This window comes from Desulfobacterales bacterium (assembly GCA_034003325.1).
In the GTDB taxonomy this organism is placed as follows: domain Bacteria; phylum Desulfobacterota; class Desulfobacteria; order Desulfobacterales; family JAFDDL01; genus JAVEYW01.
In genome coordinates, this window is record JAVEYW010000020.1 from 1 (window position 1) to 57,671 (window position 57,671).

General features: G+C 50.8%; 51 protein-coding genes (1 of these 51 running past the window's edge). 21 read left to right on the forward strand and 30 right to left on the reverse strand.

Annotation, left to right across the window (positions count from 1 at the left end; all coding sequences use genetic code 11):
• Positions 1 to 194: 194 nt before the first annotated feature.
• The 5 genes from RBT11_17590 to RBT11_17610 all read right to left on the reverse strand — a co-directional run bounded on the left by RBT11_17590 (position 195) and on the right by RBT11_17610 (position 9,111).
• Complete coding sequence (locus RBT11_17590) at positions 195 to 1,643, reverse strand: TrkH family potassium uptake protein (GenBank protein MDX9788595.1); 1,449 nt, start codon at positions 1,641 to 1,643, stop codon at positions 195 to 197.
• Entirely contained in the window at positions 1,643 to 3,007 is a 1,365-nt protein-coding gene (gene trkA, locus RBT11_17595) for a Trk system potassium transporter TrkA (protein ID MDX9788596.1), read from the reverse strand. The genes RBT11_17590 and trkA overlap by 1 nt, the downstream gene beginning before the upstream one ends.
• 169 nt (positions 3,008 to 3,176) lie before the next feature.
• A complete protein-coding gene (locus RBT11_17600) occupies positions 3,177 to 4,529 on the reverse strand; it encodes a sigma 54-interacting transcriptional regulator (protein MDX9788597.1) in 1,353 nt (450 codons plus the stop codon).
• A 261-nt stretch (positions 4,530 to 4,790) separates the two neighbouring features.
• Complete coding sequence (locus tag RBT11_17605) at positions 4,791 to 7,562, reverse strand: UPF0182 family protein (protein ID MDX9788598.1); 2,772 nt, start codon at positions 7,560 to 7,562, stop codon at positions 4,791 to 4,793.
• 307 nt (positions 7,563 to 7,869) lie between these two features.
• Entirely contained in the window at positions 7,870 to 9,111 is a 1,242-nt protein-coding gene (locus tag RBT11_17610; GenBank protein ID MDX9788599.1) for an RNA methyltransferase, read from the reverse strand.
• A gap of 98 nt (positions 9,112 to 9,209) precedes the next feature.
• On the opposite strand from RBT11_17610, the gene RBT11_17615 reads away from it, so the two are divergent.
• The 3 genes from RBT11_17615 to RBT11_17625 all read left to right on the forward strand — a co-directional run bounded on the left by RBT11_17615 (position 9,210) and on the right by RBT11_17625 (position 12,963).
• Positions 9,210 to 10,406 (forward strand): DUF362 domain-containing protein, encoded by a 1,197-nt coding sequence (locus RBT11_17615; protein MDX9788600.1) that lies wholly within the window; start codon positions 9,210 to 9,212, stop codon positions 10,404 to 10,406.
• A 71-nt stretch (positions 10,407 to 10,477) separates the two neighbouring features.
• On the forward strand, positions 10,478 to 10,909 hold the full coding sequence (locus tag RBT11_17620) for a single-stranded DNA-binding protein (protein ID MDX9788601.1): 432 nt from the start codon (positions 10,478 to 10,480) through the stop codon (positions 10,907 to 10,909).
• 119 nt (positions 10,910 to 11,028) lie between these two features.
• On the forward strand, positions 11,029 to 12,963 hold the full coding sequence (locus RBT11_17625; protein MDX9788602.1) for a PAS domain S-box protein: 1,935 nt from the start codon (positions 11,029 to 11,031) through the stop codon (positions 12,961 to 12,963).
• 54 nt (positions 12,964 to 13,017) lie between these two features.
• Here the strand turns inward: RBT11_17625 and RBT11_17630 are convergent, their stop codons facing one another.
• The gene (locus RBT11_17630; GenBank protein MDX9788603.1) at positions 13,018 to 13,212 is read right to left on the reverse strand and encodes a twin-arginine translocase TatA/TatE family subunit; all 195 of its coding nucleotides are present in this window, start codon (positions 13,210 to 13,212) and stop codon (positions 13,018 to 13,020) included.
• 15 nt (positions 13,213 to 13,227) lie between these two features.
• Positions 13,228 to 13,635: a hypothetical protein gene (locus RBT11_17635; protein ID MDX9788604.1), complete on the reverse strand. Its 408-nt coding sequence runs from the start codon at positions 13,633 to 13,635 to the stop codon at positions 13,228 to 13,230.
• A 195-nt stretch (positions 13,636 to 13,830) separates the two neighbouring features.
• On the opposite strand from RBT11_17635, the gene RBT11_17640 reads away from it, so the two are divergent.
• Both RBT11_17640 and RBT11_17645 read left to right on the forward strand, forming a co-directional pair.
• A complete protein-coding gene (locus RBT11_17640; GenBank protein MDX9788605.1) occupies positions 13,831 to 14,916 on the forward strand; it encodes a hypothetical protein in 1,086 nt (361 codons plus the stop codon).
• A gap of 44 nt (positions 14,917 to 14,960) precedes the next feature.
• Complete coding sequence (locus tag RBT11_17645) at positions 14,961 to 15,488, forward strand: cob(I)yrinic acid a,c-diamide adenosyltransferase (GenBank protein MDX9788606.1); 528 nt, start codon at positions 14,961 to 14,963, stop codon at positions 15,486 to 15,488.
• Here the strand turns inward: RBT11_17645 and RBT11_17650 are convergent.
• From RBT11_17650 to lepA, 3 genes are read right to left on the reverse strand one after another with little or no spacing between them, the layout of a single operon-like run.
• Entirely contained in the window at positions 15,485 to 16,009 is a 525-nt protein-coding gene (locus tag RBT11_17650; protein MDX9788607.1) for a 3-isopropylmalate dehydratase small subunit, read from the reverse strand. The genes RBT11_17645 and RBT11_17650 overlap by 4 nt on opposite strands.
• A gap of 3 nt (positions 16,010 to 16,012) precedes the next feature.
• Positions 16,013 to 17,299: a 3-isopropylmalate dehydratase large subunit gene (locus RBT11_17655; protein MDX9788608.1), complete on the reverse strand. Its 1,287-nt coding sequence runs from the start codon at positions 17,297 to 17,299 to the stop codon at positions 16,013 to 16,015.
• A 23-nt stretch (positions 17,300 to 17,322) separates the two neighbouring features.
• Entirely contained in the window at positions 17,323 to 19,119 is a 1,797-nt protein-coding gene (gene lepA, locus RBT11_17660; protein ID MDX9788609.1) for a translation elongation factor 4, read from the reverse strand.
• Positions 19,120 to 19,357: 238 nt separating this feature from the next.
• On the opposite strand from lepA, the gene RBT11_17665 reads away from it, so the two are divergent.
• The 6 genes from RBT11_17665 to RBT11_17690 all read left to right on the forward strand — a co-directional run bounded on the left by RBT11_17665 (position 19,358) and on the right by RBT11_17690 (position 25,246).
• Complete coding sequence (locus tag RBT11_17665; protein ID MDX9788610.1) at positions 19,358 to 20,275, forward strand: diguanylate cyclase; 918 nt, start codon at positions 19,358 to 19,360, stop codon at positions 20,273 to 20,275.
• A 6-nt stretch (positions 20,276 to 20,281) separates the two neighbouring features.
• A complete protein-coding gene (locus RBT11_17670) occupies positions 20,282 to 20,695 on the forward strand; it encodes a GNAT family N-acetyltransferase (protein ID MDX9788611.1) in 414 nt (137 codons plus the stop codon).
• Positions 20,695 to 21,606, forward strand: a complete 912-nt coding sequence (locus tag RBT11_17675; GenBank protein MDX9788612.1) for a phosphatidylglycerol lysyltransferase domain-containing protein — start codon at positions 20,695 to 20,697, stop codon at positions 21,604 to 21,606. The genes RBT11_17670 and RBT11_17675 overlap by 1 nt, the downstream gene beginning before the upstream one ends.
• Before the next feature lie 111 nt (positions 21,607 to 21,717).
• A complete protein-coding gene (locus RBT11_17680) occupies positions 21,718 to 22,959 on the forward strand; it encodes a paraquat-inducible protein A (GenBank protein ID MDX9788613.1) in 1,242 nt (413 codons plus the stop codon).
• On the forward strand, positions 22,956 to 24,620 hold the full coding sequence (locus RBT11_17685) for an MlaD family protein (protein ID MDX9788614.1): 1,665 nt from the start codon (positions 22,956 to 22,958) through the stop codon (positions 24,618 to 24,620). Before RBT11_17680 ends, RBT11_17685 begins: the two co-directional genes overlap by 4 nt.
• The gene (locus RBT11_17690; GenBank protein ID MDX9788615.1) at positions 24,617 to 25,246 is read left to right on the forward strand and encodes a PqiC family protein; all 630 of its coding nucleotides are present in this window, start codon (positions 24,617 to 24,619) and stop codon (positions 25,244 to 25,246) included. The genes RBT11_17685 and RBT11_17690 overlap by 4 nt, the downstream gene beginning before the upstream one ends.
• A 52-nt stretch (positions 25,247 to 25,298) precedes the next feature.
• Here the strand turns inward: RBT11_17690 and RBT11_17695 are convergent, their stop codons facing one another.
• From RBT11_17695 to RBT11_17720, 6 genes are all read right to left on the reverse strand, one after another.
• The gene (locus RBT11_17695) at positions 25,299 to 27,044 is read right to left on the reverse strand and encodes a sigma 54-interacting transcriptional regulator (protein ID MDX9788616.1); all 1,746 of its coding nucleotides are present in this window, start codon (positions 27,042 to 27,044) and stop codon (positions 25,299 to 25,301) included.
• Positions 27,045 to 27,062: 18 nt separating this feature from the next.
• Positions 27,063 to 28,643, reverse strand: a complete 1,581-nt coding sequence (locus RBT11_17700) for a response regulator (protein MDX9788617.1) — start codon at positions 28,641 to 28,643, stop codon at positions 27,063 to 27,065.
• Positions 28,644 to 28,921: 278 nt separating this feature from the next.
• Positions 28,922 to 30,637, reverse strand: coding sequence for a glutamine--tRNA ligase/YqeY domain fusion protein (locus RBT11_17705; protein ID MDX9788618.1), 1,716 nt, complete (start codon positions 30,635 to 30,637; stop codon positions 28,922 to 28,924).
• 269 nt (positions 30,638 to 30,906) lie between these two features.
• The gene (gene amrB, locus RBT11_17710) at positions 30,907 to 31,758 is read right to left on the reverse strand and encodes an AmmeMemoRadiSam system protein B (protein ID MDX9788619.1); all 852 of its coding nucleotides are present in this window, start codon (positions 31,756 to 31,758) and stop codon (positions 30,907 to 30,909) included.
• A 51-nt stretch (positions 31,759 to 31,809) separates the two neighbouring features.
• Positions 31,810 to 32,748 (reverse strand): Hsp33 family molecular chaperone HslO, encoded by a 939-nt coding sequence (locus RBT11_17715; GenBank protein ID MDX9788620.1) that lies wholly within the window; start codon positions 32,746 to 32,748, stop codon positions 31,810 to 31,812.
• 17 nt (positions 32,749 to 32,765) lie between these two features.
• Positions 32,766 to 33,269 carry a MogA/MoaB family molybdenum cofactor biosynthesis protein gene (locus tag RBT11_17720; GenBank protein ID MDX9788621.1) on the reverse strand — a complete coding sequence of 168 codons (504 nt, stop codon included), beginning with the start codon at positions 33,267 to 33,269 and terminating at the stop codon, positions 32,766 to 32,768.
• A gap of 162 nt (positions 33,270 to 33,431) precedes the next feature.
• Here RBT11_17720 and RBT11_17725 point away from each other — a divergent pair, with 162 nt between their 5' ends.
• The 7 genes from RBT11_17725 (at position 33,432) to RBT11_17755 (ending at position 38,162) form a co-directional block, all read left to right on the forward strand.
• Positions 33,432 to 34,118, forward strand: coding sequence for a molybdenum cofactor guanylyltransferase (locus RBT11_17725; GenBank protein MDX9788622.1), 687 nt, complete (start codon positions 33,432 to 33,434; stop codon positions 34,116 to 34,118).
• On the forward strand, positions 34,115 to 34,474 hold the full coding sequence (locus RBT11_17730) for a molybdenum cofactor biosynthesis protein MoaE (protein ID MDX9788623.1): 360 nt from the start codon (positions 34,115 to 34,117) through the stop codon (positions 34,472 to 34,474). Before RBT11_17725 ends, RBT11_17730 begins: the two co-directional genes overlap by 4 nt.
• 49 nt (positions 34,475 to 34,523) lie before the next feature.
• Complete coding sequence (gene moaC / locus RBT11_17735; GenBank protein MDX9788624.1) at positions 34,524 to 35,003, forward strand: cyclic pyranopterin monophosphate synthase MoaC; 480 nt, start codon at positions 34,524 to 34,526, stop codon at positions 35,001 to 35,003.
• Entirely contained in the window at positions 35,000 to 36,226 is a 1,227-nt protein-coding gene (locus tag RBT11_17740) for an MltA domain-containing protein (protein ID MDX9788625.1), read from the forward strand. Before moaC ends, RBT11_17740 begins: the two co-directional genes overlap by 4 nt.
• 231 nt (positions 36,227 to 36,457) lie before the next feature.
• Positions 36,458 to 36,790: a twin-arginine translocase TatA/TatE family subunit gene (locus RBT11_17745; protein MDX9788626.1), complete on the forward strand. Its 333-nt coding sequence runs from the start codon at positions 36,458 to 36,460 to the stop codon at positions 36,788 to 36,790.
• Entirely contained in the window at positions 36,783 to 37,568 is a 786-nt protein-coding gene (gene tatC / locus RBT11_17750; protein MDX9788627.1) for a twin-arginine translocase subunit TatC, read from the forward strand. The genes RBT11_17745 and tatC overlap by 8 nt, the downstream gene beginning before the upstream one ends.
• A gap of 114 nt (positions 37,569 to 37,682) precedes the next feature.
• Positions 37,683 to 38,162: a cytochrome c3 family protein gene (locus RBT11_17755; GenBank protein ID MDX9788628.1), complete on the forward strand. Its 480-nt coding sequence runs from the start codon at positions 37,683 to 37,685 to the stop codon at positions 38,160 to 38,162.
• 106 nt (positions 38,163 to 38,268) lie between these two features.
• Here the strand turns inward: RBT11_17755 and RBT11_17760 are convergent, their stop codons facing one another.
• The 7 genes from RBT11_17760 to RBT11_17790 form a co-directional block, all read right to left on the reverse strand.
• Positions 38,269 to 39,687, reverse strand: a complete 1,419-nt coding sequence (locus RBT11_17760) for a cobyrinate a,c-diamide synthase (GenBank protein ID MDX9788629.1) — start codon at positions 39,685 to 39,687, stop codon at positions 38,269 to 38,271.
• Positions 39,688 to 39,749: 62 nt separating this feature from the next.
• Positions 39,750 to 39,986 (reverse strand): dissimilatory sulfite reductase D family protein, encoded by a 237-nt coding sequence (locus RBT11_17765; protein MDX9788630.1) that lies wholly within the window; start codon positions 39,984 to 39,986, stop codon positions 39,750 to 39,752.
• Between the two features lie 74 nt (positions 39,987 to 40,060).
• Positions 40,061 to 41,206, reverse strand: a complete 1,146-nt coding sequence (dsrB, locus tag RBT11_17770) for a dissimilatory-type sulfite reductase subunit beta (protein ID MDX9788631.1) — start codon at positions 41,204 to 41,206, stop codon at positions 40,061 to 40,063.
• Positions 41,207 to 41,219: 13 nt separating this feature from the next.
• On the reverse strand, positions 41,220 to 42,533 hold the full coding sequence (gene dsrA, locus RBT11_17775) for a dissimilatory-type sulfite reductase subunit alpha (GenBank protein MDX9788632.1): 1,314 nt from the start codon (positions 42,531 to 42,533) through the stop codon (positions 41,220 to 41,222).
• Positions 42,534 to 42,849: 316 nt separating this feature from the next.
• Complete coding sequence (locus RBT11_17780) at positions 42,850 to 44,043, reverse strand: hypothetical protein (GenBank protein ID MDX9788633.1); 1,194 nt, start codon at positions 44,041 to 44,043, stop codon at positions 42,850 to 42,852.
• Positions 44,044 to 44,087: 44 nt separating this feature from the next.
• Entirely contained in the window at positions 44,088 to 44,723 is a 636-nt protein-coding gene (locus RBT11_17785) for a tetratricopeptide repeat protein (protein MDX9788634.1), read from the reverse strand.
• Positions 44,724 to 44,868: 145 nt separating this feature from the next.
• Positions 44,869 to 45,774 (reverse strand): universal stress protein, encoded by a 906-nt coding sequence (locus RBT11_17790; GenBank protein MDX9788635.1) that lies wholly within the window; start codon positions 45,772 to 45,774, stop codon positions 44,869 to 44,871.
• Between the two features lie 537 nt (positions 45,775 to 46,311).
• Here RBT11_17790 and RBT11_17795 point away from each other — a divergent pair.
• Entirely contained in the window at positions 46,312 to 46,623 is a 312-nt protein-coding gene (locus tag RBT11_17795) for a YhbY family RNA-binding protein (protein ID MDX9788636.1), read from the forward strand.
• A 146-nt stretch (positions 46,624 to 46,769) separates the two neighbouring features.
• On the opposite strand, the gene RBT11_17800 is transcribed toward RBT11_17795, so the two are convergent.
• Both RBT11_17800 and RBT11_17805 read right to left on the reverse strand, forming a co-directional pair.
• Complete coding sequence (locus RBT11_17800; protein MDX9788637.1) at positions 46,770 to 47,636, reverse strand: lysophospholipid acyltransferase family protein; 867 nt, start codon at positions 47,634 to 47,636, stop codon at positions 46,770 to 46,772.
• The gene (locus RBT11_17805; protein MDX9788638.1) at positions 47,572 to 49,419 is read right to left on the reverse strand and encodes a hypothetical protein; all 1,848 of its coding nucleotides are present in this window, start codon (positions 49,417 to 49,419) and stop codon (positions 47,572 to 47,574) included. The genes RBT11_17800 and RBT11_17805 overlap by 65 nt, the downstream gene beginning before the upstream one ends.
• A 283-nt stretch (positions 49,420 to 49,702) precedes the next feature.
• Here RBT11_17805 and RBT11_17810 point away from each other — a divergent pair, with 283 nt between their 5' ends.
• A complete protein-coding gene (locus tag RBT11_17810) occupies positions 49,703 to 50,686 on the forward strand; it encodes a HAMP domain-containing sensor histidine kinase (GenBank protein ID MDX9788639.1) in 984 nt (327 codons plus the stop codon).
• On the forward strand, positions 50,683 to 51,459 hold the full coding sequence (locus tag RBT11_17815; protein MDX9788640.1) for a response regulator transcription factor: 777 nt from the start codon (positions 50,683 to 50,685) through the stop codon (positions 51,457 to 51,459). Before RBT11_17810 ends, RBT11_17815 begins: the two co-directional genes overlap by 4 nt.
• Before the next feature lie 44 nt (positions 51,460 to 51,503).
• Here RBT11_17815 and pabB read toward each other — a convergent pair whose 3' ends face one another.
• The 5 genes from pabB to RBT11_17840 all read right to left on the reverse strand — a co-directional run.
• Positions 51,504 to 53,753 (reverse strand): aminodeoxychorismate synthase component I, encoded by a 2,250-nt coding sequence (pabB, locus tag RBT11_17820; protein ID MDX9788641.1) that lies wholly within the window; start codon positions 53,751 to 53,753, stop codon positions 51,504 to 51,506.
• A complete protein-coding gene (locus RBT11_17825) occupies positions 53,740 to 54,432 on the reverse strand; it encodes an aminodeoxychorismate/anthranilate synthase component II (protein ID MDX9788642.1) in 693 nt (230 codons plus the stop codon). The genes pabB and RBT11_17825 overlap by 14 nt, the downstream gene beginning before the upstream one ends.
• A gap of 204 nt (positions 54,433 to 54,636) precedes the next feature.
• Positions 54,637 to 55,929 (reverse strand): ATP-binding protein, encoded by a 1,293-nt coding sequence (locus RBT11_17830; GenBank protein MDX9788643.1) that lies wholly within the window; start codon positions 55,927 to 55,929, stop codon positions 54,637 to 54,639.
• A gap of 26 nt (positions 55,930 to 55,955) precedes the next feature.
• The gene (locus tag RBT11_17835) at positions 55,956 to 57,164 is read right to left on the reverse strand and encodes a type II secretion system F family protein (GenBank protein MDX9788644.1); all 1,209 of its coding nucleotides are present in this window, start codon (positions 57,162 to 57,164) and stop codon (positions 55,956 to 55,958) included.
• Positions 57,165 to 57,386: 222 nt separating this feature from the next.
• Positions 57,387 to 57,671, reverse strand: the 3' portion of a protein-coding gene (locus tag RBT11_17840; GenBank protein ID MDX9788645.1) for a radical SAM protein. Its footprint extends 573 nt past the window's final position; 285 of the gene's 858 nt are visible here — the last part of the coding sequence; the start codon falls outside the window, past its right edge; its stop codon occupies positions 57,387 to 57,389.

Below are 57,671 nucleotides of genomic sequence, written 5' to 3' on the forward strand. Positions count from 1 at the left end.
GGGAAAATCCCTCCGGATATTTTGGGCCTACGGGATTTCCCAGCTACTTTGGTTAGTTTCCTATATACATTGCAAAGTGGACAGTTTACTTGCTACAAAAGCGGACATTTCTATTTGTTGCTAACATAAAAAAGATAAAAAAGATGGCGGTTGCCATAATTTGGGTTTAATTCTTTCAAGTCATTAAGACGGGGCTATTTTCGCCAGAATTCGGGAACCAGGAAAATAATGAGCGTATAAATCTCAAGCCGCCCCAGCAACATGCACCAGACGAGCAGCCATTTGCCGAGTGTCGGGATTTGGGCGTAATTTTCTACGGGACCGACCATGCCGAAGCCCGGACCGATGTTTCCGATGGTGGCAGCCACGGCGGCAAACGAGGTGACGAAATCAACCCCCATTCCCGCCAGCAGGACGGACGAGAGGGCGAACAATCCGACATAGAGTCCGAGAAACCCTAAAACGCTTCGCACAACCCCTTCCGGTACGGCAGTGCCGCCGATTTTGACATGGCGCACGGCCCTGGGATGAATCATGGAAAACAGCTCTTTATAGCAATATTTGAAATAAAGCATAACCCTGAGGCATTTCATGCCGCCGCCCGTGGAACCGGCAGAAGCGCCGATAAACATGGACAGCAGGAGAATCAATTGGCTTAGTGCCGGCCATTTTTCATAATCGGCCGTTGCAAAACCCGTGGTGGTAAGAATAGAGACCACTTGAAAAGAACCATACCGAAACGCCTGGCCAAGGCTTTGATAGGCGGGTCCATAGACATCCATGCTGACCACTAAAATCAGGAGCATCACCAGGGCACAATAGAACCGGCATTCCGAATCGCGCCAGAATGCAAGGGGCTTGCCTTTTAACATCTGGTAATGGAGAGAAAAATTAATGCCTGCCAGAAACATGAAAAGGAGAATGACCCCATCAATATAGACGCTGTCATAGTGGGCGATAGAGGCGTTCTTCGTTGAAAACCCGCCGGTGGGAAGCGTGGTGAAGGTGTGGCACATGGCATCGAAAAAGCTCATGCCGCCGATGACCAGCAAGGCAATCTGGGCCACGCTGAAAATCGCGTAAACCTTCCAGAGAACCATGGCAGTATCCCTGATTCTCGGTTTGAGTTTGTCCGGAACGGGGCTAGGTACTTCCGCTTTGTATAGTTGCATGCCACCAACCCCCAGGAACGGCAAAATGGCGATTCCCAGAACGATGATCCCCATTCCGCCGAGCCACTGAATGAAACTGCGCCAAAACAACAACCCCTGCGGTATCTCCTCGATGTTGGTGAGCACCGAAGCGCCCGTGGTGGTGAAGCCGGACATGGATTCGAATGCAGCATCCGTGAAGGTGTTGAAATAAGGTGAAAAATAAAACGGAAGGGCGCCAAAAAGCCCGATAAGCGCCCATCCCAGGGCGACAATGGCCATCCCCTCTCGCTGACTGATGTAGTCCGTGCGAGGAGATCTGAATAAAAGAACCAGCAGTCCGCCGGACACAACCGTAACGCCCATGCCGTAAAGGGTCGGCATCAGACTCAAATCCTCAAAAAACAGGCTGCATAGAATCGGGCAACACATGGTCAAACCGAAAAAGAGGGTCAGAATGCCGACGGTTTTTAAAATATAGGGCCAACGCATCAAAAATATTCCAGTTTTACGGAGAGGATTTTTTCGATCTTGGGAATGGCGTCCCGTCTGGCAAACACGATAATGCGATCGTCCGGCTCGATCACACTCTCTCCGGAAGGGATGATCACCTTGTCTCCCCGCATGATGCTTACGACCAAAGATCCTTTTGGCATATGACTATTACGGAGTGGTTTCCCAACAATATCTGATGTTTCCATGGCAACAGCCTCAAGGACCTCGGCTTGCTCCCCCATGATGGAAATGGCCGAAAGCACCTTTCCCCGGCGAATGTGTTGCAGGATGGTATTGATGGCCGATAGCCTCGGGCTGACCACTTGATCCAATCCAATGGTTGGCATTAACGATAAATAACTAAATTTATTAATTTTAACGATCGTTTTGCTCACCCCCATTTTTCGAGCCAGCAGGGCGGCGAGAATATTTGTCTCTTCTTCGCCCGTAAGGGTCACCATGGCGTCCATCTCGCTGATATTTTCCTCAAGCAGCAACCCGTGGTCTGATCCATCGCCTTGCAAGACCACGGTGCGATTGAGTTTTTCAGCCAACTCGGCACAGCGAATAGGGCTTTTCTCTATAATTTTGGTGAATACGGACTTTTCTTCAAGCAAGGCGGCCAAGCGATACCCGATACGGCCGCCGCCGACAATGATAACCCGTTTGATCTGACCGGCCTGCTCGTTAAAGAGACCAAGTGTTTCTGATAGTTTATCTGCTTCGCAAATGAAATAGACGAGATCCCCCGCTTCCAACCGGTCATTGCCCCGGGGAATGGTCAACACCTCATTTCGAATGATGGCGGTAATCAGCAGTCGGTAATCACCCATTATATCGGGAAGTTGAGCTAATGTTTTGCCGGCAAACGCTGCCGGTTCCTTGAGGCGGATGCCGATCAGCTTTAATCGGCCGTCCGCGAATGCGCCTACATCGGAAGCACCGGGTACGCTGAGCAACTGGTCTATGGTTTTAACCACCTCGATTTCAGGATTAATGACCGTGTTAATATAAGGGGGTTGGTCTCTGAAGATATCATGATATTTGTCGAAATCGGCATTGCGAATTCGGGCCAGTTTTCGAGTGGAAGGGGAGATGAGACTGGCTGTCAGGCAGGCCACCAGATTGGTTTCATCACTATCGGTAACGGCAAGCAGAATTTCCGCCTCCTTGATACCGGCTCCCTCCAAGACGACCGGGCTGCTGCCGGAACCGACGATGACTTGCACATCGATGCTTTCAGACACCCTTTGAACAGCTGCCTGGTTTTTGTCGATCAGAACGACATCTTTATTTTCGAGCGATAACCGGCTCGCAATATGAAAGCCGACTTCGCCGGCACCAATGATGATAATCTTCAACGAATTGGCTCCTTAAACGGGTAATACTCATGATGGCCAATCAGGATAACACGCAACAGCAGACATGAAAGACAGATACTATAGGCATGTTCCGGTGTCAAACGCGATGCCGTTCTGAAGAAAAACACTTGGCGCGAGTAGGCCCATCAGCCACCCGGCCTGGCCAGCATTAAGGAAGGCTGTCCTGGATCTCCGGATGCGCATCGAGAAAGCGATAAAGCGTTGCCCGACCGACACCGAGCGCCTTGGCGGCCTTTGCTTTATTACCGCCCGCGGTTTGGAGAGCAATATGAACCATTTCCGGATTCAGTTTAGAGGTGGGACCCGGACGGCATGCCGGTGCCTGAAATTGTCTGAGTTCCAAGGGCAGATTATCCGGCCGAATGGTGCCGTCATCACATCGCACAATGGCGAATTGCACAGCGTTTTGAAGCTCGCGAATATTGCCCGGCCACGGGTAGTCGAGCATTACCACCAGCGCCGATTTTGATACCCGATGACGCGGATGACCGTGGCGCTCAGCCGCCTCCTCCAAAAAATGATCTATCAGCAGGGGGATATCGTTTTTCCTTTCCCGAAGCGGCGGGATATGAATGGGAATGACGTTGAGGCGATAATAGAGATCTTCTCTGAAGTGATGGCGCTGAACCTCCTTTTTTAAAACTCGGTTGGTGGCGCTGATTACACGTACATTGATCGTTTTGGTCTCCTCACCGCCCACCTTCTCAAAAGTACCTTCCTGCAAAAACCGCAATAGCTTCACCTGCATGGGCTTGGGCAAATCGGCCACTTCATCCAGAAACACCGTGCCGCCGTCCGCCAATTCAAGACGACCTTTTTTATCCCGAATGGCGCCTGAAAACGCACCTTTGACATGGCCGAAAAGCTCACTTTCAATGAGCCCTTCCGGCAAGGCACCGCAATTGATCGGCACAAACGGCGCCCCCGCTCGGATACTTTCATTGTGAATCGCATTGGCAACCAGCTCTTTTCCGGTTCCAGTTTCCCCATAGATATGCACCGGGAAGCTGTATTCTGCGAGCTCTTGAATTTGCTTATAAATTTGAAGCATTTGGCTGTCTTGGCCGATAATGTGATCAAACCGCGTGATTTTACCGGTTTCCAGCCTGAGGTTTAACAAGTCCGTCAAATCTCGAAAGGAGGCAAGAACGCCGAATGCCCGCCCTTCTTCATTGTTCATAAGCGTAACGGACATTTCCAGCCGGCGGGTTTCACCGGATCGGGTAGTGATGTTTATCCGATATTCCCGATAATCCTCCGGGATCGGTTTGGTATTTAAAAAGCTGCACTGTCCCCCGCAAAAGGGGTGACCGAAAGCCTCATGGCAATCAAGCCCGAGGACATCTTCGCGACGGAAGCCCGTAACTCGTTCCGCCTCTTTGTTGAAGAAAAAAATTCGCCGGTTCAGATCATGGGCGATGATCCCTTCTTTAAGATTATCCAGCACGCGTTCTAAATTTTCGCGGTTGGTGATAAGGTTATGGATGGATGACTCTGTCATGATTTCCGTGATCAGGTGTTTAAAAAAGGTATAAAAATAGCGCAATGCTACATGAAACACCGCTCAAAGTCAAATCCGCACCGGCACTTTTGCAGGGCAATCGCATGCAACCTTGGCATGAGACATGCTTTTCGGTTTGGTTGCATCAAGAACCCAAAACGCCATAACACGCACCACCCTTTCGGAGGTGACCTGCCGACCGGAGTGCCGTGTGCGGGAAATACTGCACGCACGGTTCGTGGGGGGAGAGGCGCCGGGTGCTCAACCGGAACCGGCTCTTCCTACCCCTATCACCGTGTGATCTGGAAGTTTTAAAACACCGGTAATGTTACCTGGCTGAATGGCTTCGGCTGGAGGCGTCACCGGTGGTGCCACAGCCGGCGGAGGCGTTGACGGTTCGGGCTCCGAACTCAACGGCGCAAAGCGCCGATCGATTCTTCCCGTTTCCGCCTTTACCCGCTCAATCATTTTGGTGAAGGCTTCCTCCAGCGATTTCTCCATGACAACCACCTGCCCCTGCGTCATGATCAGCCGCTTCAATTCTGGGATCTTCAAGGTCGTCGACGACTTAAGATAAACGGGTTGAATGTAGATGAGCATCCTTCCGATGGGAAAAATGATCATATTGCCGCGCGCCACCTGAGAGCCCACCTGGTCCCACAAAGTCAGCTGCTGGGACACCATCGTGTCCTGGTTGATGAGGGAATTAATCTGCGCGGGTCCATAAACCAGCTCTCCTTTCGGAAAGCTGTAAATAATCAATTTCCCGTAACTCGACGCGTCGGACCCCGCCAGCGCCATTGCTCTCAAGTTGGCGCGACCCTTGGGCATAATCGGAGATACCAGAACAAAATCAAAGCGATTGGGCTCGATCATGTCGAGCGTGAGGTAATAGGATCGGGTCGCCTGTTGTTTTTCGGAACCAAGCTCGGGAATACCGACTTCCCAGATATCCTCCTGCTGGTAAAAGACCGCGGGATCCGTTTGGTGATATTTGGCATAGATGACCATCTGTATATCAAAAAGATCCTTCGGATAGCGCACCTGAGACCGCAGTTCCGGCGGCATCTGACCGGCATCCTTGAAAAGTCCGGGATACATTCGTCGATAGGCATTGATGACGGGGTCTTGCGTGTCAAAAATATAATAATTCACGGTTCCGTCATATGCATTGACCACCACCTTGACTGAATTTCTAATATAATTCAACCGGTTGGCGCCAGATCCATGAGTGGCCGAATTGGGGTAGAATTGAGAGGTTGTGTAGCCATCCTGCATCCAGTACAGATTGCTTTTTGTAACAACGGCATAAGGATCACGGTCCAGCACTATATAAGGCGTAATCGTTCGAATCCGCTCCTGTATGTTGCGCCGAAAAAGAATTCTGCTTTTTTTATTGGTCTTTGTGGTAAAAAAGACGTCCGAATCTTTCAGAAAATAGGCAAACATCAACTTTCTCAAGGCGGAATTGATAAACACGCCCTTTGATCCCTCATAGGCTTCCGTAACATTGGCATCCCCCTTCGGATAACCGAATTCTCCCGCATCGTTCGGAACGATCACATAAGGATAGTTATTCAGCATGCCGAAATATACCGCCGGTTGCTCGATTTTGAAGCCGAACTCCGACTCGAGCGGGATTCCTTTGAGAAACCAGGTCATCGGCTCATCCCCCCCCTGCCCGGCGGGGGTCATCACCGCGCCATATCCATGGGTGTACACCAGGTGGTCGTTCACCCAGTTTCGGGCGCCCTTGGGCAGTTCGGCAGTGTTCATCTCCCGGACGGCCAGAAAAACCTGCTGATTATTGCCCCGAACGTTGTAGTGACTGACATCGACCTTATCAAAATCATAATAGGTGCGCAGCTCCTGTAACTGCTCGTAAACGTCATTCAGGAGCTCTCCGTCCCAAACGGGAATGTTTCGAAAAATTCCCTGAACCATCTTCTCGTCAATGCCTTCGGGAACCACCGCGGGAGTGACTTGACGCATCTCGACACGCTTCAAATTGTAGGCGGACAGTGTGGCGTCTATATTGTTCATGAGATAAGGGGTTTGTTTGGAGATGGCATTGGGATTGACCCAGTAATCATTGGCGGCTTTTGGAAGTATTCCCGAATAACGCGCGCCCAATGCCAGTGAAAAGAGAACCGCTGAAACAATGACGACCTTGATTCCCTTTCGCGTCAGAACAAAATAGGCGGCCGAAATCGCCGTAACGGCCAGCAGAAAAATGCTCGCATATAGGAAAGGCAGAATGACGCGCATCTCGGCGTATCCCGGTCCCGAGAAGAGCGGTTCGTAAATGGCGGTATAAAGTAAGCCGTAGCGCTGCAGGAAAAAATCCCATATTTCTATCCCGAAAACGCAAAGGACCAGAAAGCAGACGTGGAAGGTGGCTCCCTTTGGAAGCCCCTGTTCCTGTGCTTTGAGTAACCGGCGCTCCAGCCAATAGAGGAAAAAAACACCGGCCGACAAAACGGCGAAGGAGATGACGATTCGCCTTTGAAGCAACGAATAAATCGGAAATGAAAAAAGGTAGTAACTGATGTCTTTTCCGTATACCGGATCCGGAATAGCGGCTTGAGGTCCGAAAACAAACAGGAGAAAGGCCTCCCAATGCTCAAATAACGGCAATGCGATCACAATGGCCAGAATCAGGGAAACGGGAATATAAACAAGCATGGACCCGGTGCGGAACATCTCCAACACATGTCGATAGGTCTTGGTCCGCGGTTTGGATTCTTCCGCAGGGGTACTGCCGGTGCCCAGATACCGCGAAGCCATCCAAAAGTTGAAAAAGAAAATGAAGAAAAAGAGCGCGGTGACGATCAGAAACACCAAGTAACGATAGAGCAGCCGCTGTAGGAAATAAAAGGCGTACCCCAGTGAGTCAAACCACCAGTAATCCACCAAAAAGTCGATGGTAAAGAAACTGCTGATCAACAAAAGAGCGCCCAGCAAGAAAAATACGCCGACAACTGTTCCCAACCTTCGCCTCACCCACCCCATTCTGCCATCCTTATGATCCATTTTCGTCAACCCCTCTGAACGAACATAAAAAGCTTCCGGCAAAACCGGCTTCCGTGTAACACGGTTAATAATCCCACATTCGAATAAAGGTTTCCAGAAATTTCATGGCGCGTATCTTGTCGATATTGGGCCGCAAGGTTTTTCCCGTCACCTCTTTTTATGGCCATGATCATGGTTTCGGCCACGCCGGGGTGTTTTTTCCAGACCGGCAGGAACTCGCTGTCGCGCAAACAGCCTGCCGCTCTTCCAAAAACACCCCGGCGCAGCCTCCCGGCCGTGGAAAATTGGCCGAAACGATATTCAAGGCCTATTTTATTTTCCCCGTCATAAGGGTCAATGTTAATCCCCCATGATGAAACGGACGCGGTGTAAAGGGTAAAGGAAACCGGCGATCAACCGCGGCAACCGGTGATAGCAGGGCAAACCGCCACCCCTTAAAATCGGCCTTTAATTTTTGGCCGATCTTTCCGAGCAACGCCGCGCTCTCCTGGATGCTTCCCAGTCGCCTGCCATAGGGCGGATTCAAGACGATCACGCCAGGCCCGTTGTTTTCCCCCATCCCAGGCAGGGTTGCCGGCGACATATCAAAAAAATCCATAGGACGCACCTGAACCATATTCAGCAGATCATGGGTGGACAGGCATTCGGTCAAACGGCGACAAGCAGATATAGAAATATCCGACGCCATGATGGGCGCTGTTTTCCCGTCAAAAACCTGAGCTTGCGCTTTCCTGCGCAGGTAAGCCCATTGCTGCTCTCGAAAGGCGGGCCATCCCATAAAGGCAAAGGCTCTGAACCAGCCGGGCGGAATGTTTCGTGCCATCAGGGCAGCTTCCAGGGAAAAGGTGCCTGAGCCGCACATGGGATCGAGCAAGGTTAGATCCGGTCTGTAACCGGCTATCCGTAAAATGGCTGCAGCACTGGTTTCCCGTAAGGGTGCGCTTCCGCCATGGGTTTTTAGTCCCCGTTTATAAAGCGGTTCGCCGGAAGCATCGAGGGACAGGGTAAACCGATCCTCAACCGCCCGAACAAAAATGCGTTGGCTAAAAAGCGCATGTTCCCGATTCCGGCTGCTGCCAAGGCGAGTGAATACCCCCCGCTCGATTCGCTCCGCAATCGCGCCCGTGTGGTTCAGGCGGGACTGTTTGGCGGTAACGCTTATCTCAACGGTAAATCCGGGATATATAAAAAGCTCCCAGGGAATTTCCGCCCCTTTTTTTTCCAGCGCCGCAAAACCGGTGGCTTTAAATTCGCCTATCCGCATCAGGATCCGCGTGGCGATGCGGGAATGCAAATGGAATAAAAAGCAATCCGGCAGGCGACCGGTGAATTCAACCCCGCCCGGAAGGATACGCAGATTTTCCCTGTCCATGCCGAGTTCCAAAAGCTCATCCGCACAAATCGACTCCATGCCAGGCGCACAGATGGCAAAAAATAAATGCGCCTCGCCCACCACATGTCGTTTGATCCGCCGGGTCAGGGCCGGGGGCGGCAGCGGCGGCAAATGGTCATTGCTTTGGGAAGGCTGCTCTGATAGGAAAGTCGTCATATTTTATGTCTTTTGAAATTCGTTCTTATCACCCGCATGGCGGTGGAAGGCGCGCCACTCCCCCTTTGTGTTCACGGGCTGAACCAAAAAGAGAAGCGATGGCACCCGCAACTGTAATTTTTAAAAAAGCGCGTTATGACGCCGCCTTAACATCAATCGTGGCTGAGATGCTCGACGCGCTGCTGGGCAACTCCTTACAGCCCGGCATGCGGGTTTTGATCAAACCCAATTTGCTCATGGCGTCGCGTCCCGAACGGGCCATCTGCGCCCATCCGCTCGTCGTGCGCGCCGCCGCTGACTATGTTCTGCAAAAAGGCGGCCACTGCCGCATCGGCGACAGTCCGGGCATCGGGTCCTTTGAAAAAATACTAAAAGATGGCGAATATCACCAGGCATTGAGCGACCTTGACGTCACGATCGCGCCGTTTACTGTCTCAACGAAAATCGATATCGGCCCGCCCTTCGGCCGAATTGATCTATGCGCCGATGTAGCGGATGCCGATCTGATCATCAATATCGCTAAATTAAAGTCCCATGTCCAGATGCGTTTAACGCTCGGGGTAAAAAATCTCTTCGGCTGCGTGGTGGGGCTCAAAAAAACCGAGTGGCACATGCGCGTCGGTGTGGACCGTAATCTTTTTGCCCGCCTTCTCGTGCAGATTTGCCAAACAGTTCATCCCGCCGTGACCTTGGTGGACGGAATTCTGGCATTGGAAGGGCAGGGACCCGGAAAAAGCGGAACCCCCCGGCCCATCGGCGTGCTGATCGGCGGGAATAATCCGTTTGCCGTTGATGCGGCAATCTGCCGAATGCTCGGCACAACGCCGGATACCGTGCCGACCCATCAAGCGGCCAAAGCCCTAGAGCTGGTTCCCGATATCATTCTAACCCTCGGGGACGCGCCAATGGTAACCGGTTTTCAGTTCCCGGTCATCGCGCCCCTGGAATTCGGACCGAAGCTGTTTCGCAAATTCATGCGAAGGCATTGGGTTCAGCGCCCGGTCGTAAATTCAGCCGCATGCAGCCTGTGCGGCAAATGCCACCGGCATTGCCCGGCCGGTGCCATTCAAATTCACCGCCAGCAACTTCAATTCGATTATGATCGCTGCATTCGGTGCTACTGCTGTGTTGAAATTTGCAAGGAAGGCGCTCTGAGTACACGGGAAACGCCGGCCGGAAAGCTGCTTCGGCACCTCACTGCTGCCGGCGCCAGGCTGCGGGCACGAATGCACCACATGCATTCGGGCGGTTCCCGTCGTTGCGATAATGATCCGACCGCCGGGCAATCACGTTGACATTCGTCCGGCATTTTTGTATTTGTTTCTAACTTCTCGGACTCTCTACATGAAAGGAAAGGGTGAACGCTATGGCAGGAATAAACAAGGTTATTCTAGTGGGGCGATTGGGCAGGGATCCGGAAATCAAATATTTCCCGAGCGGAGACGCGGTTTGTAATTTCAGCATCGCCACATCTGACACCTGGAAAGATAAAGACACCGGTGAAAAAAAGGAAAAAACGGAGTGGCATAAGATCGTCGCTTTCCGGAAACTCGCCGAGACTTGCGGCAAATACCTGTCCAAAGGCTCAATGGTTTATATCGAAGGAAGGCTGCAGACGCGATCCTGGGAAAAGGATGGCATTACCCGGTATATGACTGAAATTGAAGCCCTCAATATGCAAATGCTGGATCGTAAAGAAGGCACCGGCAACGCCGGGAGACCAGCGGGCAACGATTACGGCCAGCAACTCCCCCCATCGCACTTCCCAGAAGCACCCGAAGATGATATTCCATTCTGAATTGTTTTTTTATATCAATCTACAAAAAAAGCTTTCGCAAAAGGGAGATAGACGGTTATCCCCCTTTTGCCTTTCCAGAACAAAAGAAAACGAAGCGCTTTGCCGAGAAAAGGATCTTCATGATGCAACCCCCTACTTATGAGGAACTGGCGCAGCGCGTGATCATTTTGGAACAAAACGAGGCGGCGCTGTTGCGTATATTTGCCGCGGCGCCGATTGGACTCGGACTGAGTTCAAACCGGAAATTCGTTCGGGCCAATGACCCGTTATGCCTCATTACCGGTTACTCTCGGGAAGAACTGATCGGAATGACGGAACGATCGCTTTATTTTGACCGAAAAGAATATGAGCGGGTTAGCCGGGAAATCATGCAACAGCTTCAAACCAATGCGCGAGGCAGTGTGGAAACCAGATGGCGCAGGAAAGACGGTCTCGGCGTGGAGATCCTTTTGCGTTGCAGCCCGACAGACCCGACGGATTCGATGGACAACCTCTCTGTCGTTGTTCTGGATATCACCGAACATCGACGCGCGGAAGCGGCGAGACAAAACAGCGAAGCGCAATTCCGATCTCTTTTTGAATTTGCGCCCAATCCTATTTGCCTTGAAGAAATTAAAGGCGGCGCGATACAGGCCAACCGGGCCATGTGCGATCTGTTCGGATATTCGAAAAAGGAATTGGCGGAAAAATCGTTTAAAGACCTAATGCATCCGGATGATGTGTACGCATGGATTCAAAAACGGGAGCTAATCCTTAAAGGAGACCTTCATTCAAGCCAGTTTGAAAAACGGTATCTCGACAAAAAAGGGGCGATCATCTGGGGCATCACCGCGCTGTCTTTGCTAAGAAAAACGGATGAAACCCCTCTTTTTTTCACGATTCAAATTCAGGACATTACGTATATTAAACGATTGGAAGAGCAACTGCTTCAGGCGCATAAAATGAAGGCTATCGGGACGCTTGCTGGCGGTATTGCCCATGATTTCAATAATTTATTAATGGGAATACAGGGCAGAGTCTCTCTGTTGCTTCTGGATGCAAACCAGGGGGAAGCCTCGTATGAGCACCTGAAAAAAATAGAGGCCCATATTCGTCGGGCGGCCAACCTCACACACCAGTTGCTCGGTTTTGCCAGAGGGGGAAATTACGAACTTCTGCTCACCGACTTATCCGGTCTGATTCGAAAAGAAGCCGACATGTTCGCCCGCACCCGAAAAGACCTGACCGTTCGGGTGACGCTCTCGGAAAATCTTTGGCCGGCAAAGGTTGACCCCGCGCAAATCCGCCAGGTGCTGCTCAACATTTATATCAATGCGTCGCAAGCCATGCCGGACGGTGGCACGCTGACCGTTAAAGCGGAAAATGTTCAAATCACCCCCTTGGATAACAAGCCGCTGGAAATCGGCCCCGGAAAATTCATTCGAATATCCATAACGGACACCGGCGTGGGAATGGACCCCGGCACGAAACAGCGTATTTTCGAACCCTTTTTTACGACCCGAAATTTGGGAAAAGGCACCGGATTGGGACTCGCATCCGCCTATGGCATCATTCGACATCATGGCGGTTTTATAAATGTATGCAGCGAAAAAGGGCGCGGAACCACCATGTCGGTGTATCTGCCCGCGGAAGATCTGGAAAGGCCAAAAGAAAGGACACCATCAACAAAAACAATAAAGAGCCGCAGGGGCATTTTGCTGGTCGATGATGAAGAAATCATCATTGAAATCGGGGAGCAGATGATTCGCCGGCTCGGTTACACCGTCTTGACCGCAGCATCGGGACAAGCCGCCGTTAACCTCTATTCGGAAAATAGGGAAATCATCGATCTGGTCATTCTGGATATGATCATGCCGGAGATGAGCGGGGAGGAGACACTCAATCAGTTGATGGGGCTTGATCAAAACTTAAAAATAATTATTTCAAGTGGTTATAGTATCAATGGGAAGGTGTCGGACTTGTTGAAATGCGGTGCGATCGGATTCATTCAAAAGCCCTTTAACATGACGCAGTTGGCCGAAGCGCTTCACAACGCCGTACCGATTGCCGAATAATGTCGGGGTTGCCTTCGGTTATCAGCCGAGCGCGTCATTGATTCCGCTTTTTCGTCAATCAGATGCATCGGAATCGGATTTTCGATCTATCTTTTCGGTCGGTTTATTCTCCGTCTCATTCGTGGCTTTTTTAAAATTTTTAATGGCTTTGCCCATTCCCGCACCAATTTCAGGCAATTTGCCCGCACCGAAAATAATCAGGATTATTACCAGAATAATAATTAATTCAGGCATTCCAATTCCAAACATATCCGCTCCCATTCCTTACGGGTTGCTTTCCTCGAGATCCCTTAGCAACCGTAAAAATTCTTTTGATTTGGTATGTTGATCAAGCGCGCTTTTATACTCGATCCATGCTTGCCAGCTTTTCATCCACACCTCGTTGTGCCAATAACAATCCGAATCCCCCCCGCCTTTTAGGCGCTCAATATAATCAATATATTCCTCAGCGCAACTAAAACAAAAGCGATAGGGAACACGCAATAGCTTTTCGGCGCCGATCTCATCCCGTTCCGCCGTGTCGACATGAATTCCACATTTTTCGCATTTGATCCGACAATGTGTACACTGAATCACTTGTTGAACCGCATGAATCTTGCGCTTTTTTACTCGCTCCGCTTTTTCTTTGTCGGAAAGAAGCCGTTTGTCCCCTATGGATATGATTTCCGCCAAATCCCACCACCCGGATAAGAATTTGCTTGCGATTCTGGTTGATTTCGGCTGTCACAATACCACCGGGCCGTATGACTGTCAAACCATTTGCCGAGCGTCAAAATTGGAAATCCGCCTGCGGATTGATTGTAATACCGGCCAGGCCATGTTAATAACGTGTCACCTTCGACACGCAGGTTATAGAAAGGAAACGCTATGTCCGGATACGGATTTTACCCGAACTGCCTTCCGGTTCTCATCGGCAGCATTCCCATGAACGATCACTTGGCCGCCACGGAACTGGTGTTGGCCCATACCCCTGAAATTCCGCTTTGGGTTCAGCTTCCCGCCTTCCGGGAAGAAGGCATGATGGCCCAGTTTCTGCCGGGCATGCCGGGACTTACGGAAGATAAAGGACGGCTTTTCATTGACGCACAAGGTGACCGCTATGAAACAGAAGCTTTGGCGTTTTATGAGGCATTCATGGCGGAATCCGAGGCAGAACGGATCTGCGCATCATCGCGCTTCGCCTTGCAGCCGGATACCGCAAAGGGATTTTTTGTGCTGTTGGATCGAATTAAGGACCGTGAGCCCTTGCCGCTTGCCGTAAAAGGCCAGATCACGGGTCCGATTACGTTTGCCACCGGTGTGTGTGATGCAGCAGGGCGGGCTATTTTTTATAATGATCAGCTTCGGGATGCCGCGGTCAAACTCATTGCCATGAAAGCGCGCTGGCAGGCGCAACAGCTCAAGCAATTCGGAAAACCCGTGGTGATTTTCTTCGACGAACCGGCGCTTGCCGGATACGGCTCTTCGGCCTTTATCAGCATCTCCAGGGAAGATATTTCAACCTGCTTTGCAGAAGTGATCGAAGCCGTCCATAAGGAGGGCGCCGTGGCCGGTATTCATGTCTGCGCCAATGCGGACTGGTCCTTATTGCTCGAATCCGCCACGGATGTGATCAGTTTTGACGCGTACGCCTATTTTGATAAGCTGATTCTTTATGAAGGCCCGCTGCGGGGCTATCTTCAAAGAGGTGGTCTGCTTGCCTGGGGCATCGTGCCGACGGCCAACGCGGAAGACATTGATAAGGAAACCGTCGAAACGCTGACGGCTTCCTGGTGGGAAAAGGTCCGGCGCATTGAGGCATGCGGGATCAGTCGCGAAACCCTGCTGGCGCAGTCCTTTATCACCCCGAGTTGCGGTACCGGTTCCCTCAGCTTGGCCCATGCCAAAAAGGTATTGTCATTGACCCGGGCGGTATCGCAACAAATTCGAAAAACGAAAGCTCCGTCAAAATAGAGCGAAGCCAACAACCGGCCATGCAATGAGAAAGAAGATGCCATATGATGGAAAAACAAAAAGGGTATGTTCACGTCTATACGGGGGACGGCAAGGGAAAGACAACGGCGGCCTTAGGGGTGGCGATCCGCGCGGCGGGCCACGGCATGAAAACCTATATCGCGCAGTTCATGAAGGGAATGCCTTACGGAGAGCTGACCACCTTGGCACGAATACCCCAAATCACCATCCAGCAATATGGCGGTGATTGTTGTATTCGCAAAGAAGAGGTCACGCAATCCCATATCGATCAGGCAAAAGAGGGGCTGCGTCAGGCCCAAGCGGCCATGCTGTCGGGGGACTATGATATCGTTGTCCTGGATGAAATCAATGTGGCGGTCTGGTTCGGACTTCTCAGCGTTTCGGAAGTAATGCCGCTTTTCGCCCTGCGGCCGGCCCATCTGGAGTTGATTTTAACCGGCCGCCGAGCCCCTCGGGAATTTCTGGACCAAGCCGATCTCATCACCGAGGCGAAAAGCATCCGGCATTATTACGACAAGGGTATTCAAGCCAGAAAAGGCATCGAATACTAATAGTTGGCATCCGCATACTCCACCCAGCCGCCGGCCTTGACCAGCGCCCGATCGTAATCGGAAATGGAGAAGGTAACGGTTTCCGTGGTGCCGCCGGCGTGAAAAACAAAGGTGCCGGCTTCAAAATTCGTTGTGACCGTGGTGTCTTTTCCGGAGAATACGGTAAAAAGACGATTGATGGTCTCTTTCGGTAGTTCAACCGCCATCATGCCGCAATTGAACATGTTCTGGCGAAAAATTCGGGCAAAGCTGACGCCGATCACCAGAAAAATGTCGTTGACCTCCAGTGCCCAGGGCGCATGTTCCCGGGAAGAACCGCAGCCGAAATTTTCCCGGGTAAGCACCACCCGGGAGTCGGCAATGTCCTGTTTCTGATCAAACCCTTCAAGGGTAAGATCTTCCAGCAAATACGGCTTTAAGGCCTCCTTGGAAATTTCCGTCAGATATTTGGCCGGTATGATTTCATCCGTATTGATATCGGAGCGATCGAGAAACAGCACTTTTCCGCTGAAATTTTTCATGGCTTATCCTTTAAACAGGTCTGAATTGGTAATATGGCCAGCGATGGCGGATGCGGCCGCCGTTGCCGGGCTCATCAGGTGCACCATGCCGCCTTTTCCCATACGGCCGTTAAAATTCCGGTTCGTGGTGGACGCGCACACCTCGCCTTCCGCCAAGACCCCGTTGCTCATGCCGAGGCAGGCCCCGCAAGTGGGGTTGGTGACACAAAATCCGGCATTCATGAAGATCTCGAGAATGCCTTCCGCCATGGCCTGCTGAAAGATTTTCGGCGTGGCCGGAGAGACAATTCCCCGCACCGTCTTCGCAATGGTGTTGCCGCTCAATACCTGGGCCGCAACCCGCAGATCTTCAATTCTGCCATTGGTGCAAGAACCGATATAAACCTGGTCGATCGGCGTTCCGGCCAGTTCACTCACCGGTTTGACATTGTCCGGTTTAAAGCCGAAGGTTGCCTGCGGAGACAACCCACTGACATTCAACTCGATTTGCGCTTCATAGGGCGCATCCGGGTCCGCGCAGAACACCTGAAACGCGGCCAGCGCCGCTTCCTTTGATGCAACCTCATTCTGAATAAATTCCCAGAGGTAGTCCACCGTGGTCATGTCCGGCGCACAAATGCCGCAAGTGCCGCCGGCCTCGATAGCCATATTGCACAGCGTCATTCGGGCCTCCATGCTCATCGCCGCCACAACCGGTCCGTCAAACTCGATGACCTTGTTCGTGGCGCCGTTGACGCCGAGTTTGCCGATAAGGGCCAAAATAACATCTTTGGCAAAAACACCCGCTTTCAAGGTGCCGCGGATGGTTACCTTGATGGTTTCAGGATAGCGAAACGCACACACGCCTTTTAAAATTCCCACTTCCAGATCGGTGGTGCCCACGCCCGCAGCAAACGCACCAAAGGCCCCGTGCGTGCACGTGTGGGAGTCCCCCATAATCACGGTGAATCCGGGCCGAATAAACCCTTTTTCCGGAAACAGGGCATGGCAGACGCCGTTTTGGCCGATATCAAAAAAATCACTGATTCCCTGCCGACGCGCCCAATCCCGCAACATTTTGCCCTGTAGCGCGGTCTTTGAATCCTTGGCCGGGGTGACGTGATCAATGACGGCCTTGATTTTATTTGAATCAAACACCCGGTCCTTTCCCCGGCGAATGAGATCATCAATGGCGGTCGGGGTGGTAATTTCATGGCATAATACGGCATCGAGCCGAATGACATGAATATCGCCCGCCGGATTATCGACATGATGGGTATCAAATATTTTTTGAGCAATCGTTTTTCCCATGGAATTTTCCTTAATTATTCATGTTAATCCGTGTCCGTTTTGAGTACCGATAGAAACGCGGATTGAGGAATCATCACCTTGCCGACCATTTTCATCCGCTTTTTCCCTTTTTTCTGTTTTTCCAAAAGCTTTCGTTTCCGGGTGATATCACCCCCATAACATTTGGCCGTAACATCTTTTCGAAGCGGAGAGATGGTTTCCCGCGAAATGATATTGCCGCCGATAGCGCCCTGAATGGCGATCTTAAACATCTGTCGGGGAATCTCTTCTTTTAATCGTTCGCAAGCATTTCGGGCGCGCTGTACCGCCCGGTCTCGGTGAACCAGCATGGACAGCGCGTCCACTCGTTCGCCGTTTAGTAAAATGTCAGCCTTGACGAGGTCCGAATCTCGATAATCCTTGATTTCGTAATCAAAAGAGCCGTAGCCCTGCGTAATCGATTTTAACTTGTCGTAAAAATCATAGATAACTTCCGCGAGCGGTATTTCAAATATCATTTCCAGCCGGTTGCTGGTCAGATACTGATAGTTGACGCTGATGCCGCGCTTGTCAAGGCAAAGCTTCATGACCGCGCCCATATACCGGTCCGGCACAATAATGGCCGCGCGAATAAAAGGCTCCTGCGTATTTTCAATCAGCATCGGATCCGGATAAAGCGCCGGGTTGTCGATAATTTGGGTGGTGCCGTCCTTCATCAACAGCTTATACTGTACCGATGGCGCCGTTAGGATAAGCGAGAGGTCAAACTCCCGCTCCAGCCGCTCCTGAACGACTTCCAGGTGCAAAAGTCCCAAGAATCCGCACCGAAAGCCGAACCCGAGGGCCGCAGAGCTGTCTTTTTCATAAATCAGAGCGGAATCATTTAATTTCAGTTTCTCCAAACTCTCGGCAAGATCTGAATACGCATCCGATGCAACCGGGTAAATGGATGAAAACACAACCGGTTTTGCCTCTTTAAAGCCGGAAAGCGGCTTTTCGCAAGGCCTTTTGGCCAAGGTGACCGTATCCCCGCACCGGGTGTCACTGACGGTTTTGATGCCGGCGATCAGATAGCCCACCTGCCCGGCCGAAAGGGTTTTTTGAGGCACCCGCACAATTTGAAAAAGCCCCACTTCCTCTACCCGATGGACGGCCCGATTCCACATAAACATAATGGTGTCACCGGCTTTGAGTTCGCCATCGATCACACGCACATGAACGATGGTTCCCCGAAACGAATCGTAATGGGAATCGAAAATGAGCGCTTTAAGCGGCGCCGTCACATCGCCCACGGGCGGCGGCAGCTTGCGAACCACGCCTTCGAGTATATCGGGAACCCCCGTGCCTTCCTTGGCCGAAACACAAATGGCGGCTTCCGGATCAAGTCCCAGATCCTCTTCAATCTGATGTTTCACCCGCTCGATATCAGCGGACGGCAGATCGATTTTATTGATCACCGGAATGATTTCAAGATTGTGTTCCATGGCCAGAAATAAATTGGCAAGGGTCTGCGCCTCCACGCCCTGACTGGCGTCAATCAGCAACAGCGCGCCTTCGCAGGATGCCAACGCCCTGGAAACCTCATAAGAGAAATCCACATGCCCAGGCGTGTCGATGAGGTTCAACGTATAGGTCTGTCCGTCCGCAGCGGCGTATGGCAGGCAGACCGTCTGACTTTTGATCGTGATGCCCCGTTCCCGCTCGATATCCATGCTGTCGAGTATCTGATTTTTAAAATCCCGGTCGGAAACCATATGGGTCGCCTGAATCAGCCGATCCGAGAGGGTTGATTTACCGTGATCGATATGGGCGATAATACTGAAGTTGCGGATGTGTTTCATAACGACTGCACCGGGCACCACCGTTGGTAATTTATATAATAAAAACAGGCCTGCCGACGCGTTGCCGCGCCAAAAGTGAGTTGACAGGCCTTCCCATAGGGTATATTTAACAAAATTAGGGAAGAAGGCTCTTCTATCAGATCGATTTGAAAGATGTCAACCCGGCACTTCATGACGATATCAGGGTATCAACCGACGGATCTAACATAACCGATTACCAAGGATCGAACAATTAAAAATGAAAGCCCGCATCCTCATAGTAGATGATGATCTCGGCATCAGTGACTCCATGCAGCAGTTTATCGAGATGGCAGGTTATGAAGCCTTTACGGCCAATAATGCGGAAGAGGCACTCGAATTCCTGAAAAAAAAGCCGGTGCATATCCTGATTACCGATATCATGCTTCCCGGGTTAAACGGGCTCGAACTGACCGATCTGGTTAAAAGAGATTACGACGCGGATGTTTTGGTCATGACGGGATACAGCGAGGAGTATTCCTACGAGGAGGCGATCAACAAAGGCGCCAGTGACTTCGTTTTTAAACCGGTGCGTTATGAAGAGCTGTTGTTGCGCATCAAGCGCGTGTTAAACGAGCGCCAGCTCACCAAGGAGCGCATTCACATGCTTCGGCGATTGCAGAAGCTCGCCATCACGGACGCACTGACGAAACTATATAACTCCCGGCATTTTTATACCCAAATCGAATTGGAAGTAGACCGCTCGAACCGGTACGGCCACCCGTTGGCCTTGTTATTGATGGATATCGACCATTTTAAGGTCTATAACGACGCTTATGGCCACCTGGAAGGCAACAAGGTCCTGCATTTTCTGGGGCGCGCGATAAAAAGCTGCCTTAGAAAGATGGATTCGGCATATCGCTACGGTGGCGAGGAGTTTACGGTCATTTTGCCCGATACCAGCGGCAAGGAGGCTGAAATCGTGGCGCATCGTATTCGAACCACTATTGCAAACCAAGTCTTCACGCCGGAACCCGATAAAAAAGAAAAGATTACCGTCAGCATCGGTGTCACTGAATATTGTAGAAACGAGGAAATCACCGCCTTTATTCACCGGTCCGACAAAGCCATGTACCAGTCCAAGAATAACGGCCGAAACCGGGTTTCCTGCCTTTATTATAGTGATTCATCCGTATAATTTTTCATGACAACCTTCTTATTCCTGACGCATCCAACCCCAACACAGGCCGCACAGATTCTGTCGCTGTATGAAGCGGCCGGTTGGTGGCGGCCCGACCCTGAAGCGCCGAAATTATTATTACGCCTTATTGCCGGAAGCCATTGCTTTCTGGTCGCCGAAGCAAAGGGAGACATCATCGGTATGGGCCGGGCCATCAGCGACGGGGTGAGCGATGCCTATATTCAGGATGTCACGGTCCGGCCGGATTTCAAAAAATTAGGTATCGGTTCCCGGATCGTTACAAAAATCGCCGAGCGCCTCAAAAAAGACGGTTTAACCTGGGTGGGGCTGATCGCGGAGCGACACTCACATCCCTTTTACCAACGGATCGGCTTTTTCGAAATGCCCGATGCGATTCCCATGCGGTTGAAGATATAATGAATTTAAAATTACTGACGTTATCGGATTATCCCCTGCTTTCCCCTTTTTTTAAGCACCAGGCCAATGAATTGTGCGAATACACGCTCACCGCCATTCTACCTTGGATAGACGAAGATTTTCAGCCCTTAGCGTATATCAACCGGGACACGCTGGTGATCTGCGCCGAATTCGCCATTCATACCGATTGCCGCCATCTTCTGTTGCCCCTTTCGCCTGTCCGTGAGTTTTGTCCGCGGGACCTGCAGGATCTCGCGCTCACCCTGGACCGGGACGCCTTTTGGTTCGTACCGGCGCATTATATTCAAAAACACGGTTGGCAGGAAACAGCGGTATATTTTGACATTACCGAACAGCCCGGCCATGCCAATTATATCTATAAAACGGAAGATCTGGCCCGGCTTAAAGGCAATCGCTACTCCAAAAAGCGAAATCTTATCAATCAGTTTGAGCGGACTTACCTTGACAAGAATCGTGTTCAAATAGAGCCGATTGGCCCGGCAAACGCAGCGGCATGTATCGAGTTTATTGACAACTGGTGCGATGCTTATCCATGCGGAATCGAAACGAATGAAGATCTGGTTTGCGAAAGACAGGCCGTCAAGTGTTCCATTGAAAACATTCACATGCTGGCGCTTGATTCCTTGTTGATCCGTATCGACGGGGAGGTCTCCGCGTTGGGCATCGCCACCCGACTCACCGACACCATGGGCGTTCTTCATTATGAAAAAGCCTTCACCCACATCAAGGGACTATACCAATACCTTGACCGGGAATGTGCGCGACATCTGTTTAAAGGCTATCCGTTTATCAACAAGGAAAGCGATATGGAATTGCCCGGCCTCACCCAAGCCAAAAAATCGTATTATCCCGTCAACATGATGAAATCCTACAAACTAACGGTTCGGTAAATCGGGATCTCGGTTTTTAGACTTTTTGACCAATTCATGATACATTCCGCGTCAACACAACCCTAACCCGGTAAAATAAGGTTTCTTCGTCTTTTACCATTTTCGACAATTATGGACCACCCCTATCTTATTAGATGTCACGATTGCGATTTGATGAACCAAATCGTTGAACTGCCCGTCGAAGGCGTTGCAAGATGCGCTCGATGTGGTGCTGTGCTGCGCCGGCATAAGCACAATAGTCTGGAGCGAACCCTGGCGCTGGCAGTGACAGGGGTCATCCTGTTTATCCTTGCAAACGCCTTTCCTTTTCTCGGGCTTGAACTTCAGGCTCAGACCATACACACCACGCTTATTTCCGGTGTAAGGGCACTTTTTTCTCAAGGCATGTGGTTTCTGGGGTCGGTTGTCCTGTTGACCACCATTATCGTGCCTGCCGTGCAACTGATGGGGCTGCTCTACGTTTTGATTCCGTTGAGATTTAATAAACTGCCCTGGAAGTTCACGCCGTTTTTCCGGTATCTTCAAGAGTTGCAACCCTGGAGCATGATGGAGGTGTTCATGCTCGGCATTTTGGTATCAATCGTCAAGCTGTCTAAAATGGCGGAGATTTTGCCAGGAATTGCCGCCTATGCCTTTATGGCCCTTATTTTTATCTTGGCTGCGTCCATGGCGGTCCTGGATCCGCATCAGGTTTGGGAGAAAATTCAATTTCCGTCCGCAATTGCAGAAGGCCGGAAACGATATGAATTGGATCAATTTGCCAATTGCCATAGCTGCCAATTGTTGTGCCGGATTCCCCGGTCGCACGCGTTGCCGGTAGTGTGCCCGCGATGCGGCGCCACACTGCATCGGCGCAAACTCAACAGCATCGCGCGGGTTTGGGCGTTGTTGCTGGCAGCCTTCATTTTTTATTTCCCGGCCAATATGATGCCCATTACGATCGTAACCTCTTTCGGGCAGGTTCAGGCCGATACGATTCTCAGTGGCGTGCTGTATTTTATCAAAACGGGCATGTGGCCGATTGCACTGGTTATTTTTGTGGCCAGCGTGGTGGTTCCGATTCTGAAACTGGTTGGGCTTGTTTTTCTGCTCATATCCGTTCAAACAAGATCGAACTGGCGGCCGGTGGATCGTACCCGACTGTACCGGATCACGGAGCTTGTCGGCCGCTGGTCCATGGTGGATATTTATGTTGTGACGATTTTGGTGGCGCTGGTACATTTGGGCATGCTTGCCAATATCGAAGCCGGGCCTGCAGCCGGATATTTTTGCGGGGTTGTGATTCTGACCATGTTTGCCGCAATGAGCTTTGATCCGAGGCTGATCTGGGATAATCTGGAGAAGATAAAATGATGGAAGAGATTCAAGAGGATGCCTTCGAAAGTGGTGCCGTTGAAGCCGACGTTCGAATAAAACGAGGCTTTTCGATTGTTTGGCTGGTGCCGCTGGTGGCTGCAATAATTGGCGGGTGGCTGATATTCAAGGCCGTGACCGAAAAAGGGCCCGTCATTACCATTGTTTTTGAAAGCGCTGAAGGTCTTGAAGCCGAAAAAACCAAGATCAAATACAAGGACGTGGAGGTCGGCCTGGTCAAACAGATCAATCTGGATGAAGCGTTGAACCATGTGATGGTAACGGCAGAGCTTGTCAGAGACGTCAAAAAATATTTGACTACGGATACCCGGTTCTGGGTGGTAAAAGCCCGCGTAACGGCAGGCGAAGTTTCGGGGCTGAGCACGCTCTTTTCAGGCGCGTATATCGGCATGGCGCCGGGAAGAAAAGGCGAAACTGCGCTTCAGTTCAAAGGACTGGAAATACCGCCGGTGTTGACCCTGACGCAACCGGGGGGACATTTTATTTTAAAAGCCGAGGAGCTGGGCTCTCTGGATGTCGGCTCGCCGGTGTACCACCGGAGGATAAAGGTCGGCATGGTCGAAGGATATGTCCTTGAAAAGAAAGGGCGTTTGCTTGATGTTCAAATTTTCATCGAAGCGCCGTATCATGAAAAAGTCCAAAAAAACACGCGGTTTTGGAATGCCAGCGGTCTGGATGTGTCGCTGGACGCCAAAGGTCTTCATGTGGGTACGGAATCATTCGTTTCCATGCTGATCGGCGGCGTAGCCTTTGACACACCGCCGGATATCGACTCGGGGGGGGCTGCGGGGGAAAAAGACAGTTTCCGGTTATTTTCAAACAAAAAAATCGCTTTTGAAAAGCAATATACGATTCGCGATCGATCGCTCCTTTATTTTGACGGCCCGGTTCGGGGCTTGCAGGTGGGCGCGCCGGTGGAATTCAGGGGCATTCAGATCGGGCAGGTGATCGACATTAAGCTTGAATATCACCCGGAGCTTAAATCATTTACAATTCCGGTGCTGATTGAAACGGAGCCGGAACGGGTCACCGTTATCGGCAAGAAGAGTGGTCAGTCTAAAAATGGCGCGCCAGTTGAAGCGCTGATAAAAAAAGGGCTGCGGGCGCAGCTGAAATCCTCAAACCTGTTGACCGGTCAACTTTTTGTGGATCTTAACCTGTACCCGAATGAGCCGGCAGTCAAAGTGAGGCATGTAGGCAAGTACCCGGTGATCCCTTCCACGCCATCCACCATGGAGGAGATTACCGCCAATCTGAGCCAATTTATAACCAAATTAAACAATCTGCCGATCGATCAAATCGGCGGCGACCTGCAGGAAGCTATGCGGGGGGCCCGGCGATTGATGAATTCTAATGAGTTGGCTGATGCGATAACGGCCTTAAGTTTAACCTTGCAGGAAGCACGGCTGTTGGTCGGTTCAATGAACAAGGACGTGGCTCCCGGTGTTTTGGCTACGTTGGAGAAGCTTCAGTCCACCTTGGATACTGTTAAACAACTATCTGGTGATGATTCTTTTTTAATCATCGAGGCGGAGCGCGCCATGACCGAACTAGCGGAAGCCTCGCGGTCCATTCGTAGTCTGGCGGATTTCCTGGAACGGCATCCGGAATCCTTGATTCGGGGCAAAGGGGTTGAATGATGCGATTTGAGAAATGGGCGGTTGTAATTGGCCGGTTTGTAGTGTTGTCACTTGTTTTTTTGGGGGTGGGCTGCCTCGGCAAAACCCCGCCGGTCCAGTATTATGTGTTAAGTGATCGGCCCGCGATACCAGCGATAACAAATGATGCGAAACGGGATTATAAGGGGGATTTTTCCATCGGCGTGGGACCCGTGGAAATCCCTGAGATTCTGGACCGATCTCAGATCGTAACCCGAACCGGCGCCAACCGTGTTGAGGTGGCCGAGTTTCACCGGTGGGGGGGGTCCTTGAAAAAAGAGATAACGGAAACGATCGTGGCGAACCTGGCCCGTCTATTAGGCAACTATCGAATCTATTCGTTTCCCTGGCGCAATCTTCCCGAGCCCGATTACCGGATCATATTGACTATTCACCAGTTTGACGGTCACCCGGGGGAGTCCGTTTTTTTGGATGTCTCCTGGGCCATTTTCAATCTCTCGGAAAAGAAAACACTTGCCGGAAAGCGCAGTGCGTTGAACCTATCGGTTCAGGGCACGGATTATGCCGGCTATGTCGCCACCCAAAGCCGGGCGTTGTCCGCTTTGAGCGGGGAGATTGCCATGGCGGTCCAGGAAATTCGGCGTTAAGATCGCCTACCGCGGATAAGCTGCAAAAAACAAATAGCTCCACGGCGGAACCTCACGCATCAAGCCCATGCTGTTTCATCCGCCGCCACAGGGTGATTCGGGATATTCCCAAGGCTTGCGCTGTTTTTTCCCGATGCCCCCGATGCTGTCGCAAAGTGTCATGAATCCTATCCCGTTCCGGGGATTGAGGCATGGCTGTGGTTGATGCCGGTCTTTTTTCGGAGGTTCGGCGATCCTGTAGATATTCCGGTAAATGCCGCGGCTGAATCAAGTTCTCCGGGCAAATGACCATCGCGTGCTCCAGAACGTTTTCCAATTCCCGAACATTTCCCGGATAGTCGGCGTTCAGCAAAATCTGAAGGGTTTGCTCGGACAAGCTCACCCGTCGCTCGTCATGGACGGCACCCAGGCGCCGCAGAATATACGGAATTAGCAGAGGGATATCCGCGCGACGGTTTTTCAAGTCCGGAAGCAGAAAACGGAAAATATTGAGCCGGTAATAAAGATCCCGGCGAAAAAGATGTTGTTCCACCAAATGATTCAGCCCTCGGTTGGTAGCGGCGATAATGCGAACGCTGACCTTTTGCGTGTGGCGAGCGCCCAGTGGGTAAAATTCCCGCTCTTCTAAAACCCGAAGCAGCTTGGCCTGAAGCGGCAGGGGCAAATCGCCGATTTCGTCCAGATAAATGGTACCCGTATCGGCTTCGTTAAAGCGGCCCGGTTTATCTTTGACCGCACCGGTAAACGCCCCCTGCACATAACCGAAGAGTTCCGATTCCAGCAAATTTTCCGGAATGGCCGCGCAGTTGACCTTTACAAACGGACCGCGCGAACGGCGGCTGGCCGAATGAATCACCTTGGCCAGAAGGTCCTTGCCCGTGCCGGTATTTCCCTCGATCAGCACCGTGGCGTCGGTTTCAGCCACCACGCTCACTTTTTCAAAAATCTTGAGCATGCCCGGATCCTTGCCGATCATATCGTGAAAGGTATATCGGTCGCTGATGGCTTGCTTAAGCTGTTGCGAAAGGGTCAGGTCATGAAGCGTCGCCAAGCCTCCCATGATGTTGCCCTTTTCGTTTTTCAGGGCCATGGTGTGGGTTCGAACCGGAAGCCAGCCCCCGTCCCGAGTGGACAATGAAACGCGATGACGGACCAAAGCGCGTTCCCGAAAAGCAGAGGTCATCATCACTGCCGGTTGCCGGGCTTTTTCGTCTTTAAATAGGGCTGTGTAATGTGTTCCCAAGACTTCTTCCCGAAGAAAGCCCGAAAGTTTTTCCGCCTCCTTGTTGAAAAAGGTAATGTACCCATCCAGATTCACGGTAAAAATACCGACATCGAGACTGTCCAAAATGATTTTCATGCTGCGCTCTTCATAGTGTATTCGATCAATCAGATCGGCGATGGGAGAGTGATCCTGCAAAATGGTTAGACATCCAACGATATTTTGCTGCTCATCGTAGATAGGGGTGGCCATGCGCGTCAACAGATGTTCGTGATCCGCCTCATCTCTGACGCAAACATCGGGTTCGCGAACGGTTTTTCTTTTGGTGGCGGCGTCCGGTTTTCGAAGCAGGCATTTTACCATACACGGCACGCCCACGAACACCTCGCGGCAGTCCCGGCCCAGCACCTCTTTTTCCTTCTGGCCGATAAGGGCCAGGGCCGCATAGTTGATGCGGGAAACCCGCAGTTGGGTGTTCACGGTGAAGGCCCCGATGTTCAGTTCATCCAAGAGGTCAATCCACTGGCTGCAACGGATGCTGTTGTCGTCCCGAACCGGCCGCTTTTGATCGCCCATGATTCCGCCTTTTGTCAATCAGCCCGCCGGCGCATTTGCCGGCAAAGGCGCCGCACAGGGCAACGTCAGAAAAAAGGTGGCGCCTTCTCCCGGCCGGCTTTCCGCGCAAATGGACCCTTTGTGCCGCTCCGCAATGCCGAAGACCGTGGAAAGGCCAAGTCCCACGCCGTGGCCTTCGCTTTTCGTGGTGTAAAAGGGCTCGAATATATGAGGAAGATCCTTAGGCGAAATGCCCGGGCCGGTGTCTTTCACCAGAAAGGTGACCTGGTGTGCGGCCGCATCATAGCGTGCCCCCAGGGTCAGGGTACCACCCCGAGGCATAACGTCCGCCGCATTGAATATGAGATTGATGATACATTGCTGCAACTGGTTAAAATCACCCAGCACCGGCGGAATATCCGGCGCCACATCATAGGTTAGCACTATATTCGCCAATTCCAGTTTATGTCGGCTTAAAAGAATGCACCGGTCCATCAAGTCCGAAACCGGCACCGGCGCAAAAACCGGCGAAGACTTTCTTGAAAAGCTAAGAAGACCTGAAATAATCTGAGCACACCGACCGGTTTCCTTTTCCACGATCTCAAGATAGCCACGGAACTTATCGACCAGGGAAGGGGTAAGTTCCTTTTGGCCCAACAACCGGCTCATGAGACCCAGATAGTTTAAAATACCTGATAAGGGGTTGTTGATTTCGTGAACCACACTGGCCGCCAACCGCCCTAGGGACATCATCTTATCCTGATGAAGAACCCGAACCTGATCCGCCATTTCCTGTTCCAAACGCCGAATTTCCCGCAGATCCCTGAAAAAATAGACTGCGCCAGCCCTTTGGCCTGCTTCGCGCAGCAGGGAAGCCGACACCTGAACGGGAATCAGATGGCCACTTTTGGCTCGAATTTCTGTTTCATAAAGATAGAGCCTGCCTGGGCCCCCGTATTTTTCTCCTGAAAGTTCTTTCCACAATGCATCCGCGCCGCCTATGGGGAAAAAATCCGCCAACGTCATTTTGCCGATCACTTCGGTTTTGGCATAGGCAAGCATCACGGCCAAGCTTCGGTTAAAGGTGACGATGCGATCCACCGCGTCACAGCCCAAAATGCCGTCCATGGAGCTTTCAATCAGGTTTTTTTGAAATTGAAAGGTCCGGATCAACTCCTGGCTGGTTTCGGCGGTTTCCTTTTCCAGCCATGCCGTATAATCAGCCAATTCCTTGCGCGTGGTGTATCGATGTTTCGCCCGGTTGAGCGCTGTATGAAGGGCCATTATATGAATGGGCTTATGAATAAAATCAGAGGCATCCAACTGAAGCGCTCGAATGGCCAGTTCCATTTCACCGAACGCCGTGGCGACGATCACCTCAATATCCGGGTAGCGCGTTTTGATGGCTTCCAGCACCTCGAGCCCGTTCATTCCCGGCATGCGGACGTCCGTAATGACGATTTGGGGAAAAATTTCTTCGCAAAGCCGCAGGCCGCTCTTTCCTTCCGGAGCGGTGAATACCTTGTAACCCGCATCTTCCAAGGCCAGCTGAATCACATCCCGGACATCTTCTTCATCGTCAATGGCCAGAATGGTCCATGGGGGAGCGGAAGTCGTCATGAATTCACCCGACAAAGGTTGAGGGTTTTACTGATTACCGTTCGCCGCGTTTAGAGGGGCATGTTTTCACTATTCTAAATCCATTAACAAAAGTCAACGCCGCCCTGTGCCAAGAAAAGGCTTAACGCAAGTCGATGCCGATTTAACAGGACATTGACATTAAAACCTTTTATCAGAAACATGCACGAAACAGCGTGCACAACCGGAGAAGGTTGTTGCCGTCAAGCAGCCCAGCCGCCCAGCTTCCGGCTTTGCCGGATTGGGAAGAAGGTTTTTGCTCATTTTTTTTGCCGGGTAATTTTCGCCCAGGAATCACGCAAAGTGACGGTTCGATTAAAAACCAGACGCTCGGGCCTTGAATCCTTTGCATCCACGCAGAAATACCCCAGCCGTTCAAATTGGTACCGGCTCTCCGGCGCGGCGTTGGCCAGGCTCGGCTCCACAAAACACGACGGCAGAATGTTGATGGATTCGGGATTTAAAACGTCGGTAAAAGCGTTGCCCTTTTTTTCAGCCGCCGGATCTTCCACCGTAAAGAGCCGATCGTAAAGCCGCACTTCCGCCGTAACCGCATGGTCGGCCGACACCCAGTGCAGCGTGCCTTTTACTTTGCGACCGTCCTTGGACCATCCCCCCTTTGTTTCCGGGTCATAGGTGCAATGAATCTCGGTGATTTCGCCGGTGGCATGATCCTTTACCACGCTTTTGCAGGTCACATAATAGGCATAGCGAAGCCGCACCTCGCTGCCCGGCGCGAGACGGAAAAATTTTTTGGGCGGATTCTCCATAAAATCATCCCGTTCAATATAGAGCACCTTTGAAAAGGGAAGTTTTCGGGTGCCCAAAGAGTCATCTTCCGGATGATACGCACCCTCGAGCGCCTCCACCAAATCTTCCGGATAATTGTCAATCACCACACGCAGAGGGTTTAACACCGCCAATACGCGCGGGGCCGTCCGGTTCAGATCTTCTCGAATCGTATGTTCCAGCAGGGCGACATCCACCATCGAGTCCCGCTTGGCCACGCCGATTTTCTCGCAAAAACCGCGAATCGCAGCCGGGGTAACGCCCCGGCGACGCAGGCCTGAAATGGTCGGCATTCTGGGATCATCCCACCCGTTGACCAGGCCGGCGGCAACCAGTTGAATGAGCTTTCGCTTGCTGAGCACCGTATAACTCAAATTCAGACGGGCAAACTCGATCTGCCGGGGATGGCAATCCACCGGCAGGTTGTCCAGCACCCAATCATACAGGGGCCGGTGGTCTTCAAATTCGAGCGTGCAAATGGAATGGGTGATGTTCTCAATGGCATCGCTGATGCAATGCGCATAATCATACATGGGATAAATGCACCACGCATTGCCGGTACGATGATGATCGGCCTTGATGATGCGGTACAGCACCGGATCACGCATGTTGACGTTGCCGGAGGCCATATCGATTTTAGCCCTGAGGACATGGGTGCCCGCTTCAAACTCTCCCGCGCGCATGCGCTCGAACAGATCCAGGTTTTCCGCCTCCGATCGATTTCGATAGGGGCTGTTCTTGCCCGGTTCGGTCAGCGTCCCGCGATATTCGCGAATCTCGTCGGCATTGAGGCTGCACACATACGCCTTGCCGCGTTTAATCAATTCCACGGCATACGCATAAAAGCGGTCAAAATAATCCGAGGCGTAATAAAGCCGATTCTGCCAATCAAACCCGAGCCACCGGACATCGTCCTGAATGGAGGACACATATTCCACCTCCTCCTTGGTGGGGTTGGTATCGTCAAACCGAAAATTGCAGGTTCCGCCATAGGCCGCGGCCAAGCCGAAATTGAGACAAATCGATTTGGCATGCCCGATATGCAGATATCCATTGGGTTCCGGTGGAAATCGGGTCGCTACCCGGCCGTTATTCTTACCGCGCCGAAGATCCTCTTCGATAATGGTCTTGATAAAATTCGGCGGCGATGCCTGCTCGTTGGAATCACTTAGTTTTTCAGGTGTCATGGCAATCTGTTTACGCTCACATGTTAATATTTAGGAAACCAAAGCCATCCAAGCAGATAGCATATCGTTTATATAGCGGGCACCCACTGTTTTCCGTTTTCGATAAAGTCGCCTTCAGTAGCATCAATGCCCAGAAAAATCAAACCTGCCGAACGACGTTAGGCCCTTTACCAGAAACATGCACGCTTTTGCGTGTATATTCGCCGAAGGTAAAAGATGGCTTTTATGCATTCCAGCATTCCAGCATTCCAGCATCCGGCTTTGCCGGATTAGAATACCATGCCCACATAGCCCACGAGGGAATCGCCGGGGCTTTTATCATAGCTGGTGGCATAGGCCACCAGTTCGGCGGGACCTGCACCCAGAACATTGGCCGCTGCAATGGCCGTCGCCGCAGCCCCCGCGCAGCAGGCATTATGGTGATCAAAGGCCACCCGCAGCACCTGCGTCGGTGAGAGCTGCCGCATGGCATCGATGACCGAGCGATCATTTTCATTTTTGACCCAGTCCACGGCGGCGCTTCCCGAACCTTTGGGCATAAATCCGTAATTGGCGCCGTAATGGGTCAGATCCGTGGAACCGATTACTTTGACTTTCAACCCCATCTCCATGGCAATCGCCACTGCCTTTTCCCCGATCTCTAAAGAAAGCGCATCCGGCGGCAGTCCCATGGGAACGATGGCAACATCCCTGAAAAAATATTTCACAAAGGGAAGTTGCAGCTCGATCGTATTATCCGGCGTAAACTCTCTGGCGGTTTCAATCTTGAAAGGGTAAGCACGCGTAAGCGCTTCGGCAATTTCCGAGTGAATGGAAAGCGCACCGAACGGTGTCTCCCAACTGCCCGCCGTCATGATATAATTCGGGGCTCCGGCCGGTAAATGCATTCCGAATATCAAAAGCACATCCGGCGCTTGCGCCTCCACGAGGTGATGGATCACATTGCAGGCAATCGCCCCGGAATAATACCAGCCCGCATGGGGGACGATGCCGCCCACATAGGACCGGTTCGGCACCTGCCATCCCTTGCCTTCCTGAAGAAATGCTTCTATCTCCAGCTCACACGCACTTTTTCCCGCCGGATACCAACTGCCGGCAAACATGGCTTTTCGCGCGCCCATGCTTCACCTCCTACGGGTAGAATGATCTTCCCCAAAGCCGTGGTAATGTGGTTAAGTATTTAAAACGGTGTCATAAATCCCGGCGATCACCGCCCTGTCAAAAAGATAGGCCGTGTTGCAATAATGGCATTTCATTTCAACCGGAAACGGACCATGATCGAGAAGATCCGCCAAATCCGCCTTTGGAAGCATTGCTAACACCCGTCGCACCCGGGACTCATTGCAATGACACATGAATTCAATCCGGCGGGTGGCAATCACCCGCGGCTGATGCGCCGAAAACAACTCGTTGATAATGGTCGACGGTTCCACACCGTTTGAAAAGGAGGTGCCAAGAGACAACAACAGCGCCATCTTATGCTCGATATCGGCCACTTGCCCGGCATCGGCCCCCGGCATGGCTTGAACCAAAAGTCCGCCGGCTCCCTGAACACGGCCATCGTGATCAAAATAAATGCTCAGGTGCACGGCAGTGGGAATTTGCTCCGAAGTCAAATAATAATGCGCCAGATCCTGTCCGATGTTCCCATATTGAAGGATCACCTTGCCGGAAAAAGGTTGCTTGGCGTCTTCCAAATACCGGGTTACGGTCAAAAAGCCGGGACCGAAAAAAGGGGCCAAATTAAAATCTTCCAGCGGGGAACTGACCGGAATGGATTTATTTTTCAGGTATCCTCGCACCTCTCCGAACGCATTGGCCTCCACCGTAAGCCCTTTTACCGGGCCGGCGCATTCAATCTGCAACGCCAGGCGGTCATTCCCCTTAAGTGAGCTTGCCATTAACCCCGCGCCCAGGTAAGCATGACCCAACACCAGGGTTTCCAAAATTCCCAATTCATGGTTGGCGCGCATCTCATGAATCATTCGGGTGCCGTGAATCATCACCCCCCGAATCGTCTCATCCGCCAGGGTGAAGTGATACAATCGATCTTTGGCCGCAGCCTGCAGCCGCGCCTTTAACCCCTCGCCATTCATTGATTTTTTTATCATGGGTGGTGAATAATATCCTATTCCCGAATATGGCGCACCAAATGCCCCGCCTCAGGAAAGATGAGTGCGTTGCATGCGAGTTTGCATGCTTTGAGGCTGCCCGGCAGGCAGAAAACAACGCTATGATAAATCACACCGGCCGTGGCTCTGGACAAAATCGCCGCCGAGTCGATCTCCTCATAACTAAGCTGTGCGAAGAGCACCCCGAACGCGGTTAATTCCTTGGTAAATAAAGGTGTTACCGCCTCAATGGTGACATCCTTTGCGCTGATGCCCGTGCCGCCCGTCACCAGAATGATATCCGGTGAAAAATCCCGAATTAGCGCCAGCAGCGTGTCGCGAATCAGCGCCATATCATCCGGAATCACCGTGGCATGCACCACCGTGTGCCCTTCTTTGCCGGCCTGCTTGCGCAGCCACTGCCCGCTTTTATCCTCGGCCGGAGTCCGGGAAGTGGATACCGTGATGATGCCGACCGACACGCGATCGGGCGCCGTATGTTTATGCTGTTTGGTTCCCATGAGAGCTTCTGTGTGAATTGCCTTGATTTTGAGATACGTTTTTGCCTATTGATTCGAACAGGTACGGATGGACTTTTAATTTCCTATCAAAATCTGCCGGCCCTTGCAACCATCTCGAGCATCAGCCGGCAACGGCGCAGACGCGGGAAAAAAGCGGACATTATGACATCAAACGAATTCTACAAGCCCTCATGCGCGGGGGTTATTCTCGCCGGCGGATTAAACCTGCGGTTTAACGGCGAGAACAAAGCACTGGCGACCGTCGGGAAAAACAACATCATCGAAAACACGCTTCGCTTGTTCCGGGATCTATTCGAGGAAATTATCATCGTCACCAATACCCCCTTGCTCTTTTCACAGTGGGATGTAACCATCGTCACGGACATATTTCCCATTCAAAGTCCGCTGACCGGCATCTACAGTGCGCTTTTTTACGCCTCAGCGCCTCATATTTTCGTTTCAGCCTGCGATACCCCTTTTTTACAGGAGAAGCTGGTCAAAGTGATTATTGACAACATCGATACGAAAGCGGATATTTTTATACCGGCGACAGAAAAGGGGCTTGAGCCGTTGTGCGCGGCTTATGCCAAAAAATGCATGGTGCCGATAGAGCGCATGTTGCTGGCCCATTTGCAAGACCATGGCGCGTCTGCAGCCACCCAACACCGAATATTAAAAAAATCTTTGAAAATTCAAAATTTTTTTAACAAGGTGCGAATTAAACCCATCGGCGAAGATCAGCTTCGGGCAGCGGATGCATCCCTTGTTTCCTTTTTCAACGTGAACACGCCCGAGGATCTGGCCAACGCACTGAAAATGCTTCCGCAAATAAAGAAGGAGTCATTATGAATATTACTGAACTCATGGAAAGCATAAAACGCAATCCGAGATACGCCGACGTCGGCATGGTGTTGTATCACAACGGTGTTGTCCGCGGCACATCAAGAGACGGGCGGCCCGTGAAAGGCCTGCGCATTCGGGTCGATCATGACAAACTTGCGGCCGTTTTGACGGAAAACCGGAAAAAGCCCGGCATTATGGACATTCGGGTCTGGATCAATGAGGATAAGGATCTGACCGTGGGCGAGGATGTCATGTTTCTGGCTGTTGCAGGAGACATTCGGGAAAATGTGCTCTCCACGCTCGAAACGACCCTGAATACCATCAAATCGACGGTGACCGCCAAAACCGAATATTTTGTATAGGATTTTAGCCGATCTGCTCAAAGGGATCTAACGGACAAACGGAATCGTTATGGATGAATTTTCTCATATTGACGATGAAGGACGTGTTCGCATGGTGGATGTGACCGCAAAGGCCGATACGCTGCGCACGGCGCGGGCGCGCGGAATCGTCACCATGCAACGCAATACCTTTGACAAGATAAAAAACCACCAGGTGAAAAAAGGCAACGTGCTGGAAACCGCCCGCATTGCCGGTGTGATGGCCGCCAAAAAAACAGCGGATCTGATTCCCATGTGCCATCCCTTATTTCTTTCTCATGTGGCGGTGGATTTTTTTCCGGACCTGGATTCTTGCGCCATCGTTATCGAAGCAAGCGCCAAACTTACCGGCCCGACCGGTGTTGAAATGGAAGCCCTGACAGCGGTCAGCGTGGCCGCTCTGACCCTCTACGATATGTGCAAGTCTTACGATCGCGCAATGACCATCTCTCGAATCGAATTAATTGAAAAAACAGGTGGGAAAAGCGGTATATTCAGAAAAGCAGAATGATGCCTCTTTCAAAAAAACGCATGGCCTTTGCCTACGCCTTCTTTTTTTCGGCGATTATTCTTTTATTTCAGGGTTGCCCGCCGCAACGTCCGGAGGCGCCGACGCTGACCCCTTCGGTGATGACAAGACTGCCTTCCGAACGCTATCCAGATTTTATGGATGATATGGCCTTTGACGGCATCGGTCATGCCATCGATCAGAGCCTTTCCTATCTGAAAAAAATTCCTGAAGATCGACGCTTCACCTTTGGTCCGGACCAATTCACCAGCAATCAGCTGATCCGGGCATTGTCTCATTTTAAGGCGTTTATTGCATCCAACCCGCCGCATGCGGATCTGAACACCTACATTCGAGCGAACTATTGGGTTTATGAGGCCGCAGGGTCTGATACCTCCGGTGAGGTGCTCTTTACCGGGTATTATGAACCGAACCTGCGCGGCAGCCGTCTGCAAACCGAGAGATATCAATACCCCGTCTATGCACGTCCGGAAAATCTGATCCCCATCGATTTATCCCTTTTCTCTCCTGAATATAAAGGAAAAACGCTAATCGGCCGCATTGCCGGCGATAAAATCGTCCCTTATGATGACAGAACCGCCATCGAAGGCGGATCACTTGAGGGAATAGCCATCCCGCTTGCCTGGGTAGATGATCCGGTGGACCTGTTTTTTCTTCAAATTCAAGGCTCCGGTAAAATTTATCTCAACACCGGCGAAGTGTTAAATGTCCACTACCATATTTCCAACGGAAAGCCCTATCGAAGCATTGGCAAGCTCTTGATTGAACAAAATAAAATCCCGAAATCCGATATCTCCATGCAGACGATTCGATCGTATCTGAAAGCACATCCTGAAGAATTATCTGATATTTTTTCCTATAACCCGAGCTATGTTTTTTTTAAAACAGAGATCGATGGCCCCATTGGATGCCTTGACGTCAAACTGACCCCCGGCCGCTCGCTGGCCGTTGACCGGCGGATTTTCCCCATGCCCACCTTATCCTTTATTCAAACGAAAAGACCTCTGACCGATGGGGCCGGCGCCATAACCGCATGGACCGATTGCGCTCGCTTTGTTCTGAATCAGGATACCGGCGGCGCCATTCGCGGCCCTGGCCGAGCGGATTTGTTCTGGGGCAACGGCGCTTATGCGGAGCTTGCCGCCGGTCACATGCAGCATTCCGGTCGACTCTATTTTTTGGTATTAAAATCAGATGCGCCTTAATTCGGCTTCACCGGATGCTAAAAGCTTGAAGCGTTGAAGCCGGAAGGCTTTAAGGATAAAACCATTATCCCTCCAATACGAAGATCCACGGGTTTGGACGTATGCTTTAGATAGCGGTTCTAATTGTGCCGACCTGGCCCTGCTATTGACTCTTGACCCTAAAGAACGTATTACTCTTCAAAAAAGCGGGTTTGCGTTTCACCTTTAAATAGCAATCAATGGAGATGCGTCATGTTCGGCATCGGCATGCCTGAAATGCTTTTGATAATGGCCGTAGCGCTGATTATCATCGGCCCCAAAAAACTTCCGGATCTCGCCAAATCACTCGGCCGTGCCATCGGCGAATTTCGTAAGGCCACCAGTGACTTAAAGGACTCTATCGTCCCGGGGGACGATTTAGAGAATGTCAAAACCACCTTTAAAGACCTTAACAAAGAGGTCAACGCGCCCTTGAACAAAAGCGTTAACGGCCCCGACCCGACGCCAGAAGCGGGGAAAAAGCCTGACAACCCGAACGTCACTCCCCCTTCACAGGCGCCCAGGGATACCGGACAAAATGCTTGAAGACGAAAAAATTCCATTCACTGATCATCTTGAAGAACTCAGAAAACGACTGATCACCTGTTTTATCGCTGTCGGGGTCGGCTTTGTTGTTTCTTACGGTTTTAAGGACAAGCTTTTCGAAATTCTTACCCGCCCGCTGGTTGCCGTGATGAAAACCGGCGATAAAATCATTTTTACCGGGCTTCCCGAAGCGTTTTTCACCTATCTGAAAGTCGCCTTTCTCACCGGTATCGGCTTGGCAACCCCCGTTATCCTCTATCAATTTTGGATGTTTGTAGCGCCTGGCCTTTACGAAAAAGAGCGAAAACTTCTGATTCCCGTTGTCTTTCTCTCCTCCTTTTTTTTTCTCGGCGGCGCCTTGTTCGGTTATTTCATCGTCTTTCCTTTCGGGTTTCAATTTTTTATGAGTTTTGCAACAGAAACCATTCGGCCAATGCCCTCCATGCGGGAATACCTGTCCTTTTCCTCCAAAATGCTATTGGCTTTTGGCCTCGTGTTTGAAATGCCGCTGGTAATCACTTTCATGTCGCGCCTTGGCGTTGTAAACGTCGACTTCCTTAAAAAAAACCGTAAGTACGCCATATTGTTTTTTTTCATCGGTGCCGCCATTCTCACCCCGCCGGATGTGGTTTCGCAGATTCTGATGGCGGTCCCTCTGATGGGCCTGTATGAAATCAGTATTATCGGCGCCAAGATCTTTCAAAACAAACCCACTCCTGCCGATGAGGATCCAAAAGCCGAAGAAGAAGAGGAAGATAACGCCAATGCATCATCCTAAAAAGAAAGCCATGATTGCCGTTGACACCCATGAGGAGAAATGATAGATAGTTTTTTTTGTAAAAAGAAGATAAAAAAACAAACCAAAAAATTATCAAAAGGGGGTATTTTTACAATGAAAAACAGATTGTTATTGATGTTGATCGTTGCCACAAGCTGCTTTTTCTTTGCTTCCGGCATATATGCCGGTACAGCCGCTGAAGACGTCATCAAAATGGAAAACAAAGCGTATTCCGCACATAAAAAAGGAATCGTCATGTTCTCCCATAAAAAACATGCGGAAGAATACGCAACGAAAAACCCGGAGCTTTATAAAAACGGCTGCGGCGAATGCCACCATGACAAAGACGGCAAACCGCTGGCGCTGAAGGCGGGCGATGAGGTTCAAAGCTGCTTTGAATGCCACAACAAAGAAGGGGAAAAGCCCAAAGGAAAAGATGCTCCCAAGCTTTCCAAAAAAGAAACCTTAGCCTACCATGCCGAAGCCATACATGCCAATTGCAAGGGCTGCCATAAGGCCTTTAATAAAGCCAACACGAGCACGGCTGCGCCGGTTTCCTGCAATAAGTGCCATCCGAAAAAAGATAAAGGATAGAATCAGACGGATCATGCAAAAAGGGGCAACTGCAGTTGCCCCTTTTTTTTGTGTGATCAAATCTCTCTCACACACGGATGCCTATTCGCCTCTTCATAACATACCTTTAAGAAATCATTCGATTTTTATATGCTATCGCTTTTTGTACCAGGGCACCGGCCCACTCTGGAGTTCCCAGCGCATGCAAATGAGTATACGTGGCCAGCACATTATTAACACTGGCCCCATCTTTTCCATCAATAATCCCGGTGCCGCGTTTCATGGTAAACACAAAATCATTGTCATTTCCCCGCCACTCAAGCACGGTTGAATAATGAAACTCATGGCCTTTCAACTCGGTGCCGACCGTGAAAAACGGGTTTTTCCGGGAAACTGCGGCTACGGTATAGCCATGGCCTTGCGGCTTTTTACTGAAACCGAACACGATGGGGAGCACACCGCACATGGGATAGGTTTTCCCCTCAAGCACGAGGGCCTCTCCCAAATACATCAGGCCGCCACATTCAGCATAAATGGGGAGCCCCTCACAGGATAGCTGTTTGATACGATGACGAAATCGAAGGTTCTCCGCGAGCCGGTCGGCATGCGTCTCCGGAAAGCCGCCACCGATATAGAGGGCATCAACGTCCGGCATTTCCCTTTGGGTTAGCGGCGACATAAAAACCGTCTCTGCACCCGCCAATTCCAGTGCTTCTATATTTTCAGGGTAATAAAACTGAAAGGCAGTATCCCGAATGATTCCGATTCGAGGAATTGACACACCACTCACAGCGGCTTTCACGAGCGGATTGCTGGCAGGCGATACGATGGGCCCTGCCTGGCCGAATTCTTGAGCCAACGCCAGAATGGCATCTAAATCAAGATACCGCCGGGCCATGTCCGCAGCCGCTTGGATGGATTCTTTTGCCCAGGCATGCTCATCGGTCGGCACCAGGCCCATGTGCCGTTCGGGAAAATCTTCGCGGTTAAGTTTTGGGATAGCGCCCAGCACGGGTATTTTGCAAAAGGCTTCGATGCTTCGGCGAATACTACCCTCGTGGCGAGCGCCTGACACACGATTTAACACCACGCCCTTAATAGCGACATTCGGGTCAAAGCCAATACACCCTTGAACCACCGCCGCCAGGGTGCGCGTTGATTTGGTGCAATCCAGGCATAAGATCACCGGGGCTGTGAGCAATTTCGCCAATTCGGCCGTGCTGGTAACACCGGCAAGATCGGTGCCGTCATAGAGGCCGCGGTTTCCCTCAATCACAGCCAGATCGGCTAAAGCTGTATGATCCTGAAATGATTTTATAAGATTGGGTTTGTTAACAAGAAACGGATCCAAATTATAGCAAGGCCGGCCCGCCGCGAGAGCAAGCCAGCCCGCATCAATATAATCCGGACCTTTTTTGAAAGGCGATAGGGAAAGCCCCCGATCTCTCAGGGCAGCAATAATTCCAATGGAAAGTATGGTCTTCCCGGACCCACCCCGAAGAGCGGCAACCAGCAGCCTTGGAATACCCATGTTTTCCTTGGACATGAAAACCACTTTACAAATAAGGTGTACCGGCAGTCAAAAAACGCGTAAGAGAAGCGTCCGGCTTAGTCTTCACCCTCTCCATGGGCCTGTTTTCCGGCCCCTTTAAGGCCATACATCGACGTGCTGCCGCTAGACCAGTACTCCAAAACGCCATCGGTCACCAGGGTGTTGATCAGTTTTTTGGCTTCCCGTGGCTTTAGTTCAAGAATTTCGGACAGATCATTAAAATAGAACTTGCTCTTTCCTTTTTTCTTGGACAGCGCATCGACAATTTTTTCTTTGGCTTCGGCAATATCCATCTTGATTTCCTTTTCTTGGCATCCGGGCTGAACGACCGGGAGGTTCGTCCAGCCCGTCAGTTAATTGTCCGAAATTAGAATTTGAAATTCGAGGTGTGTCGCCAAGTGTAATAGGCGGGATCACGGAAATCATCTATAAGATGATGCGTGAATTCCAGCTCGCATTTATCAAAGAATCTTTCCCATCCAATTCGGCCTGCCCATTCGCCCAAACGCTCGTATTTGTTGGCGCCGGCTGCATAGGCTTCAACAATCTTTTTGATGGTATCCGTCATCGTGGGCCATCGCGGCACTTCATTGGGAATAAAGGCCACAACGACTTTAGAGAAGGCCGGGTTGCTGATGCGGTTGGACACCTTGCCGCCAACCATAAGAACAATGCCGTCACCTTCCGTATCGGCAAGCGGCAACGAGGGACACATCGTGTAACAGTTACCGCAGAACATACAGCGTTCGCTTTTGATAGCGACGGAATTTACCGTGGCGCCGCCGACTTCAACTTTGCTCGGACGAATCGCAGCAGTCGGACAAGCGGCGATGGCCAAGGGCACTTCGCACATTTTGTCCAGGTATTCATGGTCGATCATCGGCGGTTTGCGGTGATATCCCAGAATGGCGATATCGGAGCAATGCACCGCGCCGCACATATTCAGACAGCAGGCCATGGAAACCCGCAGGTGTGCCGGCATCCGGTGCTGTTTGAAATCATCGAACAGCACGTCCATGGTCGCCTTGACCGTACCGGAGGCGTCTGTCGCCGGGGTGTGGCAGTGAATCCATCCCTGCGTATGAACGATGTTGGTGATACCGGCGCCAGTGCCGCCCACGGGGAACTTGAAGCTGCCGCCGTCAAATTTTCTGCTTTCCAGATCCTGAATCAACGGCGCGACTTTCTCCTTGCTGTCGACCATAAATTCAATGTTGTTCCGGGTGGTAAACCGGACGTATCCGCCGCAATGTTTTTCGGCAATCGCACAAATTTCCCGAATATGCTCGGTACCCATCAACCGGGCGCCGCCGACGCGGACGGTAAACACCTGATCGCCGCTTTCAGCAACGTGAACCAGCACGCCGGGTTGCAGAATCTCATGATACAGCCATTTCCCTTTATTCTTTGCAATAACGGGAGGATAAAATTCATCATATTTTCGCGGGCCGATGTCGGATATCCTGTTTTTCATCGGTTCGTTCGGATCATATCCCGAAGAAATAAAAGCCATAGTTGCCCCCTTCCTACCTTAGATGGTGTTTTCTGAATTCAGTGATGTCTCGCTCGAAACCGCCCGGCACTTCTTCCTCTTTCCAGAAGATGTACGGGTTGTGGCGCGGTTCCTGAACATGCTGCGGAATTGCCGGAAGGTTCGTGGCTTCCAACAGTTTCTGAAAACCCTGACGTTTCATCAGCTCGCCGAGACGCTCACGGTTTTTGCCTTCTTCCATCCACCAGTCCCAGATGCTTTCAATGACTTCCTTGATTTCGTCATAAGGCTCTTCGACCTTTAAAAACGGAACCAGCAAAGAGCCCATTTGGGCGCCATCAAGGATCGGGGCCTTGGCGCCGACCAGCATGGAAAGGCCTCTATCTTCACCGATCCGCAATGCGCGGGGCATTACGTTGATGCAGTGCATACAGCGGGTGCATTCCTTGTCGTCGATCTTAAGCGTTTTGCCGTCCATCCACATGCATTTGGTGGGGCAAAGATCGATCACTTCTTTTTGAATATCAAATTTACCCCAGTCGCGACCGGAGTGGGCGCCGGCATTGGGGGGCAGCTCGCCGCCAATATAGGCCTGAACCGCTTCCTGATCAATGCGGATATTGTCTTTCCAGGTACCGATAAAGGAGATGTCCGCGCGCGCGATCGATGCGACGCAGCAGTTGGGGCATCCGTCAAATTTAAATTTAAATTTGTACGGGAATGCCGGCCGGTGAAGCTCATCCTGATAGTCGTTGGTCAGGGTATGGCAGAGGGCCTGGGTGTCGTAACAGGCATATTCACATCGCGACTGACCAATACAGTCCGCCGGAGTTCGCAGGTTGGAGCCGGAGCCGCCCAAATCCTGGTTCATGTTGTGAGTCAATTCAAAAAAGACTTCTTCCAGCTGCGGGGTGGTGGTTCCAATCAGAATAATATCACCGGTAGAGCCATGCATATTGGTGACGCCGCTGCCGCGAAAATCCCACAGGTCGCACAGCGTTCGCAAATATTCTGTTGTATAATATTTCCCAGCCGGCTGGGCAACGCGCATGGTATGAAAATGGGCCACACCCGGAAACATGGTCGGCTGATCACAATATCGGCCGATAACGCCGCCGCCATAACCGAAAACACCTACGATACCACCATGTTTCCAATGGGTCCGGCCATGTTTAAAAGAAAGCTCCAGCACGCCCAGCAAATCATCGACACAATCCTGCGGAATCTGGAATTCTACGTTATTCGCGTTTTTTGCCCTTGCTTCGGCCTGCTGTTTGAGATCGGACACGAAACTCGGCCACGGCCCAGTTTCAAGCTGGTCCAACAAAGGGGTTTCATGCTTTGCCATATGCTACCTCCAATTTTGTTTATAAGTAACTAACCTCTTGTCGTTAAAACCCTATTATCCCCTGAGGGGAGCAGTCTAACTCACCTCCTCTCAATTCGAAAGATATATTTCCGCGTATATAAATTAAGGGTCTCTATTCTACTGTTTTTCATATCGTAAAGGGATGCATATAGAATCAATACCTTTTTTTGTCAATAAAAAAGCAAACTTCTCAAATCTGCACCGGGGTGGATGCTTTCTTGCATCAGAGACCATGCATATTGTGTGCTTTGACCATATCATTCGGGATATATAGTATTGGAGAAACGATAACCCGTTACTGGCCACCGCCACCTTGTGTGATAATCGCCCACAAGGCCGCCACATGATCGATCAGATGAAGCGCGATCAGCTCCCTTTCAGCGGCTTCGGGGTGAAACCCGCCCGCTGCGGCTCGGGCCAACTCAAAAGCATCCGAAACGCAAATCTGGAAAAGATATGCCTTAAATTTGGAGATAAGGTCATTTGAAGCGGGCATGCCGAACCTATTCATGCGCAGCCCTTCCAAAAACCCTTTCCATACTGGCGCCAGGGCCGACTCTTTTGCCCAAACCAACTCGCCGGTGCCGTCTATTCGATCGATGCGCATACGAAGGGAAAGGTTCAAAAGGAAAATGAGCAATCCGAACAGCACTTGCTCGAGCGGTGCGGATTCTTTCCGCGTTTTCCGCCCCTCATCAAATAGGGGCGCATATTGGCGCACCGTAATCAACCGAACGTCCATACCGAAACCATCTTCCCGGACAATAAAATCTCCGGCCGCGTGATGCCAGGGAAAAATCTGCTCAAAGGTTACCGGATTATAATAAGAAGTCAAAATACCGGCTGCCTGCTGATATACAGCGAGACTCTGCTTATCGGACAAAAAATGATGCCCCTTGACATCATCCCAGACACGGAGATTAAAAGCGCTTGCGTCATTGTCTTTGGAAAGGTGAAACTCGTGAAAGCCGGCAAACCAATCCCCTAAAAACATCTCAGCGGTGTCGCCGCTTGGGGTCGGCACCGATGCCTGCCCATATACGCGCGGCAGGTAGGCGGCGTGTCCTTTGATTTGGCCCAACCGTGCAAGCGCTTCAAATTCTTGATGAAGAATTTGCTTGCCGTTCTTTGAAACGGCCGCGTTCAGCACAAAAAAAAGGGGCTCGGAAAAGCCTGCCACTTGCACCAGGGCCGGATGGTAAAAGGCCCCGTGTTTCATAATCGTGATTTGAATTAAAGAAATTTCCGCTACATTCACCGGCCGCTTCAGCCGGGAAGAAACCGCCCGTACCAGCAGGGCATACCGGTTCCGTTCCAAAAAATCCCGGGCCGTCTGAAAATAAACGCCATGCGTCCAGCCGAACTCGGGGTTTTCAGGAAAAGGGGCTCGCGCGGCATGCCGCTGCAGCGGTAAGGCCGAACGCCAACCCGCTGAGGTTTCCGATACCGGATCCGTTCTCCCCGGCAAGAAATAATAAATACGCGGCATGCGGGCCTTGGAACTCATTTGGGGAAAAGATGAAAAACCGGCGGCTACTTATTCGTCTTGTTTCGAAGGGCCGCTATTTCATCTTGAATCTGAGGCGCGACCTCGTAACCGAGTTCAACGGCTTTGTCGAAATGTTTGATGGCGTCCGCCACATTACCCTTTTCAAGATATGCAATGGCCAGATTGTTATGGGCTACGGCAAAATTCGGCTCCACTTTCAGTGCCTTGAGGTTGGCATCAATACTGTCCTCAATACGGCCTTTCATCAAATAGGCGTTGGCAAGGGTTGTAAGCGCCTGTATAAACCGAAAATTGAACGCTATAGCCTTTTCAAGCGCCTTGATAGCATCATCAATATTGCCTTTTTGAAAATGGACAAAACCGATATTGCCATATCCTTCGGAAAATCCCGGACGTGCCTTGACCGCTCGCGTATTATAATCGAGGCAACCGTCCAAATCTCCGCGGGCAAAACAAATACCACCCAATTGCACATACGCCTCCGCCAGGCCCGGACTGTTTTCGATGGCATCCCCAAAAGCGTTTTCCGCCTCGGTGATCTTCTTCTGACTCAACAAAGCAACACCTAAATTATAATGCGTGTTTCCGCATTCAGGATTCATAGCCAGGGCTTGGCGCTGCTCTTGTATATATTGCTCAATCGTCTTGGGTTCCGTCATGGATCATTCCTTAGGCATTCGATAATAAATTTTTCATTTCCGAGGGTTATTATGATGATGGATAACTGTCAAGGGAAAACCGCGCGGCGAATGTGCGCCCTTTCCCCATTCACCACATTAGGCCCATTTTTCAACGCAGCCCATTTTAAATCAACGGATTGACGGACAACACCGGACAAGGCGCCTGCCTGGCCACCCGATCCGTTGTGGAGCCGACAAACAGGCTTTCAACCAAATCCTGTCCGCGCACCCCTAACACAATGAGATCCATCCCCTTCTCTTCCGCGTAGCGGCTGATCTCTTCGGCCGGCTTGCCCTCCATTAACACCGTCACCGGAAAACACCAGTGGCGAGCGTCTTCGGGTACCATGCCCATCATTTTTCGTTCCAACAGCGGCGCGATACGGCTGTGTTCAGCGCCTTGGGCGTCCCCGGCGTTTTGAAGGTCCGGGTATATCGGCGGCTCAATCACATGCACCAAATGCAGCTCGGCTTCAAATTCCTGGGCCAGACTGATTCCATATTGAAAGGCCAGATCCGAATCGCGCGAAAAATCACACCCGACCAGAATTTTTTTGGGATGGAAACCCGCACCCACCTGCTGGGATAGCGAAATCGCCTGATCCCGAACAATCAGCAACGGACAAGGAAGCGTTCGCATCAACCGTTCAGTGACCGAACCGATGATCAGCCGCTTGAGTCCCGATCGGCCGTGCGTTGCCGAAATGGCAAGATCCGCGTTGACTTGCGTCACCAGACGAGCAATTTCGTCCGCCGGGTGCCCGATGGCCACCAGGGGCTCCCATTCAACATCCTGGTCATTCACCAGCCGGGACAAATTTTCATGCGCATAGGCGATCATTCGCTCCTGCTGCGCAATGGGATCAAGTTGTACTTCGCCATACATCCCCGCAAACGGAAGCTCCACAACATGGCAAATAAACAAAGTGGCGCGAAATTCCCTGGCAAGTGCCATGCCGAAGGATATGGTTCGATTTGAAAAGTCGGAAAAATCGGTAGCACATAAAATACGATTGATTTGAACTCTCATGATTCGCCCCCCTTCTTGTTATAGCGCCCGTTATTGGACACCTCAGGAATGTCACATTGTTCGCGGCTACGCGTTCATGCAACACCGACAACCAGATTCCAACCATTCAAGATCGTATCCATCGCCCACCCATAAATCAGGGATTTCAGGATGAAGCGATTAGAAATTGAATAAAAAAAATTGGGCGCCTTCCTCAATGTTGACACAACGCCATGAGGGCGTCACGTCAAACGGAGCGGCATAGACCCTTTACTAGAAACATGCACGCTTTTGCGTGTATATTCGCTGAAGGCGAAAGATGGCTTTTATGCCTCCCAGCATCCCAGCCTTCCAGCATCCGGCTTTGCCGGATTAGGCAGTTGAATGAACTGATTTCAAGCTATCACACCCCCTCACGCGGTTCAACTGTTAACGCATCACCGGCCCGTGCGTAGCGCACTGCCACGAATAAAAGACGGTTGAAATATCCGGTTGTATACCGTATGGAAAAGCCACAAGGACAAAAGCTCGAATCGACCCCCAATTTAAGGAAATCATGTGAAGCAACTGACGGGCGCTCAAAAAAAATATCTGCGCGGTCTTGCCCACAACCGAAAACCGGTTGTTTTCATCGGGCAAAACCGATTAACGGAAAATCTCATTAAGGCACTGCTCGAAGCAATTGCCCATCATGAGCTGATAAAAGTCAAATGTATTGATTTTAAAGAAAAAGAGCAGAAAAAAGCATTGGTGGCGGAAATAGAAAAAACGGCCGATTGCTCGTTGGTGGGAATGCTTGGCCACATACTTACCTTTTATAAAGAAAGTTCGGATCCGGAAAAACGAAACATCCTTCTGCCGGGCCAATGATTAGCCGCTTGGAATAATCGGCTTTTGAATAGTTATCCGCAGATGACGCAGATTTCGCAGATCGATAATCAATCGGTGTAATCTGCGTCATCTGCGGATGAAACACTACATAACCAGACAGAATTTCAAATATCTTTGGACTACCTTCAAGCCCACCGGCGCAAATGCCCCTCAATAAAATCTATGATCATTTGGTGAGCGGCTTGCCCGTTTCCCTTTACAGGCATGGGGCGGCCGAATGCGATGTGGACATCTTTCTTAGGATTTACGCAGCCCATTTCCTTTATCATTCGCCCATTGGCCTGAAAATCGGTTTTAAGCGCCACGGGAACCACAAAGCTCCCAGTTGTTTTGGCCAGTTTCACCCCCAGCGTGTTGAAGGCGCCGGCATCAAAAGTCGCACTGCGAGTCGACTGCGGAAAAATAATGAGCGAGCAGCCCATCTGAAGCAAGCGTCCCCCTTCATCAAGCACAACCTTTAAATCTTTTCTGGGGTTCTTTCGCTGCACAACGATGGGTCGAACCGCCCGCATGATCGGGCCGAATACAGGATAACGCAAAAGGGATTCCTTGACCACGAAGGTTGCCCGGTGAAAAGGCAAAATAATCCCCGGAAGCAGAAAGGTATCCAGCATGCTCATGTGGTTGGCGATAAACACCAGGGGACCTGAATGCGCCGCCACCGCCCGCAACCCGGAAATTTGAACCCTGGCTCCGACCGATTCGACAAAGCATAGAATACGATGCGAATCAAAGGCCCATCTTTCGCGGCTGTATTTGCCCTTTAGCGCCACCTTGCTGCTGGCATAGATAAGCGCCATCAACCGTGCATAATAAACAGGGGACGCAACCCAAACGGGAAGCCGTTTTGAAAAGCACGAACGCTTCGGGCTGCAGTAGCCGAATTCCGTTGTCAGTGTCTGACGAACTTGTATCGGGTTCATGTAATCAACACGCAACCACCAGCGGTTCTCCGGATTCGTCGCACGCCCGGCCGCAGTCAAAACCGGCACAGCGCCATATCCTATTTAACCGGGCCCGCTGCGTTTCCACGCACGGGGCAACGGAAGCCATATTCTCGCCGGGATATTCCGAACCTTTTGAAATAGCCAAACAAAGGTCCATCCCTTGCTCAAGGTTAGCCTTATAGTCCTGAAGGGCTTTGATCTCTCGGGCTTCGTTCCCTGCGCCCTGTATCAATTTTTCAAAATAATCCACATACATCACAATCTCATTGGCAAACATATGCGGCCGTTCCGCCGGCACCAGGGACGGGCATCTGCCATAAATATGATTTACCATTTCCCGAAGGGAATAAATCCCGTTAAACCAGGCCAGATTCGGTCCGGGGCATACCAGGGGAGGGGATTTTTTCTTATCCGCGATCCCCAAGCCAATCAGGATGCCGTTGCCCAAATGGTCGCAAAGACAGGTTTTTTCAAGCACAGTGGTGGATAAAGCGGCTTTTTCGGCATCCGATTCGCAGTCAGAGACGATTTTTTTCAGCTTCATCGTCTGAAATTCCCGCGAAGCCGGGCAGATCGGCTTTTCGGTCAACTCGGTGTTCAAAGCCAAGAATCCCTTGGGACAACCAGATCCGGGCTTGCCGCAAGCGATTTTATTCCTGGTCCAATTCACGGAACCGGTATTGCGGACCAGATTAAACGGAACGCCCAGGGGAGAGATATCGCTTAGATAAAGATCGTTTTTCCCGGCCCGGCGCATCAATTCCCTTGTTTCCGCATCCACGCAGGTGGCTTCGGGAACCAGAAGAAAAGGCGTTCCCCATCCGGTGCGATCCATACCGAAGTATTCTCGAAGCCGGCGGTCCTCACCATGATTGCCGATGCCGCCTTGTACCGTTACGATCGGCGGGGAGATCGTTGAGGGATCGGGGTAGAACCATCCCATTTTCTGATAGTGTTTGAGAATCAACGACTGAAAATCCGTACCCAATTTCGCCCGATTTTCTTTATACTCCCGAAGAATGGCGGGAAGCAACACGCCGTTGGACGCAAACGCATGGCCGCCGCAGTTCAGGCCCGACTCAATACGATATTCGGAAATTTCCAGCCCGTGTTGCGCCAAGAAACGTCCCTGAATGAGAGAAGATCGGAAATCACTGACCTTGAGAATGATCCTTTTGTTCATTCGGCCGGTTTCATCCCGGTAAAAATCCTTAAACCGGGACATGTATCTAAAAAGCCCCTTATTGATGCCGGCCGAAAAAACAATGCCGGAATTCAGCCGGCTGTTGGCAAACCCTTTGAGGGCTGTTTTGGCATCCGAGTAATCCTCCATGGGCATTCCGTTTTCATCAAACCGGGGCCGGTCCAGCTTGACCATGATATTCACATCAATGGAGCCAGCCCGCATTTGGTCCGTCAATGCCGCCGCCAACCGGTCTTTCTCGGTCCCCGATTTCATCGCCAGCATTCGATCATAGTCTTTTTTAAGCGGCGCCTCATCAGGAAGCATATCAAAATATTTGCGCTTGTCATTGTCTTGAAAAAACGGCTCGCTTTTTATTTTTTCCATATGGCGCTCGACAATATCCAGAACCAGATTGAGATATGCCGTGATTCGCCGGGACCGGCCGTCAACCGCGTTACGTGGAATTGGCGGATACAGCACCTCATATTTTTCGCTATAATATTTTCCGAGTCTTTCCAGCAAAAGATCATCGACAATCGAAATGACCGATGAAATACCGAAGTGGGCCAGCCGAATCGGGGTATCCGCCGAATGGCCGGTACCCATGACCGGAATGTGAAATGTATGGGGGGTTGAATCCATTTAAAACCTCATTGTATATTCTGCTTATCCGCAAGGGATAAAGGAATGAACCAAAGAACATCTTTCCTTTATTACATAAATGGAAGCGCTTATATAACGACTTGCATGATTTTACAAAACTTTTACAAACCAAACAGATAAAAACTATCGGTTGCCTGTTCAAGCCAGTCTGATATATGGCTATTGCCATGCCGGAAAGATGGCGTTACACCGGTGCAGGCGATTCAATCGCTTACATACCATTCCGAATTTTCGGGATGGGCTTTGCAATAGTTGGATGTCAATGAAAACAACCAAGTGGTTTTTACATCCCATGTTGATTCTGGTTTTCTCAATCATTGCATTGGGCGCATCCCTGTTTTTATATATTTATTGGTATCTTGAATTCAGCACGGGACTCAAGACGATAGCAGCGCGATTTAATTTCGATCCGGCACAAGTCTTGGATCTGCGCAACTGGGTGGTTATTCTCATTTTATCCTTGCTGGTCGGGATCATTCTCATGGGGATCTCCATCATTTTTATATATCAGGCAAAAACCTTTCATCTCTACCGATTGCAAAACAATTTCATCAACAACTTTACGCATGAACTTAAAACACCGGTTACCTCCCTCAAGCTGTATCTGGAGACGTTTCACAAGCACGAAATTTCAAGGGAACTGCAACTGAAGTATTTGAACTACATGATTACGGACATAAACCGGCTGACCGCCAATATCGATCGCATTTTGAGTCTGGCACGAATCGAGAGCAAAAGCTTTAGCGGCGAATTTGTCCGGGAAAACATCGTTGCCCTGACCACCCGATTCACCGAAACCAATGCGCACTTGTTTAAAAATTGTGACATTCGGATCAAAAACCCGTCAAACCGGCCTTTATTTTATGAGATCAATCCCCCCCTTTTTGAAATGCTCCTGATGAATCTGTTGACCAATGCGGTCAAATATAACGCGGCCGCCATACCACGGGTCGACATCACGTTTGAGGAACAAAAGAGATTTGTTCATATTCTCTTTGAGGACAACGGCATCGGCATCGAAAAAACCGATCTGAAAAAAATATTCAAAAAATTTTATCAAGTGGGTTCCGCGGATAACATGTCCGCCAAGGGCAGTGGACTAGGGCTCTATTTGGTTGAAAACATCGTACGCATTCACAAAGGAAAAATCGTGGCCGGCAGCAAGGGATCTTTGCAAGGCGCATCTTTCTCTATTCTGCTTCCCCTGCCGCCTTCACGCACGCTTCAACAGAGGGAAAACGCATGAGCGAGCCGTTAAAAAAACGGATTCTGGTGATTGAGGATGATGCCCATATCGCCGAAGGTCTCGATTTGAACCTGACGCTTCAGGGCTATGAAGTCCGCGTTGCCGGTGACGGCGTTGCCGGTCTGGCCCAATGGGAGCGATGGAAACCGGATCTGATCGTGCTTGATATTATGTTGCCCAAAATTGACGGCTTATCCGTGCTGAAAAAAATTCGCGCCGAGAATGAACGACTTCCGATTTTGATCCTTTCCGCGAAAAGCGCTGCGGACGATAAAATCAAGGGGCTGGCTTACGGCGTGGACGACTATCTGGCCAAACCGTTTAATCTGGATGAGTTTCTCCTGCGGGTGGATCGTCTGTTAACCAAAGCGACCTGGTATGAGAAGACGCAGGAGAACGGTTCACCTGTCGCAGGTGACGTTTCGGACCCATATGAATTCGGAACCAATCGAATTGTTTTTTCATCCTTCAAAGCACAGGGCAGCATCGGAGATATCAGCTTGACCGAGCAGGAAACCAAATTGCTGAAATTGTTTGTCGCCAACCAAGGTAAACCCTTGTCGCGGGAAAAGCTGTTGGAGGTCGGATGGGGCTATTCTCGACACATTTCTACGCGCACGGTCGATAATTTTATTGTGAGATTTCGAAAATACTTTGAGGAGAACCCCAAAAAGCCGGTTTATTTTAAAAGTCTTCGCTCCGTCGGCTACGTATTCGATCCCACAGGGGATCATGCCGATACCGCATCCGGGAATCAACATTCAGACGACTGACTTTCGCTTTACGGCATTTTATGTCCTGTTAACAGCGATTGCCATCACGACAGAACCTGCCGATTGATTCTTTCAAATAAGTCCGAAGCGGCCCTTAGCCCCCGATTTTCAATGGAAAGCACCGGAACCGCGCCCATAAGGGCGTTGACAAGCAGCACGTCATCGGCGGCATACAAATCCTGCAACAGGGTCGACCGGGTTTCGATCGAGTATCCCCATCTATCGAGCAATTCGCAAACCGATTGCTGCATCACGCTGGGCAGCACATGTTGGGAGAACGGCCGTATCACCCGCTGGTTTGATACAACCAGAAGGGCTGCCGTGTTGGTTTCGGATACACTTTTGTCCGGATTCAGAATCAGTGCTTCATCGGCACCGCGTGCCTTGGCCCATTGCCCCGCCAACAAATAATACAGATAGTTTAGTGTTTTATGGGCGGCCAGCGGCGTTTGGCGCGGCTCCGGATAAACCAGCAACCGCAGCCCGGCCTCTTGTTTCCCTTTCAGCCGATGCTCATAGGGCCTTGCGGTCACCAACAGCTGATGATCAAAAGGCGGCGCATCCCGGGTTCCCCGGGTGGCCAGTATCTTTACGGCTGCGGTGGTTTCACATAACCCGTTGCAGCGAAGGACCTGCGCGATGATATCCGGCCACGTCAGATCCGGCGGAATCGTTTGGAATAATTCACGCCATGTATTGTTAAAGCGGGCCAGATGGGCCAAAAGGTGCTTCGCCCTGCCGTTGTCCGCTCGAAGGGTCTCAAAAAACCCATACCCGTAAAGTAATCCGTGATCCATTACCGATATGCAAACATCATTAAGATTTCGAACCGTCCCGTTGAACCAGGCGATTGAAGGGCGCTGAACCGTTTTTTCCGTATCATTAAATACCGTCATCAAGGTATGGCCTTTGTGAAGCGTCTCTTCATATTCATCAGCGGGATCACTATCGAAAACAATGCCGCCTCCCACCGAAAAAATCATTTTTCCGTTGAGCACCGTCGCGGTTCGAATCGCGATGGACAGATCCATCGTGTCGTGAAAACTGATATATCCGATGGCGCCGGTATAAATATGGCGGCGGCAGGGCTCCAGCTCGTCTATAATTTCCATGGCCCTGATCTTAGGACACCCGGTGATCGAGCCCCCCGGAAAGGTGGCCCGTATTAAATCCACGGCATCTTTTTCCGGCTGCAAAACGCCTTCTACCACGGAAACCAGATGGTACACATTCTGATAAGCTTCCAATCGCTTGTGTGCGGTGACCCGAACCGATCCGGCGGCGCATACCTTTCCGATGTCGTTACGCAACAGATCGACAATCATGGAAAGCTCCGCGTCATCTTTTCGGCTTGCGCACAAATCTTGCCGGTATGCCGCATCGGTTTCCGGTGTATTCCCCCTTGGTCGTGTTCCTTTGATCGGACGCGTTTCCACCTTTGGCCCGCTTTGTTGAATAAACCGCTCGGGCGAAGTGGACACGATATGGTGATCTTTCGCATGAATATAAGCAAAAAAAGGGGCTGGATTCATGGCATACAAGGATTGAAACAGCCCAAAGGGGTCCCCCTCAAAGGCCGTTTCAAATCGCTGGGAAAGATTGACCTGGTACACATCCCCGGCACGAATGTAAGCGTTTATCTTTTCAACGGCCGATATATATTCTTCCCGGGTAAAGCCGGACCGGGCGCGGGCGATATCCCCCCGAAATGCGCCGGTTGACGCCAAAACGCGGGATTGCGCGTTAAACTTGTCCAAGATGGCGGAGACCGAAGGCACGCCCCAGTGATTCTGGCGCTCCGGAATGCACAGCCAGCTTGCCCGCGTTCTTTTGTCATGTACGATGAGGACGGAGGGCGCCACCATAAATAACGTGGGCAACCGCAAATCATCGACTGCCGTTCTGGGCAACTCTTCCAGAGCATCTTTCAGGTCATAGGCGAGAAATCCCATTAACCCGGCAGCCACCGGCACATGGATGCCCGGAAAGGCTCTGGTAGGCAGCCGCAGTTGGTTCAGCAACGTCTGCAGAATATCAAACGGGTCTTCCGAAAAGGTATGAGAGGCGCCGGCTGTTTCCAGAAAAGTATCCCGCCCGACCGTTCGAAGCGTTAACCAGGGATCTACCCCGAGCAGATGATACCGGGCGCAATCAAGGTCTGTTCCGCTCATGAGCACAACCGTCCCGGGCATGCCGGCATACCGGGCGGCAAGATCCATAAAGGGTTCCTTATGCGTAAAAGGCGTCACATGAACGTTGATGATTCGATCTGCCAGGGCATCAAGCTTGACCATTTTCCCCCGCGTTATTAGAGACTTTCGAATAGCCTGATCCGTTCCATACCGAAGGAGCGCTCGTAACAGACAAACGGCAAACGGCTTCCAAGGCCGTACAGTCTTTCCGCAAAGGTCCCAGGCTTAAAAAATTCTGAATCAGCAGCTCTCCCCATTGCGTCAAGAAACTTTCCGGGTGAAACTGCACGCCGTGCAGGGGGTAACAGGGGTGACTCATTCCCATCACCACACCGTCATCGCTTCGAGCCGTGACGGCAAGCTCGCTTGCTTCAAATTCAACCATTAGTGAATGATATCTGGCCACGGTAAAAGGCGAAGGGATGCCCGCAAATAATCCCCGGCCACGATGATAAATATCAGATGTTTTCCCATGCATCGGCAAGGGGGCTCGCGTTGTAACACCTCCGAAAACCTCATTCATGCATTGCATTCCTAGGCAAACGCCCAATACCGGAACAATTTGATAAAAAGATTGAATTAACGGGACCGAAATGCCGGCATGCGCCGGATCTTTAGGACCCGGACTGATTAAAAGGTAGTCCGGTGAAAGGCGGTGCGCCTGCGCAAGTGTCAGCTTGTCCGATCGAACCACCTTAATATCAAGCGGAAAGGGCATAAACATCTGTACCAGATTATACGTAAATGAATCGTAATTATCGATCACCAGCATGGTCGCCATAGCCACCTCCATAAACAAAACGCCATCCAGAAGAGTCTGGATGGCGTTGCCTGAGCATAACTCTTATTTATCGCCCAAAACCAAAAACGGTTTGGCCGACTATTTTTTTCATGCCTGTATCCGATTCAAATTTTTCAGTCAAGGGAAATAGCCATAAAAGTATCCCCCGGCCGGAAGACCCCTTAACGCTTCACAAGAACGCTCTCAGGCAGGCGCCTGACTTTGCCGAACATCAATGGAAAAAATCGTTCCGGAACCCGGCTCGCTTTCAACATTCACTCTAAAACCATACGTCTCAAGAATTCTGTGCACGATGGAAAGACCAAGGCCCGTGCCGGTGGATTTGGTAGTGTAAAATGGATCAAAAATGAGCTTGACTTTATTTTCCGGAATACCACAGCCGGTATCCGCGACTTTTATTTGAGCGCCTCGCCCTACTGCTTTGTGGGAAGTCACGGTAATTTGCCCGCGCCCGTCAATGGCATCCGCCGCGTTCAATAACAGATTCCACATTACCTGATGAAGGTGCGTGGGGTCCATTTCAATCCAAATCCCTGCGGAAAACTCTCGCTTAATAGCGATTCTACCGGAAGCGCCAAGGCTTTTTTCAAAAAGGGATACTGTTTCCGCCAGGGCCTTGTTCAATTCGATCAATTCCAATTTTCGGGCTTGCGGCCTTGCAAACAACAGAAAATTGCTCAGCAAGGTGTTCAGGCGATCCGCCTCGCGAAGAACGATATTCATCAATCGGTCATGATCTTCGTTAAAGGGGATGTCTTCTCTGATCAGTTGAATTGACCCGGAAAGAGAGGCCAGCGGATTCTTGATTTCGTGTGCCAAACCAGCCGCCATCTCCCCCACGGTGGCCATTTTTTCTACCCGCTTGACATGTGCCTCCATGGCCAATAGTTCACGCCGCGATTTGCGCAATTGCTCGGAGAGCAAGCTGCTGAGAAAGGATACCGCAAAACAGCCGACCGCTATCATCAGAATCTTAAAAATCACATAACGCCACTGTTCGCTCATGCCCGGCGGTGCGCCATACGAAATAAGAGGGGTCAGTATTCCGTAATATTCCAAGTCCACCATGATGCCGTATTGAATCGTGCATAAGGCCGCCATAATCAGGCTTCCCTTGCGATAGATCAGCATGCTGGAGTAAATCATAACCACTAAATATAAAAAAGAAAGCCCGCTTGAAAATCCTCCGGTGAGATAAATCATCAGCGAAACGATGAAGGTATCGAGAATAATCTGAACGGTCGCGAACGCGGAATAGCGCGTAATCCTTTTTAAAAGCAGGGAATAAACAATGGTTAACACAAAAACGCCGCTGCTCAGGACATATACCGCCAACAGCAGCGGCGTCAGAAAAGAAGAGGCGTACTCGGCGTGTATATAAGCAACGCCTCCCAAAAGGACAGCCGTGACCAGCAACCGGAAAAAAGTAAGCCATTTGAGTTTATCATACAGCTCACTCCGGAAATCGTTTGTCATAAGTCGCTTCGGAAAAGTCTCAATCGTTAATTGATAACAGACGCCATGGTGAATATGGGCAGATACATGGCAATAACGAGCCCACCGATGGTGACCCCCAGAAATACGAGCATAAACGGCTCGATCAGAGAGGTCAGGTTTTCAACCGCCTGATCCACTTCGTCATCATAAAAATCGGCGATCTTATTCAACATGGTATCCAGCGCACCCGTCGACTCCCCTACCGCGATCATTTGGCAGACCATGCTGGGAAAAACACCGCTTTCAATCAGGGGGTCCGCCATGGTTCGACCTTCGGATATGGCCGCACGGACATTGTAAATGGCATATTCAACCGATTTATTCCCGGCTGTTTTTGCTACAATGTCAAGCGCTTGAAGAATTGAAACCCCGCTGGTGAGCATGGTTCCCATGGTGCGGGTAAACTTGGCGACGGCAACCTTTCGAATCAGGATGCCGAAAATGGGAAGCTTTAGAAAGGTTTTATCCAGTAACTCGCGGCCTTTCTTCGTCCGATAAAACCGCTTGTAGGCGAAAATAAAAAGCCCCACAGCAATAATGATATAGAAAACATTGGACTTGACGAACTCGCTAAGCATTATTACCAGTTGCGTCGGGGCGGGCAGCTCTCCGCCAAAGTCGGCGAACATGCCTTGAAAAACGGGAATGACGAAAACGAGGATAATGACCAAAACAACAACCGCAATGCTTAAGGTTACCGCCGGATATACCATGGCGCCTTTCACTTTACTTTTTAATTTGGCGATTTTTTCCATATAGGCTGCCAACCGCCTAAGAATGATATCAAGAATACCCCCCGCCTCGCCCGCAGCGATCATGTTCACGAAAAGATCATCAAACTCCTTTGGAAATTTTTGCAACGATTCGGCAAGGGTCGACCCGCCTTCCACACTCTCTTTTATTGTTCTGAGAATTTTTTTAAAGCTTTTATTTTCCTGCTGTGCCTGAAGAATGTCCAGGCACTGAATAATAGGGAGTCCCGCGTCTATCATGGTGGAAAACTGCCGGGCAAAAAGAATAATATCCTTTTGAGTTACCTTGGGTTGAAAAAATGCGACATTCTCAAAAAGATCTTTCGGCTTTTTCTTGATCTTTGAGGGTGTAACATGCATTCGGGTTAGGTTGGCACGAACAGCATCTTCGCTCAGTGCTTCCATTTCACCCTTTTGAACCTCATTTTTTCTGTTTTTCCCCACCCATAAATAAACCGGCATGTCGCCTCCTAATAATGATTCGTTTCTTCCATCACCGCAGAATGTCAGTCAGCATAAGGTATTATCGGAAAGCTCACGTAATTACCGCCACTCAAAACAACTATCCATTTGGAAAAGGCTTTTTCTTCCACCGTATGTTTATCGGCTTTCGCCATACAACACTTGAAAATTCCGGGCAAAGAGTCAATAGATAATTGAAACCGTTTCATTAAATTCAAACCATCAAGCAATATAAAATGTTCCCCGAGGCATCTCTTTTTGACTCACCACCTTTTTTGATAGCAGGGGCGCCAGATATCGGTGCGCTTGCGCCTCCGAAATATCAAGCATTTTGGAAATATCCGCCAAGGTGCAGGGCCTTCGCCGGATAGCGGCCAATAAGCGCCCGGGGATGTCTTCCAAAGCACCGCCTGAACAAGGGGCGGCGGAAAGCGGCGCAATTAATTCGGTCTTGTGAATACACGCCGCTATTCGGGCCATCCCCTCCCGATCAAGGGGCTCAACCCA

What these genes read in the sequence shown, in the direction of transcription:
- RBT11_17625 (MDX9788602.1), top strand. Translation starts at nt 11,029, where the DNA reads ATGATGCAACCCCCTACTTATGAGGAACTGGCGCAGCGCGTGATCATT.
- RBT11_17755 (MDX9788628.1), top strand. Translation starts at nt 37,683, where the DNA reads ATGAAAAACAGATTGTTATTGATGTTGATCGTTGCCACAAGCTGCTTT.
- pabB (MDX9788641.1), bottom strand. Translation starts at nt 53,753, where the DNA reads ATGGTCAAGCTTGATGCCCTGGCAGATCGAATCATCAACGTTCATGTG.
- RBT11_17655 (MDX9788608.1), bottom strand. Translation starts at nt 17,299, where the DNA reads ATGGGAAAAACGATTGCTCAAAAAATATTTGATACCCATCATGTCGAT.
- lepA (MDX9788609.1), bottom strand. Translation starts at nt 19,119, where the DNA reads ATGAAACACATCCGCAACTTCAGTATTATCGCCCATATCGATCACGGT.
- RBT11_17615 (MDX9788600.1), top strand. Translation starts at nt 9,210, where the DNA reads ATGGCACCCGCAACTGTAATTTTTAAAAAAGCGCGTTATGACGCCGCC.
- RBT11_17650 (MDX9788607.1), bottom strand. Translation starts at nt 16,009, where the DNA reads ATGAAAAATTTCAGCGGAAAAGTGCTGTTTCTCGATCGCTCCGATATC.
- RBT11_17600 (MDX9788597.1), bottom strand. Translation starts at nt 4,529, where the DNA reads ATGACAGAGTCATCCATCCATAACCTTATCACCAACCGCGAAAATTTA.
- dsrA (MDX9788632.1), bottom strand. Translation starts at nt 42,533, where the DNA reads ATGGCAAAGCATGAAACCCCTTTGTTGGACCAGCTTGAAACTGGGCCG.
- RBT11_17675 (MDX9788612.1), top strand. Translation starts at nt 20,695, where the DNA reads ATGAATTTAAAATTACTGACGTTATCGGATTATCCCCTGCTTTCCCCT.
- RBT11_17645 (MDX9788606.1), top strand. Translation starts at nt 14,961, where the DNA reads ATGATGGAAAAACAAAAAGGGTATGTTCACGTCTATACGGGGGACGGC.
- RBT11_17620 (MDX9788601.1), top strand. Translation starts at nt 10,478, where the DNA reads ATGGCAGGAATAAACAAGGTTATTCTAGTGGGGCGATTGGGCAGGGAT.
- RBT11_17835 (MDX9788644.1), bottom strand. Translation starts at nt 57,164, where the DNA reads ATGCCGGTTTATTTATGGGTGGGGAAAAACAGAAAAAATGAGGTTCAA.
- RBT11_17810 (MDX9788639.1), top strand. Translation starts at nt 49,703, where the DNA reads ATGAAAACAACCAAGTGGTTTTTACATCCCATGTTGATTCTGGTTTTC.
- RBT11_17815 (MDX9788640.1), top strand. Translation starts at nt 50,683, where the DNA reads ATGAGCGAGCCGTTAAAAAAACGGATTCTGGTGATTGAGGATGATGCC.
- moaC (MDX9788624.1), top strand. Translation starts at nt 34,524, where the DNA reads ATGGATGAATTTTCTCATATTGACGATGAAGGACGTGTTCGCATGGTG.
- amrB (MDX9788619.1), bottom strand. Translation starts at nt 31,758, where the DNA reads ATGGGCGCGCGAAAAGCCATGTTTGCCGGCAGTTGGTATCCGGCGGGA.
- RBT11_17745 (MDX9788626.1), top strand. Translation starts at nt 36,458, where the DNA reads ATGTTCGGCATCGGCATGCCTGAAATGCTTTTGATAATGGCCGTAGCG.
- RBT11_17785 (MDX9788634.1), bottom strand. Translation starts at nt 44,723, where the DNA reads ATGACGGAACCCAAGACGATTGAGCAATATATACAAGAGCAGCGCCAA.
- RBT11_17630 (MDX9788603.1), bottom strand. Translation starts at nt 13,212, where the DNA reads ATGTTTGGAATTGGAATGCCTGAATTAATTATTATTCTGGTAATAATC.
- tatC (MDX9788627.1), top strand. Translation starts at nt 36,783, where the DNA reads ATGCTTGAAGACGAAAAAATTCCATTCACTGATCATCTTGAAGAACTC.
- RBT11_17605 (MDX9788598.1), bottom strand. Translation starts at nt 7,562, where the DNA reads ATGGATCATAAGGATGGCAGAATGGGGTGGGTGAGGCGAAGGTTGGGA.
- RBT11_17805 (MDX9788638.1), bottom strand. Translation starts at nt 49,419, where the DNA reads ATGGATTCAACCCCCCATACATTTCACATTCCGGTCATGGGTACCGGC.
- RBT11_17790 (MDX9788635.1), bottom strand. Translation starts at nt 45,774, where the DNA reads ATGAGAGTTCAAATCAATCGTATTTTATGTGCTACCGATTTTTCCGAC.
- RBT11_17705 (MDX9788618.1), bottom strand. Translation starts at nt 30,637, where the DNA reads ATGACACCTGAAAAACTAAGTGATTCCAACGAGCAGGCATCGCCGCCG.
- RBT11_17725 (MDX9788622.1), top strand. Translation starts at nt 33,432, where the DNA reads ATGACATCAAACGAATTCTACAAGCCCTCATGCGCGGGGGTTATTCTC.
- RBT11_17680 (MDX9788613.1), top strand. Translation starts at nt 21,718, where the DNA reads ATGGACCACCCCTATCTTATTAGATGTCACGATTGCGATTTGATGAAC.
- RBT11_17715 (MDX9788620.1), bottom strand. Translation starts at nt 32,748, where the DNA reads ATGATAAAAAAATCAATGAATGGCGAGGGGTTAAAGGCGCGGCTGCAG.
- RBT11_17740 (MDX9788625.1), top strand. Translation starts at nt 35,000, where the DNA reads ATGATGCCTCTTTCAAAAAAACGCATGGCCTTTGCCTACGCCTTCTTT.
- RBT11_17640 (MDX9788605.1), top strand. Translation starts at nt 13,831, where the DNA reads ATGTCCGGATACGGATTTTACCCGAACTGCCTTCCGGTTCTCATCGGC.
- RBT11_17590 (MDX9788595.1), bottom strand. Translation starts at nt 1,643, where the DNA reads ATGCGTTGGCCCTATATTTTAAAAACCGTCGGCATTCTGACCCTCTTT.
- RBT11_17695 (MDX9788616.1), bottom strand. Translation starts at nt 27,044, where the DNA reads ATGGGCGATCAAAAGCGGCCGGTTCGGGACGACAACAGCATCCGTTGC.
- RBT11_17685 (MDX9788614.1), top strand. Translation starts at nt 22,956, where the DNA reads ATGATGGAAGAGATTCAAGAGGATGCCTTCGAAAGTGGTGCCGTTGAA.
- RBT11_17760 (MDX9788629.1), bottom strand. Translation starts at nt 39,687, where the DNA reads ATGTCCAAGGAAAACATGGGTATTCCAAGGCTGCTGGTTGCCGCTCTT.
- RBT11_17780 (MDX9788633.1), bottom strand. Translation starts at nt 44,043, where the DNA reads ATGCCGCGTATTTATTATTTCTTGCCGGGGAGAACGGATCCGGTATCG.
- RBT11_17665 (MDX9788610.1), top strand. Translation starts at nt 19,358, where the DNA reads ATGAAAGCCCGCATCCTCATAGTAGATGATGATCTCGGCATCAGTGAC.
- RBT11_17765 (MDX9788630.1), bottom strand. Translation starts at nt 39,986, where the DNA reads ATGGATATTGCCGAAGCCAAAGAAAAAATTGTCGATGCGCTGTCCAAG.
- RBT11_17690 (MDX9788615.1), top strand. Translation starts at nt 24,617, where the DNA reads ATGATGCGATTTGAGAAATGGGCGGTTGTAATTGGCCGGTTTGTAGTG.
- dsrB (MDX9788631.1), bottom strand. Translation starts at nt 41,206, where the DNA reads ATGGCTTTTATTTCTTCGGGATATGATCCGAACGAACCGATGAAAAAC.
- RBT11_17670 (MDX9788611.1), top strand. Translation starts at nt 20,282, where the DNA reads ATGACAACCTTCTTATTCCTGACGCATCCAACCCCAACACAGGCCGCA.
- RBT11_17720 (MDX9788621.1), bottom strand. Translation starts at nt 33,269, where the DNA reads ATGGGAACCAAACAGCATAAACATACGGCGCCCGATCGCGTGTCGGTC.
- RBT11_17610 (MDX9788599.1), bottom strand. Translation starts at nt 9,111, where the DNA reads ATGACGACTTTCCTATCAGAGCAGCCTTCCCAAAGCAATGACCATTTG.
- RBT11_17830 (MDX9788643.1), bottom strand. Translation starts at nt 55,929, where the DNA reads ATGACAAACGATTTCCGGAGTGAGCTGTATGATAAACTCAAATGGCTT.
- RBT11_17700 (MDX9788617.1), bottom strand. Translation starts at nt 28,643, where the DNA reads ATGACGACTTCCGCTCCCCCATGGACCATTCTGGCCATTGACGATGAA.
- RBT11_17825 (MDX9788642.1), bottom strand. Translation starts at nt 54,432, where the DNA reads ATGGCGACCATGCTGGTGATCGATAATTACGATTCATTTACGTATAAT.
- RBT11_17730 (MDX9788623.1), top strand. Translation starts at nt 34,115, where the DNA reads ATGAATATTACTGAACTCATGGAAAGCATAAAACGCAATCCGAGATAC.